At 37.0% G+C, this 49,820-nt stretch carries 44 protein-coding genes, 1 tRNA gene and 1 other annotated feature (1 of these 46 only partly in view); of the genes, 9 read left to right on the forward strand and 36 right to left on the reverse strand.

Translation table 11 applies throughout. The features are described 5' to 3' along the window. The 7 genes from RT41_RS07225 to RT41_RS07255 form a co-directional block, all read right to left on the reverse strand. Positions 1-1,998, reverse strand: partial view of an FtsX-like permease family protein gene (locus tag RT41_RS07225; protein WP_096818498.1) — the 5' portion only. Its footprint begins 711 nt before the window's first position; 1,998 of the gene's 2,709 nt are visible here — the first part of the coding sequence; the start codon lies at positions 1,996-1,998; the stop codon falls past the left edge of the window. Between the two features lie 8 nt (positions 1,999-2,006). Continuing rightward, positions 2,007-2,708, reverse strand: coding sequence for an ABC transporter ATP-binding protein (locus tag RT41_RS07230; protein ID WP_096818500.1), 702 nt, complete (start codon positions 2,706-2,708; stop codon positions 2,007-2,009). A gap of 312 nt (positions 2,709-3,020) precedes the next feature. Beyond that, positions 3,021-3,866 carry a hypothetical protein gene (locus RT41_RS07235; RefSeq protein ID WP_054639402.1) on the reverse strand — a complete coding sequence of 282 codons (846 nt, stop codon included), beginning with the start codon at positions 3,864-3,866 and terminating at the stop codon, positions 3,021-3,023. A gap of 415 nt (positions 3,867-4,281) precedes the next feature. Continuing rightward, positions 4,282-5,106 (reverse strand): ammonia-dependent NAD(+) synthetase, encoded by an 825-nt coding sequence (gene nadE, locus RT41_RS07240; RefSeq protein WP_054639403.1) that lies wholly within the window; start codon positions 5,104-5,106, stop codon positions 4,282-4,284. Beyond that, positions 5,090-5,611 (reverse strand): GNAT family N-acetyltransferase, encoded by a 522-nt coding sequence (locus tag RT41_RS07245; RefSeq protein WP_054639404.1) that lies wholly within the window; start codon positions 5,609-5,611, stop codon positions 5,090-5,092. Before RT41_RS07245 ends, nadE begins: the two co-directional genes overlap by 17 nt. A 58-nt stretch (positions 5,612-5,669) precedes the next feature. Next, positions 5,670-7,136 carry a nicotinate phosphoribosyltransferase gene (locus RT41_RS07250; protein WP_096818502.1) on the reverse strand — a complete coding sequence of 489 codons (1,467 nt, stop codon included), beginning with the start codon at positions 7,134-7,136 and terminating at the stop codon, positions 5,670-5,672. A gap of 503 nt (positions 7,137-7,639) precedes the next feature. Beyond that, positions 7,640-11,239: a Cna B-type domain-containing protein gene (locus RT41_RS07255; protein WP_096818504.1), complete on the reverse strand. Its 3,600-nt coding sequence runs from the start codon at positions 11,237-11,239 to the stop codon at positions 7,640-7,642. 2,242 nt (positions 11,240-13,481) lie between these two features. On the opposite strand from RT41_RS07255, the gene RT41_RS07260 reads away from it, so the two are divergent. Then, positions 13,482-14,063 (forward strand): nicotinate-nucleotide adenylyltransferase, encoded by a 582-nt coding sequence (locus RT41_RS07260; RefSeq protein WP_096818506.1) that lies wholly within the window; start codon positions 13,482-13,484, stop codon positions 14,061-14,063. A 10-nt stretch (positions 14,064-14,073) separates the two neighbouring features. On the opposite strand, the gene RT41_RS07265 is transcribed toward RT41_RS07260, so the two are convergent. The 8 genes from RT41_RS07265 to RT41_RS07300 all read right to left on the reverse strand — a co-directional run bounded on the left by RT41_RS07265 (position 14,074) and on the right by RT41_RS07300 (position 20,487). After that, positions 14,074-14,451 carry a fluoride efflux transporter FluC gene (locus tag RT41_RS07265; RefSeq protein WP_096818508.1) on the reverse strand — a complete coding sequence of 126 codons (378 nt, stop codon included), beginning with the start codon at positions 14,449-14,451 and terminating at the stop codon, positions 14,074-14,076. After that, the gene (locus RT41_RS07270) at positions 14,423-14,800 is read right to left on the reverse strand and encodes a fluoride efflux transporter FluC (protein WP_096818510.1); all 378 of its coding nucleotides are present in this window, start codon (positions 14,798-14,800) and stop codon (positions 14,423-14,425) included. Before RT41_RS07270 ends, RT41_RS07265 begins: the two co-directional genes overlap by 29 nt. Before the next feature lie 55 nt (positions 14,801-14,855). Further along, on the reverse strand, positions 14,856-15,095 hold the full coding sequence (locus RT41_RS07275) for a DUF896 domain-containing protein (RefSeq protein WP_096818513.1): 240 nt from the start codon (positions 15,093-15,095) through the stop codon (positions 14,856-14,858). A gap of 54 nt (positions 15,096-15,149) precedes the next feature. Next, the gene (gene glyS, locus RT41_RS07280; protein WP_054639408.1) at positions 15,150-17,171 is read right to left on the reverse strand and encodes a glycine--tRNA ligase subunit beta; all 2,022 of its coding nucleotides are present in this window, start codon (positions 17,169-17,171) and stop codon (positions 15,150-15,152) included. Between the two features lie 85 nt (positions 17,172-17,256). Then, positions 17,257-18,219: a glycine--tRNA ligase subunit alpha gene (gene glyQ, locus RT41_RS07285; protein ID WP_096818515.1), complete on the reverse strand. Its 963-nt coding sequence runs from the start codon at positions 18,217-18,219 to the stop codon at positions 17,257-17,259. 310 nt (positions 18,220-18,529) lie between these two features. Then, positions 18,530-19,579: a DUF475 domain-containing protein gene (locus RT41_RS07290; protein ID WP_054639410.1), complete on the reverse strand. Its 1,050-nt coding sequence runs from the start codon at positions 19,577-19,579 to the stop codon at positions 18,530-18,532. A 133-nt stretch (positions 19,580-19,712) separates the two neighbouring features. Beyond that, entirely contained in the window at positions 19,713-20,342 is a 630-nt protein-coding gene (locus RT41_RS07295) for a YigZ family protein (RefSeq protein WP_096818518.1), read from the reverse strand. A 73-nt stretch (positions 20,343-20,415) separates the two neighbouring features. After that, positions 20,416-20,487: transfer RNA gene (locus RT41_RS07300), tRNA-Gln, on the reverse strand. 93 nt (positions 20,488-20,580) lie between these two features. Between RT41_RS07300 and RT41_RS07305 the strand changes: the two genes are divergently transcribed. Continuing rightward, the gene (locus tag RT41_RS07305; protein WP_096818573.1) at positions 20,581-21,843 is read left to right on the forward strand and encodes an ATP-dependent helicase ComFA; all 1,263 of its coding nucleotides are present in this window, start codon (positions 20,581-20,583) and stop codon (positions 21,841-21,843) included. Beyond that, on the forward strand, positions 21,840-22,487 hold the full coding sequence (locus RT41_RS07310) for a ComF family protein (protein WP_054639411.1): 648 nt from the start codon (positions 21,840-21,842) through the stop codon (positions 22,485-22,487). Before RT41_RS07305 ends, RT41_RS07310 begins: the two co-directional genes overlap by 4 nt. Positions 22,488-22,528: 41 nt before the next feature. On the opposite strand, the gene RT41_RS10660 is transcribed toward RT41_RS07310, so the two are convergent. The 14 genes from RT41_RS10660 to RT41_RS07385 all read right to left on the reverse strand — a co-directional run bounded on the left by RT41_RS10660 (position 22,529) and on the right by RT41_RS07385 (position 35,876). Beyond that, entirely contained in the window at positions 22,529-24,655 is a 2,127-nt protein-coding gene (locus RT41_RS10660; protein ID WP_180752696.1) for a C1 family peptidase, read from the reverse strand. A gap of 93 nt (positions 24,656-24,748) precedes the next feature. Then, complete coding sequence (locus RT41_RS07320; RefSeq protein WP_054639413.1) at positions 24,749-25,318, reverse strand: nucleotidyltransferase family protein; 570 nt, start codon at positions 25,316-25,318, stop codon at positions 24,749-24,751. 51 nt (positions 25,319-25,369) lie between these two features. Next, positions 25,370-25,828, reverse strand: coding sequence for a diacylglycerol kinase family protein (locus RT41_RS07325; protein ID WP_054639414.1), 459 nt, complete (start codon positions 25,826-25,828; stop codon positions 25,370-25,372). Continuing rightward, the gene (gene ybeY, locus RT41_RS07330; RefSeq protein WP_054639415.1) at positions 25,812-26,300 is read right to left on the reverse strand and encodes an rRNA maturation RNase YbeY; all 489 of its coding nucleotides are present in this window, start codon (positions 26,298-26,300) and stop codon (positions 25,812-25,814) included. Before ybeY ends, RT41_RS07325 begins: the two co-directional genes overlap by 17 nt. A gap of 11 nt (positions 26,301-26,311) precedes the next feature. Beyond that, positions 26,312-26,788 carry an NUDIX hydrolase gene (locus RT41_RS07335; RefSeq protein WP_054639416.1) on the reverse strand — a complete coding sequence of 159 codons (477 nt, stop codon included), beginning with the start codon at positions 26,786-26,788 and terminating at the stop codon, positions 26,312-26,314. A 174-nt stretch (positions 26,789-26,962) separates the two neighbouring features. Continuing rightward, positions 26,963-27,544 (reverse strand): alpha/beta fold hydrolase, encoded by a 582-nt coding sequence (locus tag RT41_RS07345; protein ID WP_096818522.1) that lies wholly within the window; start codon positions 27,542-27,544, stop codon positions 26,963-26,965. Positions 27,545-27,574: 30 nt separating this feature from the next. Next, the gene (locus tag RT41_RS07350) at positions 27,575-28,543 is read right to left on the reverse strand and encodes a PhoH family protein (RefSeq protein WP_096818525.1); all 969 of its coding nucleotides are present in this window, start codon (positions 28,541-28,543) and stop codon (positions 27,575-27,577) included. A gap of 105 nt (positions 28,544-28,648) precedes the next feature. Next, positions 28,649-31,777 (reverse strand): AAA family ATPase, encoded by a 3,129-nt coding sequence (locus RT41_RS07355; RefSeq protein ID WP_096818527.1) that lies wholly within the window; start codon positions 31,775-31,777, stop codon positions 28,649-28,651. Further along, positions 31,774-32,952 (reverse strand): exonuclease SbcCD subunit D, encoded by a 1,179-nt coding sequence (locus RT41_RS07360; protein WP_096818531.1) that lies wholly within the window; start codon positions 32,950-32,952, stop codon positions 31,774-31,776. Before RT41_RS07360 ends, RT41_RS07355 begins: the two co-directional genes overlap by 4 nt. A gap of 143 nt (positions 32,953-33,095) precedes the next feature. Next, on the reverse strand, positions 33,096-33,380 hold the full coding sequence (gene rpmA, locus RT41_RS07365) for a 50S ribosomal protein L27 (protein WP_096818533.1): 285 nt from the start codon (positions 33,378-33,380) through the stop codon (positions 33,096-33,098). A 1-nt stretch (position 33,381) separates the two neighbouring features. After that, entirely contained in the window at positions 33,382-33,717 is a 336-nt protein-coding gene (locus RT41_RS07370; protein ID WP_096818535.1) for a ribosomal-processing cysteine protease Prp, read from the reverse strand. A gap of 2 nt (positions 33,718-33,719) precedes the next feature. Next, positions 33,720-34,034, reverse strand: coding sequence for a 50S ribosomal protein L21 (rplU, locus tag RT41_RS07375; protein ID WP_054639425.1), 315 nt, complete (start codon positions 34,032-34,034; stop codon positions 33,720-33,722). A 43-nt stretch (positions 34,035-34,077) separates the two neighbouring features. Then, positions 34,078-34,151, reverse strand: a sequence feature (ribosomal protein L21 leader region). Positions 34,152-34,284: 133 nt separating this feature from the next. Beyond that, positions 34,285-35,469, reverse strand: a complete 1,185-nt coding sequence (locus RT41_RS07380; RefSeq protein ID WP_096818538.1) for an ABC transporter permease — start codon at positions 35,467-35,469, stop codon at positions 34,285-34,287. A gap of 26 nt (positions 35,470-35,495) precedes the next feature. Beyond that, positions 35,496-35,876, reverse strand: coding sequence for a YwiB family protein (locus RT41_RS07385; protein ID WP_054639426.1), 381 nt, complete (start codon positions 35,874-35,876; stop codon positions 35,496-35,498). 151 nt (positions 35,877-36,027) lie between these two features. On the opposite strand from RT41_RS07385, the gene RT41_RS07390 reads away from it, so the two are divergent. The 3 genes from RT41_RS07390 (at position 36,028) to RT41_RS07400 (ending at position 40,047) form a co-directional block, all read left to right on the forward strand. Further along, a complete protein-coding gene (locus tag RT41_RS07390) occupies positions 36,028-37,305 on the forward strand; it encodes an HD domain-containing protein (RefSeq protein ID WP_096818540.1) in 1,278 nt (425 codons plus the stop codon). A 21-nt stretch (positions 37,306-37,326) separates the two neighbouring features. After that, positions 37,327-38,145 (forward strand): sugar-phosphatase, encoded by an 819-nt coding sequence (yidA, locus tag RT41_RS07395; RefSeq protein WP_096818543.1) that lies wholly within the window; start codon positions 37,327-37,329, stop codon positions 38,143-38,145. 84 nt (positions 38,146-38,229) lie between these two features. Then, on the forward strand, positions 38,230-40,047 hold the full coding sequence (locus tag RT41_RS07400; RefSeq protein ID WP_180752698.1) for a glycerophosphodiester phosphodiesterase: 1,818 nt from the start codon (positions 38,230-38,232) through the stop codon (positions 40,045-40,047). 21 nt (positions 40,048-40,068) lie between these two features. Here RT41_RS07400 and RT41_RS07405 read toward each other — a convergent pair whose 3' ends face one another. The 4 genes from RT41_RS07405 to RT41_RS07420 are packed head-to-tail and all read right to left on the reverse strand — an operon-like array spanning position 40,069 to position 42,875. Beyond that, the gene (locus RT41_RS07405) at positions 40,069-40,842 is read right to left on the reverse strand and encodes a Nif3-like dinuclear metal center hexameric protein (RefSeq protein WP_054639429.1); all 774 of its coding nucleotides are present in this window, start codon (positions 40,840-40,842) and stop codon (positions 40,069-40,071) included. Then, entirely contained in the window at positions 40,839-41,525 is a 687-nt protein-coding gene (locus RT41_RS07410; protein WP_096818547.1) for a tRNA (adenine(22)-N(1))-methyltransferase, read from the reverse strand. The genes RT41_RS07405 and RT41_RS07410 overlap by 4 nt, the downstream gene beginning before the upstream one ends. Further along, complete coding sequence (gene nth / locus RT41_RS07415) at positions 41,518-42,168, reverse strand: endonuclease III (protein ID WP_096818550.1); 651 nt, start codon at positions 42,166-42,168, stop codon at positions 41,518-41,520. Before nth ends, RT41_RS07410 begins: the two co-directional genes overlap by 8 nt. A 14-nt stretch (positions 42,169-42,182) precedes the next feature. After that, on the reverse strand, positions 42,183-42,875 hold the full coding sequence (locus RT41_RS07420; RefSeq protein ID WP_054639430.1) for a DnaD domain-containing protein: 693 nt from the start codon (positions 42,873-42,875) through the stop codon (positions 42,183-42,185). Positions 42,876-43,218: 343 nt separating this feature from the next. Between RT41_RS07420 and RT41_RS10470 the strand changes: the two genes are divergently transcribed. Next, positions 43,219-43,362, forward strand: a complete 144-nt coding sequence (locus RT41_RS10470) for a hypothetical protein (RefSeq protein ID WP_180752699.1) — start codon at positions 43,219-43,221, stop codon at positions 43,360-43,362. A gap of 452 nt (positions 43,363-43,814) precedes the next feature. Beyond that, positions 43,815-44,555 (forward strand): SDR family NAD(P)-dependent oxidoreductase, encoded by a 741-nt coding sequence (locus tag RT41_RS07425; protein WP_054639431.1) that lies wholly within the window; start codon positions 43,815-43,817, stop codon positions 44,553-44,555. Positions 44,556-44,582: 27 nt separating this feature from the next. Here the strand turns inward: RT41_RS07425 and RT41_RS07430 are convergent, their stop codons facing one another. From RT41_RS07430 to abc-f, 3 genes are all read right to left on the reverse strand, one after another. Beyond that, on the reverse strand, positions 44,583-45,860 hold the full coding sequence (locus RT41_RS07430) for a dihydroorotase (RefSeq protein WP_096818551.1): 1,278 nt from the start codon (positions 45,858-45,860) through the stop codon (positions 44,583-44,585). 11 nt (positions 45,861-45,871) lie between these two features. Further along, the gene (gene pyrE, locus RT41_RS07435) at positions 45,872-46,507 is read right to left on the reverse strand and encodes an orotate phosphoribosyltransferase (protein WP_096818554.1); all 636 of its coding nucleotides are present in this window, start codon (positions 46,505-46,507) and stop codon (positions 45,872-45,874) included. Positions 46,508-46,721: 214 nt separating this feature from the next. After that, complete coding sequence (gene abc-f / locus RT41_RS07440) at positions 46,722-48,659, reverse strand: ribosomal protection-like ABC-F family protein (protein ID WP_096818556.1); 1,938 nt, start codon at positions 48,657-48,659, stop codon at positions 46,722-46,724. Between the two features lie 173 nt (positions 48,660-48,832). Between abc-f and RT41_RS07445 the strand changes: the two genes are divergently transcribed. Further along, a complete protein-coding gene (locus RT41_RS07445) occupies positions 48,833-49,495 on the forward strand; it encodes a redox-sensing transcriptional repressor Rex (protein WP_096818576.1) in 663 nt (220 codons plus the stop codon). Positions 49,496-49,820: the final 325 nt, after the last annotated feature.

Consider the following 49,820-nt stretch of genomic DNA (forward strand, 5'->3'; position numbering starts at 1 on the left):
TTTTTCAGAAATAACCGCACCATGATTTGTTAAAGCTAATCCTTTCTTTGTCGTCCGATTTTGCAGGCTAACGAATGAAGAAAAATTGTGTTCATCAGAAGGAACGATGAGTTGAACTGTTTGCTTAGTTTCGACAGTTCCAACCAAAGTTGAGAATTGTTCAAAGTGAATTCCCAGATGTTTCTTGACTTCTTGTTCACCCATTAATGAATTCACTTTAGCTTGATCAGCTGCAGTAATATTTTTATCCTGAATGGCTATCATATCATAGTGTAAAATATCATTAAACTGGCGTGAGGACAGACCTGAAATCGAATCTCGAATCCCAAATCCCATCACAAGTAAGGCTGTACAGCCCGCGATTCCCACTATTGTCATTAACATCCGTTTTTTGTAACGAAAAAGATTTCGAGCTGTAACTTTATACGTGAAACTCATCCGCCGCCAAATAAAGTTCACCCGTTCAAGTAAAATGCGAGAACCTGCTTTAGGGGCTTTAGCGACAAATAAGTCCGAAGGTTGACTTCGTAAAACTTCTTTTGACGTAAGATAGGCTGGAAAAACAGTACATAGTATCGAGATGGCAAATGCGACTACCGTCCATTGCCATGAAAAAGTTAAAGCCAAATCAGTAAACGTTGAAGATGCAGTATAGGCTTTAAAAACAACAAGCGGTAAAACCCAATGGCCTAAGACAGTTCCGACGGTTGCTCCTGCAAATGCCGATACAAAACCGTAAACCATGAATTTTTTGCGAATTTGTCTGTTCGTATAGCCAAGTGCCTTGAGTAATCCCAAATTTGAACGTTCTTCTTCAACAAAACGAGTCATAGTTGTTAAGCTCACTAAAGCTGCAATTGCAAATAAAACAACAGGGAAAATGTTTGACAGGGTGTCAATTCGAGTTGAGTTATCGATAAATATTTGATAACCGGGATCAGCACTATTTCGATCTGACACCGTATAAACCGGTGCAGTCAATTGATTTAATTCCTTCCGTTGCAAATTAACTTTTTCTTGAGCTATTTGAATTTGTGACCGACCATCGTCTATTTTTTTCTGAAAAGTGTCCAGAATATGAATTTGAGTTGGATCGACAGCTAATCCTGCCGCTTGTGCTTGCTTCAACTGAGCCTTTTGTAAATTCAATTCATTTTGTTGCTGATTTAGAGAAACGTTTTTTTGATTTAGTTCATTTTGTGCCTGTGCTAATTTTTGCTCAGGTCCTTTTTTCAGCGCCGCTAACCTTTTTTCAGGTTGACTCTTGAGCAAATCTTGCATTGCAATCTGATAAGCTGTTACCTTGTCTTTGTAGGTTTGATTATACGGAGATAGGTTCACCAATGAACCATAAGAAATTCGAGCAATCATCTTAACATTTGAACGAAACGCGGAAGCAGTCGTTACCCCATAACCATTCAATTGCCCAGTTCCGATTGTCGTCTGACCAAAGGAATTTTTGTCTACGTACTCACTCGATTTTACAAATCCAACAATTTTAAATGTGTGATTCTTGAGAATTGAAGACTCATGATCTGTATTTTCGTTCAAATTAACGGTCTGACTAATTTTATATTTGTCCTTCAGTAGATAATCTAAAGCAATTTCATTAGATTGACTGGGCATTTTCCCAGAAATCAATTGGTAAGTTGATAAAACTTTCGGTGTATTGAACAAACGAATTGCTGTTTCTGAGTTTCCAAGGGGAACATCCTGAAAATAGCCAAACTCGACTTTCTTAATTCCATTAGCTGATTCAATTAATTTTTGGTCAGATTCGTCTAATCCAAGATTTGACACCACGGTTAAATCAGCCAGTTGATGTGTTTGATAAAATCGATTCGCTGTTTCCCGCATATCTGGTCCTGAAACTTTCAATCCGATAAATGCGAACACGCCAAGTGCCATTAAAGAAAAGATAGAGAGAAAACGGCCGATTGAACTCGTAATCGATTTTCTGATGTCCTTATTCAGTTTTTTGGGAGGTCTTTTTTTCATCACTCACCTTACCATTCTATATCATCAATGTCTTTCGGTGAATCATTTCGCCAGCTTTTACTGATCGAACCATCATGCATCATAATAACACGGTCAGCAATCTCGCTAATGGCAGCATTATGTGTCACAATTATGACCGTTGTTTGATGAATACGTGACATCTCTTGCAAAATCTTCAAAACTTGTTTACCCGTTTGGTAATCCAATGCGCCTGTTGGTTCATCACATAATAAAATTTTAGGATTTTTAGCCACTGCGCGTGCAATTGCAACCCGTTGTTGTTCACCGCCAGATAATTGTGATGGAAAGTTATCAAGGCGATGTGATAATCCCACGTTATCTAAAACCTCGCTTGCGTCAAGTGCGTCCTTAACAATTTCAGAAGCCAATTCAACATTCTCAAGGGAAGTCAAATTATTAATTAAATTATAAAATTGGAATACAAAACCAACATCATTCCTTCTGTAAGTAATTAATTCTTTTTCGGTAAATTGGGCAATGTCAACACCATCGATGATCACCGCCCCCTCGTCACAAGAATCCATCCCTCCCAAAATATTTAGAACAGTTGATTTTCCGGCGCCAGATGAACCCAGAATGACAGCCAATTCACCTTCTTCAATTGAAAAATTGACTAAATTATTTGCTGAAATGATTTGATCGCCTGTCTTATAGCGCTTAGATTCATTTTTTACTTCAATAAAACTCATTGTTTACCTCATTTTCATTGTAAGCGTTACTATTATTATAGCATAATTTGTGAATGAAAAAACGAGGGAAATGGTTAATCTACAGTCAATAGCAAAGTAAGCATTGATTTTACTTGCCTTAGGATTTAAATGTTATCTCCAAAGTTTCATCAGAAAACCATAGAAATTTAATAGGAGATTTATTTATGACCTACAAATAGATGAAATAAAAAAACCGATTTAAGACGCGTCTTAAATCAGTTCAAAAAGTTTTTTGAAAAGTCTGAGTTCCAAAGTTCAGGTTTAATGGAAAATGACAGACAATTTCTGGCATTACCAACCCCCACTTTTTGGAACATTTCCCCAGTCGCCACCGAAATAATCACGGACGAGGGTATCTGCAAGGAGGTTCTGATGGGCTACAGAAAAATCTGTAGGACTTGTACCTGTAACGTTACATAAGGCCAACCATGTACTCTTTGCAAAGCCATAGCCACCAATGTAGTTTAAGTTTAAAGAAAGGTTAACGTTCATGTTACCGCCTTGCTCAATCATATTTCTCAATGCACGAGCCTCGTCTATGGAAGAGTACCCGGTGAATTTAAGACCGTATGTATTGTTGGCTTTGGCGGCAGCTTCTTGTGCTGCAGCTTTTTCCGAAGCGATTTTTGCTGCTTGAGCTGCGGCAGCTTCTTGTTTAGCAGCTTCTGCTGCGGCTTTTTTTGCTGCCTCGGCAGCTTGCGCTGCTTTTTCGTTAGCTTTTATCACCGCTTGAATCCGACCCGTAAAGGTTGATTTATGTGCTACTTCTGAAGAAGGCAATGCGCCAACTGCAGTTTCAGCAAGACTGATATCGGCAGCAGTACGTGTTTTTTCGGCACGATCAACTGCTGCTGTAGCTTTATCGTAAGCTGTGATAAATTGATTCAAATGCAATAAACTTGCTTCAACTGGTTCATGATAGCTCGTTCCCTCTAATTGAGAGACTTCTTTAGTGATTTTATTAATTAATTCTGACGAGCGTGATTGATATGCTTCGGTGAATTGGATATTAATAGTATCATAAAGGCGAGATTGAGTTGCAGTTGCTGTGTCCGCTTGAGCAATAGGGGCTGAGAATAAGGTCATCCCTATTAATGCTGAAGCGGCGACTGAGGTAAGTTTTGATTTAAATTTCAAAAAATAATTCTTTTATTTTCGTCTCTGGCAAACATGGCGTGCAATGAATTTGATATTTATGAGCAAATCCAATGGCGTTTCACGTAAGGTCATCAAGATTACTTGCCGTACTTCATATAAGAACCTGAACTTTGAGTACGGGTTAAACGAAAGGGTGTAAGGCGATCTCCGTTTACTGCGCCTCATAATAGTATAACAGAAAAAACATTTATTTTGCTAAAATATACTCAAAATTCCGCTTACATTTCCAATATATCTTTATTATTTCATTGTAAGCGTTTATCATTCTTGTGTTTTTTTCGATTCTAGCAAAGCAGCATTTATCATTACTTGTGTTTCGTTTTCGTTTCATTTCCATGTCTAAAAACAAGAAAAACAAAAAAGTGAGAAAATAACCTCACTTTTTGTAAATTTCTTATTTCCAAAAATCATCAAAAATGGTAATTGGTAAATGACGTTTGTGTTCCGTTTTCAAATACCAACCTTCAATTTTCTCCTTTGCCTCATCCGAAATTTTCTTACCTTCTGTATAATTGTCAATATCCTGATAGGTTACACCCAATGCAACTTCATCTGCAAGTCCTGGTTTGCCATCTTCCAAATCGGCAGTGGGAATTTTTTCATAAATTACTGAATCAGCACCTAATTCAGCAAGTAACATTTTTCCTTGGTGTTTATTTAATCGGAAAATTGGAACCAAATCTGCTCCGCCATCTCCGAATTTAGTAAAGAATCCTGTAATATTTTCCGCAGCATGGTCTGTTCCCAAAACAGCCCCCTTTGTATCGCCAGCAACTGCATATTGTGTAATCATACGTTGACGTGCTTTAATATTACCTTTGTTAAAATCAGAAACGACAACACCAGCATCTTCTAGTGCGGCAACTTGACCATCAACTGCAGCTTTTATATTTACAACTAAACTTTGATCAGGATGAATAAATTTCAAAGCGCGCTGCGCATCTTCTTCATCCGCTTGAACACCATAGGGCAAACGAATGGCGATAAATTGATAATTTGAGTCGCCAGTTTCTTCACGCATTTCTTCAATTGCAAGTTGGGCCAACCGACCAACCAAACTTGAATCTTGTCCACCTGATATACCCAATACATAGGATTTAATAAAAGGATATTTTTTTAGGTAGGATTTCAAGAAATCAATTGATTTTCGTATTTCTTCTTTGGCATCAATCTCTGGTAAAACACCTAGTTCTTCAATAATTTTATCTTGTAAAGTCATGATTTTCTCCTTCATCCATATCATCAAAAATTTTACTCATGTAGAATTCATCAACAAATTCACCATCAATAAACATAGAGCGTCGTCTTAGCCCCTCAATTTCAAAACCATTTTTACGGTAGAGCGCAATCGCACGTGTATTGTCAGTTCTTACGGTCAATTCTAGCCTTTGAACTTCTTTTTCAATTGCCCATTGATTTAATTCCAAGAAGAGTTCGTGCCCAATTCCTTGGTGTTGATAGTCTTGAAGAATACCAACGACAATGTATGCCGTTTTTCTAATTCTTCGATATCCCCCACAAACTGCTGATAGAAAGCCAACTAATTTCCCGTTTTCTACTGCTGTATAAGCAAAATCCATGCGAGCAATGTTCCCAACAGCTTTCCCGATTTCATATTTTCGTTCATCTGGCTCTAACATCATGAATTTTGTTTCCTGATCAAGTTGTTTTTGGAGATTCCAAAAGGCCTCCGTATCTCCAATATCTAATCTTCTAATTTGCATAAATTTTTATTACAAAGCGAGCAACTACGAGAAAAAAGCTGCTTGCAATTGCCTTTCTCTAATCTAATTTTTGTTGAGAAATTCGCGTTCTTACTTGTGAAATCAAACGCATTTTATGATTCCAAAGTTCTTGTGACAAGTCTACTGGATAGGGTTGAGGGTTAAGGTCACGTTTGTATTCATCCCAAAGTTCAAATAAATTTTCTTTTGAAAATGCTTTAATTTCGGCAAGACTTGGTAAATCATACACTAATTCACCATGATTAAATATTGTTGTGAGTAATGGTTTAGCATTGAAATCACGGACGTTCTTATTGATGTAAGTATACAATGGGTGGAACATGTAAATCTCATCAGCCAAATCAGGGCGCTCATCGGAAAAAGTCACATAATCACCTTCTGATTTTCCATCTGAGGCGCGTGTAATACGCCAAACTTGTTTTTTGCCTGGTGTTGTCACTTTTTCGGCATTGCTTGAAATCTTAATGGTATCACGCATTTCACCCTTGTCGCCTTCAATTGAAACAAGTTTATATACCGCACCTAGGGCTGGCTGATCATAGGCTGTAATTAATTTTGTCCCGACGCCCCACACATCAATTTTGGCTTTCTGCATTTTCAAACTTAAAATGGTCGATTCATCCAAATCATTTGAAGCATATATTTTTGCTTCAGTAAAACCGGCGTCATCTAATTGTTGACGGACTTTTTTAGAAATATAAGCCATATCTCCAGAATCAATTCGAACCCCTTGAAAATTAATTTTTTCGCCAAATTCACGGGCAATTTTTATTGCTGCTGGAACGCCTGACCGAAGGGTGTCATAAGTATCTACCAAAAAGACACAATCTCGGTGTGTCAAAGCATATGCTTTAAAACCATCGTAATCGTTTCCATAACTCTGTATCAATGCATGAGCATGTGTTCCACTTGCAGGAATTCCAAACATTTTTGCTGCTCGGACATTAGATGTAGCATCTGCTCCACCGATATAGGCCGCACGTGTTCCCCAGATTGCTGCATCAAGTTCTTGAGCGCGACGTGATCCAAATTCAAGTAAAGGATCGTCACCAATAACAGACTTAATTCGACCTGCTTTTGTCGCAATCAGAGTTTGGAAATTGACAATATTTAATAGTGCAGTTTCAATTAACTGACACTGGGCTAAAGGCCCTTCGATTTGAACGATTGGTTCTTTTGCAAAAACCAAGTCACCTTCTCTTACAGAACGAACCGTACAAGTAAACTCAAGGTTAGCAAGATAATCTAAAAAAGTTTCAGGGTAACCTAAAGTTCTCAAATAATCAATATCTGAACCCGTAAACTTCAAGTTCTTGAGGTAATCAATGATCCTTTCTAAACCAGCAAAAATCGCATAACCATTTTGAAATGGCATGTCCCTGAAAAAAACTTCAAAAACGGTTTTTTTGTTATGTCTCCCGAGTTCAAAATAAGTTTGCATCATGTTTATTTGATACAAGTCTGTGTGTAATGTCAAGCTGTCGTCTGGATATAGATATGGCACTTGCTCACCTCTCTCATTTTCTTTTAATACTATTCTATCAAAAAAAAATCCTTATGTCAGTCCCTCGTCATTCTTTGTTTTACGTATGTAATTATTGACATTTGACGAATAAAAGGATTGAACTTATATAACAAATAATCATGATAAGATAACAAAAGTGGTGTAAATTAGACAAAGTAATCTTCACCGTTCACAAAACGAAACGGACTTCAAATAAAGACGAATTTTAAACTTACCTTTTAAATTTTATTATTGTTCCCAATGATGCGAGTTCATCCACTCATCAATTTTACTAATTTAGATTTAACGATTTAATATCCTAACATTTATTTCTTGATTCAGAGTAGTTTCTAGAAAACAACCGTTTTTTTCAATAACACACTTTATTGTTTATTATTTTTTTACGGGAGGTATTTTAATATTGGATCACTAAACTTTGTTTGAATCAAAAAACTGAGGGAATCTCCCTCAGTTAATATTGATTAAATCTTGCTTATTTGTAATTATCTTTTTCTGTATCCCTTAATTCCACCGAATGTAGCTACTAAAAGTAACAGTGCCCCAAAAATCATTGCTGAGAGGTCATTATCTGAACCTGTCTTTGGTAGATTTTGGCTATTAATTGTGTTCCCTTTAGAAGGTGGTGTTGGTTTTGAAGTTTCAGTTTTAGAAGGTACAACTTGATGAGTATTGGTAAGGTTAAAACCTTTCACCTCTGTCTTATAGCCTTTCACTTCATCTTCAGTAATGCTATAGACGATGGCTTTGCCATCTTTGTTAACTGGCATTTTTTCAAAGCTGTATTTCCAATTGTCTTTTGCAGTGACTGTTTTACTAACTACCACTTTACCATCTGCAAGTAGATTAACGATGATTGAATCTGGACGGACACCATCCTTATTGTTCTCATCATTCCAAGTCTTGCTCCCTGTAATTGTTGTAACTTCAGGGGTGTGTGTGTTAGTGATATTCGTACCATCTACTGTTGAAGTGTAATTGGCAACTTCATCTTCACTAACCGTATATGTGATTGGGCTTCCGCTTGCATTCACTGGTAAATCGTTGAATGCATATTCCCAGTTAGTTGTGGAAGTTACTACTTGACTTGCAACTATTTTACCGTTCGCAAGTAGATTTACAGTAATTGATTCTGGGCGCATGCCATCTTGGTTGTTGGCATCATTCCAAGTTTTAGTACCGACCACACTTGTTGTTGCTGGCACATGAGTATTAGTAATGTTCGTTCCATTGTAAGTTGTTGTGTAGCCTACAACTGGAGTTTCATCTACTGTATAAGTAATCAATTTACCATCCGCAAATTGTGGGAAATCAGTGAATGAGTAAGCCCAATTGTCTGCAGCTGTTACTATTTTCGTAGCAACAGGGTTGGCGGTATCACCATTTGCAATCAAATTTACTGAGATAGATGATGGACGAAGCACGTCTTGATTGTTATTATCAGCCCAGAGTTTCGTGCCAGAAATAGAAGTTAATAATGGATTGTGCGTGTTTGTAATATCAGTACCTTTAATTGTTGAAGTATAATTGGCAACTTCATCTTCACTAACCGTATATGTAATTGGGCTTCCGCTTGCGTTCACTGGTAAATTGTTGAACGCATACTCCCAATTATTTGCAGCAGTTACTGGCTGACTATCAACGATTTTACCATTCGCAAGCAGGTTAACTGTAATGGATGAAGGTCGCATACCATCTTGGTTATTGGCATCATTCCACGTCTTGCTTCCTGTAACACTTGTCGTATCTGTCGTGTGCGTATTGGTAATGTTCATTCCATTATAAGTAGCTGTATAGCCAGTCACTGGTGTTTCTTCTACTGAGTAAGTAATCATTTTACCATTCGCATATTGAGGAAGATCAGTGAAGTTATACGCCCAGTTGTTAGCAGCGGTTGCTTGTGTTGTTGCAACTGGATTCGCAGTATCTCCATTGGCAATCAAATTCACGGTGATGGTAGAAGGACGAAGCCCATCTTGGTTATCGTTATCCACCCATGTCTTTTCTCCAGAAATTGAAGTGGTCAATGGTGTGTGCGTGTTGGTAAAGTTGTAACCATCTTTTGCTGATGTATAATTTGGAACATCACTTTCTGAGACACTGTAGTCAATTGGATTTCCACCTGAATTCATTGCTAAATTAGTGAATGAATACTGCCAGTTGTTGGCGGCCGTAACTTCTTGTGAGTCCACTACCTTCCCATTTGCACTCAAAGTAATTGTGATTGATGCCGGACGCATCCCGTCTTGATTGTTGTTATCATCCCAAGTTTTCGTTCCAGAAACACTTGTTGTTGCTGGAATATGCGTATTCGTAATGTTCGTTCCATTATATGTTGCAGTATAACCCGGAACATTATTTTCTGTCACGGTATAAGTGATTGGAGTACCAGCCGCATTTTCAGGTACATTACTGAAGGTGTAGGCCCAATTGTTAGCAGCCGTCGCTGTTGTACTTGCAACTGGGTTAGCTGTATCACCATTAGCAATTAAATTCACGGTGATGGCGGATGGACGTAGTCCATCTTGATTATTGTTATCATCCCAAGTTTTCGTTCCAGACACATTAATTGTTTTAGGTGTGTAGCTGTTTGTTAAATTGAGACCAGTTGACGTTGATGTGTAACCTGAAACCGGATCTTCTGTTACGGTATATGTAATAGGGGTTCCATTAGCATTGACAGGGACATTACTGAAGGTGTAATTCCAACCTGTATCCGCAGATGTGGTAATAGACTGAACTGGGTTAGCTGTATTACCATTAGCAATTAAATGAACATTAATTGATGCTGGACGTATGCCGTCTTGATTGTTGGAGTCATTCCAAGTTTTCGTTCCTGTTAGGTCAGTGGTTGCCGGGATGTGTGTGTTGGTAATCGTCTGAACACCAGCACCGTTTACATCAACACTCATTGAGTAAGATGGGCTATAGCCGCTCGGTACATTTACTTCAACCGCTTGATATTTTGATGCTGGATCAAGATTGATCTGTGTATATGTCCAGTTATTAGCCGCATTCAATGTTTGCACAGGGCCATCCGGCTGGTTGTCCTTCAAAATTTGAATTTGGGCATACGTCGGACGAGTACCATCTTGATTATTGTTGTCAGACCATGCTTTTTTCACGGTAATTTTTGTTAATGTATAACCTGAACCGCTACCGCCAGAAAATGGGGTCGCAGCATTTACAGTCCAAGGAGTTTGCCCATCTACTGTGAATGAACCATAGTTAAAGTATTGACTCGAAATACCACCATCTGTATTCGTTGTATTGTAATATAAGATAACTCTTTGATTAAGTGTTGGATAAGTTAATGTAAATCCAGTCGCAGTTAATGTTTTTTGTCCAGAAAATGTATCCCATGTTTCCGTCTTAGCAACCGTTCCATCTGGGTTCATGTAATTCAAATGGAAACTGCTGGTAATAAATGCTTGATTCGCACCAAAGTTATCAACATAGTATCCATTTGTCAAGTTCAAGAACCCATTATTAAAGGTAACTGTCCAGTTGCTCGTTGTTGGATCTCCAGAAGCTAAAAATCCTGCTTTAGTAAAGAGTCGAGTGTCTGGACCAGTGGTATTGATATGAACAACTTGAATAATATTATTAAATCCAAAATTGACATTTACATCTTGTCCCTGAGTCACATTATTCCATAAAGTGAAGACGTTGAAAGTACCTTTAATATCACTTGTATTCTCAGATTGTGCAAATGGTGTCAGTGTGATAACGATGTTATTATTTGTTGCACTACCGATTGCTGTACCAATAATATTCTGGTTCTGATCATAAATATTGAATGAGATATCTTTCGAAAGCTTCAAGGCACTTGGTATTGGCACCGTCATTGTTTGCCCTGCCTGAATACCGCTATTTGCTGGAATAGTAAAATCCCATACAGCCTTAGTATTTAAGTTTCCGTATGATTCTGTTAATGGTGTGGTGCCTGTATCGCTGTATAAGGTCGCATTCGTTAGAAACGTAGTTCCCCAGTCAGTTGTGGCGGCAGATGCATTTATTGGTGTATTAATTGCAGAGAATAGTAATACTACTATCTCAAAAAACACCAGTATTTTTTTCCACATTTTGCTCTCCTATTCAAAAATTTTAATTTCAATTAACACTAATGAAATTTAACTGTAATACAAATAATTACTAAATCTAATTATACTCTATTGATTTACAATTATAAATAGTATATTTCTTTTTATTTATATATACTAATAAAAATATATTTTTGTCGGAAATTCTAAAATTTTATCATTGAACTCGCTTCGTATGTAACAAAAAAATATTTTGAAATATAATAAAATTCTTTTGAGTTTATATACTTGTAAAATCGATAACCTAAAAATCAACCTGTTTCAAAAACGAATCAACCAGGTAGAGCAAAAAAATCTGAGCTTGATAAGCTTGTTTCTGGCAGATATTTAAGGGTCCAGCTACAATTTCAAAAGGAGATCCGATTGAATCTTGTCGACAAGGGGGCGTTAACATTTTCATCAAGCGTTTTTGTATTAGTCAATTTCGCTCTAATGTCGTTGATGAAATTAACAGTCATGTTAGCTTGATCGCTACTATAGATAAAGGTTGCGGATTGTTCGGATCAGTAGATTTTTCTGAAGCTTTGCCCTTAACGGCTTTAATGTTACAACCTAAAATGACTTTTCAGCTTTTGAAATGCTTGTCCAACATTACCACAGGTCAGTTCAGATAATGAAGGGGGGCCCATATGCTGGGCAGATAGGCAATGGCCCTTTTCCACCATCACTAGTCGTAACTTGTAAACTGTTATATATATACTATTCCACTGACGACACTACCTGTTCTTAACCAATACATCATGATCCCTTTGTAATTTACACCAGGGGATGAGCCCCTTGTCGTATCCTGCCAATAAATGTAAAATGTTGAAGTTCCTTAATCTGAGACACCCTGGTAAGCGTTACCCATCCGCCAGATAACATCAGAAACAGCACTCAGATTAGACATTGATATGCCCAGCAGACCAATCATTATAAAAAATTAAACACCCTTTTTCTTCAACTGACCCATTCTATTTTTATTTGTTTTATTACTTTAATTTCATTATATTTTAGAAATATATATTTCGTTTATATTATTAATATTCAGTTAATATTTCTTAACTTATTATTTATGACTCATTTTCATCAACCTATTTATAAGTGAATCTACGCGGTTTATCACCTCAAATTTGCAATCGATGATGAGATTAATAACCTTTTAATTTTCGAGGTATGGTTTGCCAAAAACAAATAAAAAAAAACGACGGGATCATTTTATTGGTTGTTTACAACGGCTTGGTCCGCTTTTTCTTTTGTTTGTTGAACATCGGAATGGCTTGATTTAAGTCGCTGTTTCCTTTATTTTGTAAGTCAGACAATTGTTGTGTCAATGTTGCAATTTTGTTGTTCGCATCATCAACTTCTTTTTATTTATCAACCACTTTTTTTCCATTTTCAATGGCTTTCTTAATTTCGTCAATCTTTTCTTGAATTTCTTTGGTTTTATCAGCGGATACTTGGTCAAGTTGACTGTTCAAATGATTGATTTGAATCGTTTGCTCTTGAAGTTTTTGCGTGTCTTGCCTAATTTGATTATTGAGTGATTGGATTGAAATGTTCTTCTCATAGACACGACCAGATAGGATTTCAATGGCTTTGTTAATTTAGCCAATATTAGAATGTCCGCTCCAAAATTCGACTACCAAAATTTTTGCACCAAAACCTGCAGATAAGATAATTGTACGCTAAGATTGCGTAATTTTTTTTAATTTTCATGATATTTTCCCATTATTTTCGTAAACAATAAAAAAATGTTCATTAAAATTAATTTATGTTGCTATTCCACTCAATAATAAGAAAAATCGACAATAAAGTAATAATTATGTTAATATAACAATTAAAATTATATTAATCGATAAATAATAAATCGAGCTCGTTTCAATGATTAAGAATGTAATTTTATAAATTTTGCTCTTTTAAAATGATTTTTACTAACAATAACTATGGAACAAGATAAGATGAGACGTCATATTTATCACTCACTATTCCAGAAAAATGATGCAAAAACATGGTATTATTTTATCATTCTCACGAGCTATGTTACAATAGAAGGTGATTAACGCAGTGTGACTATCCCGTTTGAAAATAGGACCTAGAAAAATGCGCTCCATATAGCAAGACCTGCCAAAAGTCAGACTACAGTAGAACTATTTTTATTGAACTAAATTGAAAGCGAAAACTATTTTCAAAATCAATTCGCATTTGAAATAACTATGAAATAGAATTGAGGTTACTCTTCTTTATGAGTAATAATAAAAGAAACAAAATTGGAATTTTGGGTGGCAACTTCAACCCTATCCATTTTGCCCATTTAATGTTGGCTGACCAAGCCCGCCAGTCGTTGCATTTAGATAAAGTTTGGCTCATGCCTGAATATTTACCCCCACACATAGACGAAAAGGCCACCATTGAAGCTGATCATCGTGTTAAAATGTTGGCGTTGGCCATTCAGGACAATCCTTCATTCCAATTAGAACTTGGAGAAATTGAACGCGAAGGAAAATCATATACCTTTGAGACCATGAAAATCTTGACAAAAAAATATCCGGACACGGATTTTTACTTCATTATTGGCTCTGATATGGTTGAATACCTCCCAAAATGGTATAAAATTGATGAACTCATTCAAATGGTTCATTTTGTTGCATTTAAACGTGAAAATAAAGCCACAAAAAGCCCTTATCCTGTGATATGGATTGAGGCACCTGTTTTTCCCCTCTCAAGTACTGGAATTCGCGAAATGATTAAAAACGGCAACGAACCAAATTATTTATTACCAAAAGAGGTATTAGATTATATCAAAAAAAATCAGCTTTATCTTTAAGCTGATTTTTTTATTTTGCGAGCATCATTCCAACTAGAAGTGCAAGGAACCCAAGACCATAGCTCAGTAAAAAATAACGTGAAAACAAGCGGAAATTTTTATGCTCAATGAGGTCAAACAGTTCAAAATTGAATGTCGAGAAGGTCGTCAATCCACCACAGAAACCAGTGGCAAATATTTTATAAGATTCCGTTTGTGTCCCGAACTTCATAAAAAGCCAACCGATCAATAAGCAACCAATAATATTGACTAAATAAGTACCAAGAGGAAATCCAACTTTTAGAAATTGACCATTTAATTTACTGAAAAGATAACGTACAACAGACCCAAGGCCCGCCGAGCACCCGATGAGCATTAATTCAAACACGTTGAGCTCCTCTACGTCCATGTCGCATTCCTAAAAACGCCATCAGGAGACCTCCAACAATACTTAAGAACACGTAAAGGGTTAAAAGTCCAAAGTCACCCAGTAGTAACAAGTGTTCAGAATCCATGATAAAAGCACTAAAAGTCGTAAATGCACCAATAAATCCAGTTCCAATCCCTAAAATTAGTTTTTGATGAACTTTTTTTGTTTGTAAATAATTTTTTACTAAGAAGGTGAATAAATAACAGCCCAAGAGATTGATTAACAGTGTTGCCAATGGAAAATGTCCTGTTTGAGGGAGGTGAAGATTGACTTCATACCGACTTAAACCGCCGAGAAAGCCGAATAAAAAGACGATAATTATATTCATAGCAAATCCTTTAAATAGCAAAACTACCCGCTAACGTGGTAGTTTTAGGTTCCAATCAGTCACGTATGCCACGTTTTTTTTGGAGTTTCTTAAGTTTATCAGGTGTAATGTCATTCCCTTTATCATCAACGAGTTTCACATTTTCAACCTGCGTGCGGAAATTTTCTTTTACTGAATCAATATATGCACGACGTAAAACTGCTTGCTCGTCTGCTTCTGCATTCGTTAAAGTGCCTTCTTTTTTCTTACGAGCTAATTCATTTATACGTTCGATTTGTTCATTTGTAATAGCCAAGACTACTCCTTTCAATTTTTGTTTTTATATACTAAATTATAAAACGGTTTTATTTTATTTCGTAATAATTTGACTGAAATCGCCCAGCACTTTTGTCAAAGTTACTATTTCTGTCAGTAATGACAATCGGTTATTTTTAACCGCCTCATCGTCAACCATAACCATCACATTTTCAAAGAAATGAGAAATGGCAGGTGCCAGTTGATGGACAATTGCTCTGAATTGAGCTTCAGCAGTCAATACGAACCAGTCAGATTTTAAGTTTTGGACAACTTCATAAAGCCCTTTTTCAGCATCATTTTCAAACAAATCAGTCTTAATTTCGATTTGATCAGTTCCTTTTTTGGCCAAATTAATGACACGCGCTACATTTTCAACAGCTGGTTTGAATGGTTTATGACTTGAATATCTACTGATCACTTCCGCCGCTTCTTTAATGGCTGCCAAATCAGTCGGTTTAGCTGCAATAACAGCATCAACAATGTCATAACGGACGTCTTCTTCAAGCAATAATTTTTGCATTCTTCCTGCCATAAAGGTCAATACTTCTGCTTTATTTTCTGTCTCAAATTGATTTATAAATGCAGCAAAATCGAAGCGCCAATCAAATTTTTCAATGATTCGGATAATTCCTTGAGCCGCACGACGCAGAGCATAAGGGTCATTTGAACCAGAAGGAATCAAGCCAACATTAAAGAACGATAAAATAGAATCAATTTTATCGGAAAGCGCTAGAATTGCACCCACTTTTGTATCTGGAAGATCCCCATCAGCAGATGTTGGCATATAATGCTCACGAATTGCGGCAGCGACTTCTGGACTTTCACCAGCAAGGAGGGCATATTTCTCACCCATGACGCCTTGCAATTCATCAAATTCACCAACCATTCCGGTCAACAAATCAAATTTATAAAGGTCCGCAGCTCTTAAAACAGCTAATTTCTCAACATCATTCGCCCCTGTCAGCACTGACAACTTTTCTGCGATCGCTTTTGTCCGTGCCATGTGTTCAGTAATTGACCCAATTTTAGCATGGAATGTCACTTTAGAAAGTTTTGCTACCAGATCCTCAATGTTAAGTCTTTGGTCTTCACTCCAGAAAAATTCAGCATCTTCAAGACGTGCAACAAGAACTTTTTCGTTCCCTTCGATGACTTTCTCCATGTGAGCTGCATTCCCATTACGAACAGAAATGAAGTGCGGTGCTAATTGACCATCTTTAGTATACACTTCAAAATAGCGTTGATTATCACGCATTGAAGTCACTAACACTTCAGCAGGAACAGCCAAGTATTTCTCATCAAATGAGCCAACAAAAGCGGTTGGATATTCGACAATATTATTAACCTCTTCAAGCAAACCTTCGTGTAAAATCACATTCCAATCGTGTTCTGCAGCTAATTTTAAGATTTGATCAGAAATTAGTGCTTTACGAGCTTCTGCATCAGCCATTACAAAGTGGTCTGTCATTGCTGACAAGTAGTGCGTAGCCGTAGAAATTTCGAAAATTGAATCATTGTCTAGGAAACGATGCCCACGGGATGAACGTCCTGCTTGGACATCAAGTAATTGAAATGGAATTACCGTATCGTCCAATAAACTAACAATCCATTGAATGGGACGGACAAATAAGAAACTGTTGTTTGCCCATTTCATATAGGTGCTAAATTGCATTTTTTCAATTACATCATGACTGAGGGACGTCAAAATTTCGGATGTAGCTACACCATCGATATGCTTTTCTGCATAATAATAGTCGCCTTTTAACATCAAATCATCTGGATTTACGCCTTGTCCACGTGAAAAGCCTTGAATTGCTTTTGACCAGTTTCCTTCTTTGTCTTTGGCAATTTTAGCTGAAGGACCTTTGACTTCTTCATCTGATGATGCAGATGATTCAGCAAGTCCTTCTACTAAAACGGCTAATCGGCGTGGTGTAGAAAATTTCTTAATGCCATTGAAAGTAAGACGGTTATCCGATAAAAAGGCTGCCACACGTTCTGCTAACTGATTTTCACTTGGCGTTACCAAGTGCGCTGGAACTTCTTCCAGACCAATTTCTAATAAATAATTCATATTTGTTTTCCTAACTCCTTAGTGGGAGATACTCATCCCTGGATTCGATATCATCATAAATTTGGGCCATTAGAGCTCAAAATCTTCAGTCCTTATTTTTTACGACTTTAGAAAGCTCAGCATATTTCCCATTTTCACCCAAATATTTCAAACGCAAAGTTTCGTCTTTCAACAATGGGAATCCCAATTTCGCTCGTTCTTCAATAAAAGTTTTGGCTACTTTTCGTGCCATTGTTCGTACCCGATGCATATAACCCGCACGTTCTGTAACAGAAACCGCACCACGTGCATCTAACAAATTAAAAGTATGTGAGGATTTTAATATATAATCATAAGCTGGATGAACAAGCCCCTTATCAAGAAGTCTTAGTGCTTCTTGCTCGAATTCGCCGAACAATTGAAGTAATAATTCTTGATTTGATTCTTCAAAAGCGAATTTTGAATGTTCATATTCTGGTTCTTTGAAAATGTCACCATATAAGACACCATTTCCCCATTCAAGATCATAAACTGAATCTACTTCTTGTATCGCTGTGGCCAGTCGTTCTAATCCATAAGTAATTTCTGAGGTGACAGAATCAACTTCAATTCCCCCAACTTGTTGGAAATAAGTAAATTGTGTACACTCTTGTCCATCAATCCAAACTTCCCAACCAATACCAGCACAGCCCATCGAAGGATTTTCCCAGTTGTCTTCAACAAAACGTATATCGTGCTCTAGTGCATCGATGCCTAATTCAGCCAAACTTTGAAGATAGAGTTCTTGAATATTTTTAGGGGAAGGCTTCATGACCACTTGAAATTGGTGATGTTGAAACAAACGGTTTGGATTTTCGCCATAACGTCCATCAGCCGGACGACGAGAGGGTTGCACGTACGCTGCAGCCCAAGGTTCAGGCCCATTTGACCGCAAGAAAGTATAAGGACTCATTGTTCCTGCTCCGACCTCATTGTCGTAAGCCTGCATGAGATTTGCCCCTTGTTTTGCCCAAAAGCCCTGTAATGTTAAGATAATGTCTTGAAATGATCGTTTTTTGTCCGTTGCCATTTTTTTCTCCTTTTTGAATCCGATGAGCGCTTGAACTTGCGACACCATAATAAAAACCACGTTAGTACACCCGTAAGCTAAAATACTTACAAAGGGCGCAATAGCGCGGTTCCACCTTCATTTTTTACTTCATTATTATCAATAAATTTAATGTGCCATGATGTTTTTTGAGCTTTCACTATCCCCAATCGCTATATGCCCATTATAGACCTTTTAATTCACATTTGCAAGAAAGATTTTTGGGTTAAACTGACCTCACACAAAAAAACGCCCTCATTTTTCCTAAAAATTGAATGAAAGCGAGATTTTTTTAATGGTTTCGGTTGTAAATCACACTTGAAGCAAAGGAGAGCAAAATGATAATACCACCAAGAACACCCGTAATGACATCACTTATTTCAAAGTTGATGCTGAACAACAGCAGAACTGCAAGTGCCATAATCGCCCAGTGAGCCCCATGTTCAATATAAATAAGTTCATCTAAAGTTCCTTTTTCAACAAAGAAAACAGTCAAAGAACGGACAAACATTGCACCAATCAAGCCAAGTCCCAACATAATGATAATTGGGTCAGCAGTAATTGCAAAGGCGCCAATGACACCATCAAAACTAAAGGATGCATCAATGACCTCCAAATAAAGGAAAAGGACAAAGGCGGCCTTACCGGTTACTTGCTTTGGCTTATAACCCTTTTGATTGATCTTCTCGTCCGATACCTCAGCTAATGCGCCATGACGACTCATCAATTGTCCCAAGCCATCTACTAATAAAAAGGTAATAATACCAAGCACGCCGGATAATAAAACAGTATGAGGATTTTTTGATGTTAATTCCGTTGTAAAAACAAGGACAACTAATGAAATCAATGCAGATGCCAAAGGAATTTGTCCAACCTTATATAACAATTTCTCAGGTAATTTCAGCCAATGATGTTCCATTTCGGAAAAGAAAAAAGTTAAGGCCAACATGAGCAAGAATAACCCACCAAATGCGGCAATCGAAGGGTGCGCACCATGAAGAATATATCCATATGTGCCTGGTATCTCAGGGTTTCCCTTAGCAAGTGCCAAATGCAAAGCATTCATAGGACTCATGTTTGCAGAAATTGAAACCACAACAAGTGGGAAAATAAAACGCATCCCAACCACTGCAATTAAAATTCCGACGGTCAAGAAGACCTCTTGCCAAGCCTTGCTCATTTTTTCCAAAATTCGTGCATTAACAATCGCATTATCAAATGACAACGAAATTTCTAATATTGCTAAAATAGATGTCAGAATGACTGCACTAAAACCTCCATAAAAATAGGCGAAAATCAAAGCACCTAATGTGACAACAATTGAACCATAAAATATTTTCAATTTAAAACTCTTCCTTTGTTTTTTTGCATCTTAACATTTTAATTAAAAATCAAGAATACTCTATTCAATCATAACATATTTAAAAGGGATAAGGCATCATCAAAACTTCATTTATTCATTCTTTAAAAGAGAATTAAAGCTTTAGAGCTACTTCTTTCATTTGTTTATCTCCAAAATCGATTTTTATTTTTCCGTGGAATTGGTCAGTTAGTTTTAGAAGAAACTCCTGCTTTGCATCCAAGTCAATAAAAAACGAAACTTCCACATTTTCTTTAAAATTCGTTTTTTCAATGCTCAAATCATTGGCAAAAATCAGTCTTTGACAAGAATCAAAAAGGTTATAATCTAATGTAAGACATATTTCTTCTTGTTCAACAAATTGAACACATCCTACTTCATCAATCGCATGATTAACCACTCCTCCATAGGCACGAATTAACCCACCAGCTCCTAATTTAATGCCCCCAAAATAACGCGTAACGACGGCACAAACATTCGTAATCTCTCTTTTTTTCAGTATTTCAAGCATAGGAATTCCCGCTGTTCCAGAAGGTTCTCCGTCATCAGATGTTCGCTGAATTTCTTGGTGATCCCCAATTGTATATGCCATGCAATTGTGATTAGCTTGATGATGTTCTTTTTTTATTTGCGCAATAAAATCACGTGCCTCTTCCTCTGTTTCCACCCGTTTTAGCGAACAAATAAAGCGTGATTTTTTAATTTCTTCTTCACTGACAAAATTATTTTTGATGGTTATGGTCATGAGATCTCCCCTAAATTTGGCCTATTGCTTTAAGAAAAATATTGATAAAAAAAGTGCCGTTAGGCACTACTTACTGGGATAGCAGGATTCGAACCTGCGCGTAAAGGAACCAGAAACCTTCGCCTTACCGCTTGGCTATATCCCAATTTCAACTCTTATATTATAGCACTTTTAAAGTTTATTGCCAAAAATTTATGATGTTTTGTTACATTTTAAAAAGAATAACGTATTAAAAGTTATGAAAGATTATTATGGCCGCTACCTTACCAAAAATGAAATTCCGGAAGAGATAAATCTTGATCAGTTTGTGAAAATAAATGGAATGAACGCAATCAACCACAACTTAATTATCTGTTCACGTTGCGGAACAAAGCACCGAAAAGCGGATGTCCAATTAGCTATTGGCAGTTTTTATTGCCCCACTTGTCTCAATCTTGGTCGTGTCCGTTCAGATGAATTTCTTTATCACGCCATACAACAGCCCTTTGCTAATCGTCAGTTGATGAAATGGTCAGGTCACTTGACTTCGGACCAACAAGTAGTCTCAGATGCTCTGGTCAAAGCTACCAATAAAGAAGGGCAGACTTTAGTCCACGCTGTAACTGGAGCTGGAAAAACTGAAATGATTTATGCATCAATCGATCAAGCTTTAAGTCAGGGTAAATCCGTAATCATTGCCAGTCCACGAATCGATGTCTGTATTGAACTCCACCAACGACTGGAGCGTGATTTTGACTGTGCTATTCCCTTATTACATGGGAAAGGGAAGCCCTATTTTAGAAGTCCATTAGTCATTGCTACATGTCACCAACTTTTACGTTTCAAAGAAGCATTTGATCTTGTTATCATTGACGAAGTAGACGCCTTTCCGTTTGTTGATAACGATCAACTCTACCATGCCGTTAAACAAGCAGCAAAGCAAGGGGCAGCTACCGTCTTTCTCACGGCTACCTCAACACCTAAACTTGAAAAAGCCGTAAAAAGAGGCGAATTAACCCAACTTGCACTCCCTAAGCGATTCCATCAAAATCCGCTTGTCGTCCCGAAGTGTTATTTTGAAAGTCATTTCAAAGCTCATTTTTTAAAGCAAAGAAAAACTGGTTTCCCTTTACTTATTTTTTTCCCAGAAATTTCTTCAGGAATTGCATTCACAAACGAACTGCAAAAACGCTACATGAATGAAAAAATTGCTTTTGTTGCCTCAACCAGCAAAAACCGCTATGAATATGTTGAAGCATTTCGTAAACGCGAAATATCAATTCTGGTGTCCACTTCGATTTTAGAAAGGGGGGTTACCTTTCCATTTGTTGACGTTTTTTTAATGCATACCCATCATAAAAATTTTTCTGCTTCAGCTATCATTCAAATGGCTGGACGAGTTGGTCGTCATCCCGACCGACCTACTGGTCTTGTTGAACTCTTCCACCAAGGTAAAACAGAAGCAATGAAAAAAGCCATCAAAGAAATCAATAAGATGAACCAACTCGGGGGGTTCAAATGAATTGTTATTTATGTAACTGTGAATTAACCATCCACTTTCATTTTACTGATTTATTATTACTCAACTCAAAACGGGAAATGATTTGTTCTAAATGTCAAGCAACGTTTGAGCGGATAGATATAAATCATTGTCCACGGTGTTATCAATCTGGATTCTTGACCGTTTGTCCCGACTGTTTAATTTGGGAGGAGCAAAAAATCATCGTTCAACATCGCGCAATTTTTAAATACAATCAAGCGATGAAAGATTATTTTAAACGGTATAAATTTCAAGGGGATTACAATTTATTCAATGTATTTAAGCAAGAATTTCATCAAAAACGAAGTGATGAAGTGATGGTACCCATCCCGGTTTCTACGAATCGGATGCAGGAACGTGGCTTTAATCAAGTGACCGCATTCTTGCAAGATGAGCCATATCTTGATTTACTCATTAAAAAAAATACCCCTAAACAATCTAGTTTAACTCGATCAGAACGACTAAACACTGAAAATCCATTTGAACTTAATCCAGATAAAAAAATTCCTAAAAAAGTTCTTGTCATTGATGACATTTATACGACAGGTGCTACACTCCAACATGCCGTCCATATTTTATTAAAAAATGGTGCAGAGCAAGTACGCACATTCTCACTTTGCCGCTAAAAAAGCCACTCGAGGTGACTTATCTTTAACTTGTAAACGAGTTACATTCCAAACCAAGCGATGCCTTCATCTGTCCAACCACTTTTTACCAAGGCATTTTTTTCAGATAGACTTGAAGTCATAAAATGAGAACCAACCCCAGCATTCGGATTGTACAAACGATAAATCGCTAAATTCCCAGCAGAATAAAAGGCGATGCCCTCATTTTTCCAGCCTGACCCAACCAATACTCTAACCTCGTTCGTGTCTTTCGTATACAAGTGTTCTCCAGATTTAGGATTATAAATACGATAAATAGGCAAACTTGATGACTGAGGGGCTTGCCATGTAATTCCTTCATATTTCCAGTCTCTTGAGAGTTTTGGTAGAGTTGTGGCTTCATTCAAATCAGCTGTATAAAGATGCTCTCGGTTGCGTGAATTGTATAAGCGATATATCGGATGATAAGTCGACAAATCCACATTGGACATACTGGTCTGCCCGTCAATAAAAAGATTTGTTCCCTGATTAACGGAGGCATTGACCCATTCATTATCTATATCCATCCAAGAATTTTTAGCCTGGATGACCGGATACTGTCCTGAAGATGAAGTTTGAACCGATTCATAAGGGATTGGGAACGTTTGATAATTTGTTAAATTGGTGACCTCAAATGCAATACTATATTGACTATTTCTAGGAAGTGTAATGGCGTTAAACGGTATGGTTTGATATCCAGGGTCAGTAAAGGTATATGTTCCTAATGTTTGAAAATCACTTAATTTCGTACTGTTTGTCACTGCACCCACTTTATACAGCAGTTTAACTTTCGCACCTGCTTCTTCTATATCAGTTGAAATAGAATTAAGGATTTCTATTTGTGAACCTGATGTTGACTGACTGTTATAGGTATTTGAAAATATGTTACTATTGGATGTTGATCCTTGAGCGTAGCCAAAATCGTAATAAGTCCCAACTGCATTTGGGCTTGTATTTGTGGAACTATAAATCGTTTCTCCGTTATTATTGATCACTCCGTCGGCATAAATATCTGATGCTGCAAGAAAAATGTCTGCATAAGAAAGGTAAAAATAACCTCCATTGCCCCAATCTGTCCCCCATGAATTTTTAACGATAAAGGCGCCATTCATTCCTGGCTTTTTGCTAAAATTATTGGCCGAATAATTGTCATCATAGCCAACAATTTCCATTTCGTGGTCTTGATTAATATAGGTTTGATTGTTATATGTCGTAGCTAAATCACTATTCATTTTTGCTGAATAAGGAGTATATGAGGTAAAATCTTTATTGGCAGCGAGATGTGAATAAACGGCAGTCGTCGGATTTTCTGAATAATCCAAAGTATACTCAGCTTGTACTCCAAATTGGGCAGAGCCGTACTGATAAACCAATTGTTTAATTTGATTGATTCGTGTCATTATTGCAGCGTTGGTTGTGGGGAATTGATTCGTTGTCAATCCAGGGAGAATATAGGTGTCATTCACATGATAATTTGATAATTTGAGGCTATTAAATAGACTGTTGTTTATTGGAACATCTTGAGCCATTGTCATATCTTGGCTAAAACTATTATTGGGAAGCATTGGATTATATCCAATCACACTCATTTCAGGAACGTAATCAATGGTGTTACCATCCCCCAATTTCCTTGACGTCCCATCGGTATTCATTACCGCTAATGGATTCGACTTATTACTAAAAGCATTACTCGCTGACAAGTAATCATAATAAGCAGGTAACAGGTCTTCTGTAGTCCCCAATTGCTTCATCGCGCTTGTGTCAATGGCATCAACACCAGCATAATCCCAACAAATGTTTAAATCTTCTTGATTTAAAACTGGTGTCGTTTTCCCATAATTGGCCGATGTAGGATTTAAAGGATTCCATAAAGAAGGGAGGTTTGTTGCACCCAAAACGGTTTTCTTTGCTGTCAGACCAGATGACCCGAGACTCCCATTTTGGCTTGTGGACTGACTTTGAGTAGCTTGGCTTTGGATAATAAATGTTTGAATTAATCCACCAACTTTATGATTCTTGCCAAACGAGGTAATTGGTTTCGTTTTTTCGTTTACTGTTGATCTTGTTAATGATTGAGCTTGTCCAATCATTTGCACATTTAATATGCTCAAACCTATTGCTGAATACAGGAGGATGGTCTTTTTTTTCATCAACTGATACACTTTCATTAAAATCTGGTTTCATTATACCACTTTTTATATTCTATAACATACAGATATAATAAAAAAAGTTGCTCGTGCAACTCAATTAGTTTCCCACTGCAAAATTGTTAAGCCATTAAATCGTTCTTGCCACTTCAACGCTTTTGCATCATATAAAATTTTCGAATTATCAACATGATAAATCGGACGAATAATTCGATGTAAAATGTCATCAATCCCAAAAGGCGCATAAATTTCAAGCGTATCCGGTTGACCTTTTATACCAATCGCATGAACAGTGGCTAACCAACGTCCCATGGCATCCTCGCATGATGAATAAGGTTTTATATTCCGACCCTTCCAAAGATGCATATATGCTTCATTGTGAATATCAAACTCCATTTGAAATTTCTCATTTAACTTTTTTTCAAGAAATTTGTCCTGCTCTAAAGAATCCTCTTGAGTTATTTTTTTATCAAAATAAATAATATCAATGTCGTGAATACCATTCATTAAAGGCAATTTATCTTGCGTATTCCATATTGTTTGAAAAACAGCACCAGCAGCTATATAATAATTATTCAACTTCAATGAATCTACTTCAGCTAAAATTTTCATCAGCTCTGAATTATTTTGCAGCATCGATTTTATTTGGCTTCCATTTGAGTCCATTACTTTAATCTCCGAAATTTAGAAATCTGAATTTTTCTGGCTAAATTTAGTTTATCCGAAAAAAAGTTTCCAGAGTGGCGGTAGAAAAATAAAGAGACCAACCAGAACTGCAAAACCAGAAATCACTAGAACTGCACCTGCTGCCATATCTTTTGCCCGTTTGGCCCGCATATGAAATTGATAATCTGCCGCTAGGTCAACCACATTTTCGATCGCAGAATTAATTAACTCTGCCATGAAAACGAGCGAAATTGACAACAATAAAAAGAGCCAATCCACTTTTGAAATTTGGAAAAAAAGACCACACAGGATTGCTAAAACTGTTGAAATTGCATGTTTTCGCATATTCCGTTCTTGTTTAAATGCGGTCCAAATTCCAGTGACTGCAAATTCAAAACTTGAAATAAAATTAGTATTTTTCCATCTTTGTCGGTCTGGTTTGACCGGAATATTGCCATTTTTAAAATCAACCTTTTCGTATACTTTTGTATCTTTATCGTGTAAGTCCATAAGCAGTCAAAATTTCCTCTTGAAGGCCAAACATTTCTGCCTCTTCTTCTGGGGTATAGTGGTCATAGCCATTGATGTGTAGGAAACCGTGCACTACAAGCCAGCCATATTCACGCTCAATCGAGTGTCCATAATCTTGCGCTTGTTCTGCCGCTTTTTCGATTGAGATAAAAAGTTCACCAATGAAGGGATCCATTTCCTCGAGTAATTCTTCAGGAAGCTCCATATCTTCATCGAAAAAGAATTCTTCATTGTCTGGCTTGTATTCAAGAGAAATGACATCCGTCGGACGGTCTGTCTCACGATATTCGAGATTCAATTCATGTGACCGCTTATTATCAACAAAAGTCACTGCCATCTCTTTGCTTTCAGGCAATTTAATATAATCAGCCGCAAAGTCAAGCAGTTTCTGAGATTGTTCCATAATTCCTGAAGGAAGTTTCCCTGTTTCGTCAATCATTTCTACGTACATATTATGTTTCCTTAATTCTTTGTTCTTTTTAAAATTTGTTCTTTAGCAAAAGCTATAGTGGGTGTTTTTGTGGCAGGATTAATATTTTCTGGTAACTTGTCATACTCAAACCATCGCAAATCCGAGACTTCCTTCTTTTCCAATTTGACTTGGCCAGAATAATCATCACAGATAAAAATAGTATCAATGATATAAACCTCGTCACCATTTGGGTAAAAGAAATGTTGTTCTTCCCCAGAGGCGACCGAATATAATTTCATTCGATGCGCAGTCAAACCTGTCTCTTCGAAAAGTTCACGTTTAGCTGCTTCTAGTACAGTTTCCCCCGGTTCAACAGAACCTCCGTGATAACACCAGTTGCCATTGTCAACCCGTTTTTGTAAAAACAGCCCTTTATCATCATCATAAATAATTACTGAAGCACAAGCAATCACCATCGGAATATGACCGACTTTTTTTCTCAGCTCCATTATGTACCCTTCAGCCATTAAACACACTTCTTTCTAACCAATTACTTACCATAGAAGCAAATAATTGAGGTTGTTCCATTTGTAAATTATGACTTGCCATGTCCAGCATAGCAAAGGTAGAACGCGGATACTCACGAATCATCCGAAATTGATCTTCATATCCTACAACAGTATCCTGATGGCCAAGTAGCACTAAATAGGTTTATTGAATTGCCTTACGTTTGTAATAGCATCCTTTAAACGATAATTTTGTTTTAATCTGTAGATGAAAGATTGATCAACATTTTTCCAAGATTTTTTCGATTGTTTCGATTGTTTCTGAGCCAACTGGTATTCTGTAGTTAATTCAACCCATTTGGAAAATTGAAGTTTTCTACCTTTCGTTTCAGGAATAAGCATTGGTGCGAGTAAAAATAAACCAAGGATATCGGATGGCTTTTTGTCTACGATTGCCCTCGCTAAATAACCGCCATATGAATAACCAGCAATTAAAAAAGGTGCTCCAATAACTTTATCTATAAAATCAAATAATTCTTCTAACACATCGTCAGTTGAGGATAGATATGATCCAGAAGTTGAATCACCCATACCTGGCAAATCAATATAAACCCTTTTTATATCCGAATTACTAGTAAAAAGTAGTTCGAATACTGCTTCCATCGTTCCCATGTTCCCGCGCCACCCATGAATTATTAGTAGCGGGAATCCATTACCGATTAATTTATAATGCAAATGCAAGCCCTGAATATCAATAAACATAGAATCACTCAGCATTCTATTTGAAATTTAAAGCAATTCCCAGAACTATTTTTTTTCGTAGGCATTAATTATCTCAGCAACAACGGGGTGTCTGACCACATCTTTTGCCGTGAAATATATAAAGTCAATGGCTTGAATGCGGGATAATTTTTCGGTTGCATCAATCAAGCCTGACTTAACCTTACTTGGAAGGTCAATTTGTGAAATATCTCCATTAACAATCATCTTGGAATTAAAACCAAGACGGGTCAAAAACATTTTCATTTGCATCGTCGTCGTATTTTGGGCTTCATCAAGAATGACAAAAGCATCATCTAGAGTCCTCCCACGCATATAGGCTAAAGGAGCAATCTCGATGATTCCTCGCTCCATCATTCGCTCAGTCGCATTTTTACCTAATATCATATACAAGGCATCATATACTGGACGGAGATAAGGGTCAACTTTTTCTTGTAAGTCCCCTGGTAAAAAGCCTAAGCTTTCCCCAGCTTCGACGGCAGGGCGGGTCAAAATAATCCGTTTCACTTGACCGTTCCGCAAGGCTTGAACAGCCATAACGACTGCCAAAAATGTTTTCCCCGTTCCAGCTGGACCTATTCCAAAAACGACATCGTGGTGTTTAACTGCATCTACATACGTTTTCTGAACTAAATTTTTAAGCCGAATGGGTTTTCCAACGGCATCTTTTGTCAGCTCAACTTCGTATAGGGCTGTAAAGTTTTCAATGTCATCATCGAGCACCATTTGTGATGCAATGATAACATCAGAGGTATGAACAGGAACACCACGTCGAACCAAAACTTGAAGTGCTTGAATTGCTTTACGGGCGCGTTGTCCACTCGCATCGTCAGCTGCCAAAATTTGAACCATTTCTCCACGATAATTAATTTCAACTGAGAGCTGATGTTCAAGCAGTGTTAAATACTTATCTTGTGTACCAAAGACTAGTGCCGCATCTTCAGGATTTTCTAATTTAAAATCAACCGAAATTTTTGCCAAATAAATAATCTCCATTTAATGATTTTCTTTTATTATACCACACCTCGAAAAATAAGATTTAATTTTCGCGATATTGCAGCCAAGTTTAGGCAAAATAACATTTTCAATCAGTAATTGAGCTTAAATTGAGTAGCGTTCAATCCTACTTCTGCCGTCACCGATTTTTTTGATGAGTAATTGTTGTCCAATTGATTTTTTCATTTCTTCGACGTGACTAATGACCCCGACCATTCGATTTTCTCCGATTTGTTCGAGGGCAGTCATCGCTTTTTGCAGCGTTTCTTGATCAAGGGATCCGAAACCTTCATCTACAAATAAAGCATCAATTTGAACTCCATTAGCTGTATTCTGAACCACTTCACTTAATGACAGGGCAATTGATAAAGCAGCAATAAAAGTCTCTCCTCCAGACATTGTACTTGATGATCGTGTAGCGCCTGTTTCGTTGTCATAGATGTTTATATTCAAGCCCTGACTTCCGTTGCCTTTAACTTCTTCTGATAATTCAAATTGATAGCGATTATTTGACAATACATTAATGAAATGATGATTGGCATAGTCTAGGACTTGTTCTAGGTAACTTTGAACGACAAATGTTTCGAGTTTTAGCTTATCTGTAGTTTTACCATTGACTGCATTCCAGAGTTGCGTCATATCCGCACTTGCTTGAGCTAATTTTCCCTGAGCGCGTCGTAATTTTTCAATCTTTTCAAAAGCTTTTATTGCTTGATCAACCTCCTTATCAGACGTTGCCAATTCTTTTTCTGCATGAATATAGTTCTTTTCGTTTTCTTTATTAACTTGCGTCAAATGATTAATATCTGGCAGTTTACTGCCGGTCAATTGTTTTTCTAATTGCTTGATTTCTTTTTCCAATCGTAATTTTTCATTTTGATAGGCTTCAATTTTATTTGAAAGCGTCGTTGGATTTTCATCAAGCCATTTTTGAATCACTTCTATTTTATCTGATTGAGCATCACTTGCATTCAGTCGTTTTGATACTTTAGACTTGATTTCTTCAAGACTAAGCTCTGTAAGATTAATTTGTGAATTTAGACTTTCAATTTTACCGTTGGCTCCTTCGAGTAAACGTTCAAGTTCTATTTTTTTTGTTGTTGTATCTCGAACAAACCATTCGAAAGACTCGATTTCTTTGCTTAATTTCTCCCTTTGCTTTTCCAAACGTAAACTGGACTCTAGCACTCCTTTTTGACTGATAAACTGGTGCTGTGTTTCAATTTTCCCCATTATTTCGGCCACTTGTTTCGATAAGCTTTGACCTTTTTGTTCCGCGTCTAAGGCTTGGATTTCAAGAACATTAATTTCTTCTGTCAGTTTTTTATTCTTTTCAAATTTAACATTATTTTTTTCCCGAGCAAGTTTGATTACTTTTTCAATCGCCGAAAGATCAATCTTTTCAGGGAGTTCCAGATTTGATGAACTTTTAAGTGCTACATAATTTTCATCTCGCTCATTCTTAATTCTTTCAAGTTCAATTAATTTATTTTCAAGCTTTACTTTTAATTGGTCATGATTGGCTAGGGCTTGTTGTGTTGAAACTTCTGTAGCTGCAAAAGCGCGTTGACTTTCGTCAACATCTTCCATCGCCTCCTTCAATTCTTGATTTGAAATTTCTAGAGCAGGTTTTGCATGGTGCTCAATTGAACCACATACCAGACATGGCTCCCCTTCCACCAATTCATTTTGTAATTGGGCAATCATCAACTGACGACGCTTTTGAATTTTTAATTCATAGTCTGCTTTTTTCATTGATAAACTTCGCTGTAATTTGTTGATTGTCTCCTTAGCCTTATGATCGTCTTCTTCTAAAGCTTTTTTTTCTAGATCAAGTCTATTGAATTCCTTAAATTGGGGGATGACATTTTGACTTAACATCAATGCTATTTCATTTAAATTTTTACTCTCTTTATTAATTTCGTCAATATCAAATCGTGCTTGTTGTTTGAAAATAATTTCTTGTGAATAAGTTTGACGTATCTGTTCAACTTCTTCTAATTGAGCATTTAGTTCTCGAAGCTCTTGATTCAATTGCTCCAATTCAAGCTTAAGTTTTTCTACCTCTTTTGCTTGCGGAATTAGAATTGAAATTTTGGCAACTTGTTGTTTCTTTGTCTCGATTAATTCATTTTCTTCATTTAGGCGATCCATTTGTTTTTCTAAACCACTTAATTGGCCGTTTAGTTCAGTCATCTCTTCTTGATATTGACCGCGGTTTGATTTTAATCCGATCAGAGCTTGTTCTGCCTTACTTATGTCTGATAAAGGTTGCTTAAATGAAGATGCCCAAAGGAGTTCCTGATAATGAACTTGATTTTCTTCATGTTCACTTGCATGTGCCATGATTTTGGTTGCATAATCTGTTTCAAGAGTATGTTTCCTTGCGAGATTCGACTCGATTTCAACTGCTTTTTGAAGCTCCATTTGTGCTTGCGTTTGTAATATCCGGAGCGTTTCCACTTTATCCTTCAGCACTTGATTATCTTTTTTTCTCACTTCAATTAAAGTATGGAGGCAGTCAAATTTTTCTTCCTCAAGACTATTTTCAATTTTCTCTAACTCGGAATTTGACCAAATTGCAGACTGAAATTGGATAGCCAATTGATTTTGAAATTCTTGATTTTGCTCATTCAAGAGATTAAATTTCATTTTGATTTGATTTGAGAATTCTGTAAAAATCCCTGTCCCAAAAATTTTTTTCAAGATGGCTTCTTTTTCATCTGTTTTTGATTTTAAAAATTGCGAAAAGTCATTTTGAGGGAGGAGAATGATTTTCTTAAATTGTTCTGCATTCAAATGAAGCAGTTGCACCATCTCATTTCCGACATCTGCTGGTTTAGTGGCTAAATTTTCAAGTTCTTTTCCTTTAATTGATTCAACAATAGTAAGATTTGCGGTCGAGTTTTGTTTCTTCGTCCCCGTCCCTCGCATTTTTTTTAATTCCTGTTCAGGCTTACGTACAACTTTGTATATAAAATTACCTTGTTCAAAATAAAAAGTAACACTGGTTTCTTCTTCACAACTTGCAAACTGACTACGCATTTCTCTTGCATCTCGTTCGCTTGTTGTTGTGCCAAACAGGGCATACGTCATGGCATCGAAAATCGTGGATTTCCCAGCACCTGTATCACCGCTTATTAAGAAAATGGGGGCCTCAGCTAACTTAGAGAAATCAATTTTAGAATGCTCGTGTGGACCAAAATAGTTCATTTCCAGATATAGTGGCTTCAATTTTTTTCTCCCTTCAGTTGAATAAGCGTCTCTTCGACAATGGCTTCTTGACCTGTACTCATGTGTTTTCCTGTCACACGTTCGTAAAAACGTTCAATAATCAATTCTTCAGATAAATTTTCAATATTTGCCATTGATTTCATTTGTTTTTCTCTGGCAAGATCTTCAAAATCTAATTCGACAATGGTGCCATAAATTTTTTGGAGCTGAGCCCTTAAATTTTCGCCCCTATGAACTAAACGCTCAAACTTTTTAATGGTAATGGCAAACCAAGCAGTATGAAGCGGCAAGGCATTGTAAAAATCGGGATTTATCAAAACGTCCCACGTTTCTTTTAAGACAACTAAATCTCTTTGTTGCTTCAATGAAACAAATTTTGAACTGACATGCCCATCTTCTAGTTCAATGATGTAAACTCCCTTATTTGAATTGGCCTCTTTTGTATTAAATTTTACTGGACTTCCAGAATACTGAACCTTTTCACTAGGGGATGCTAAATTGGTATGAATATGACCTAAGGCGACATAATCAAATCCTTCAAAGAGTTGACTACTCATCGTTGCCAATCCACCTACTCTAGAAGCCGTTTCAGAGGTTAATTCGACAGGCAATTCTTGATGTGCTGAAATAGCAAAGTGCGTCACCAGAATTTGCTGCTTTGTTGGATCAAATTGTTTTTTCAACTCCTCTAGAACCAAAACCATGGCATCTGAAATTGTCTTGATTGCTTTAACCCGTTCATCATTCATCCCTAAATTTGAAAAATAGATTCTCGCATCAGCAGGATCGAAAAAGGGGAGCAGAAAAAGTTGAACTTCATCCGTTTCGATCGGTTGAAATGCCTCATCGAGAAGTGTATTCAGATAAATGTCATTAAACCCAAGCCATTCACGTCCAAAATTAAGTCGTCGGGCACCATCATGGTTTCCTGCGATCATATAAATAGGAATCTTCGACTCAATGTTGATCTTTTTCAACATTTGATTAAAAGTCGTTACCGCAGTCGTGCTAGGGATCGCCCGATCATAAAGGTCCCCAGCGATGATAATTCCGTCGACCTGTTCGTCTTGAGCAAGCGCTAAAATTTGATTAACGGCGTACTTTTGCTCCTCAATTAAATCAAATCCATTGAGTGTACGTCCAATATGCCAATCTGATGTGTGTAAAAATTTCATTGCTTCTCCCCGACATGTTCTGTTTCATCTTGTAAAGTATCTAACTTTAAGTATATCTTTTTTTATGATTTTGGACAATCTTACTACATTTAGTAACTTTTTGAAATAAAAAAATCTGTCATTGCTGACAGATTTAAAATTCATTATTTAGCCACTGCTGGATAAACAGAAACTTGTTTTTTACCACGTTTCATTTCGAATTTAACAGTACCTTCGATTTTAGCGAAAAGTGTATCATCACCACCACGTCCAACGTTAGCACCTGGATGGATATGTGTACCACGTTGACGGAAAAGGATTGATCCGCCACTTACAAGTTCTCCGTCAGATGCTTTAGCACCAAGACGTTTAGCTTGTGAGTCACGACCATTGGAAGTAGAACCTCCACCTTTTTTGTGGGCGAAGAGTTGCAGATTAAGTTCAAGCATGTTATTGCCCTCCATTTTCAAATTTAAGTGTAATATATTGACCATAACTTTTTTCTACTGCTTTCATCGAATTTGCGAAAGCTTCGAGCAAAATTTGTGCCAATAGACCTTGTTTTTCAGGGGTACTCAATGGGATTTCGACGTAGAGATAACCATCTTCCATTTGGGTCACAGGTTTTATGTGCGCCATGTCAAAGAGATTATTTGCTGTCGTTATCGTCAGAACACTGACTGCAGCACAAACAACATCGTGTCCGTACTCGCCAGATTCAGCGTGCCCCGAGATTTCATAAGAGACGATTTTGCCTCTTTTAGACCTGATACAAGCTTCAATCATAATTAAGCGTTAACTGATTTGATAACAACTTTAGTGTATGGTTGACGGTGACCTTGTTTACGGTGAGAGTGTTTCTTAGGTTTGTATTGATAAGTAACAACTTTCTTTTCTTTACCGTGTTTTTCAACTTCTCCGACAACTGTTGCGCCAGCTACAAGTGGTGCACCAACTTTAGTTGTATCTCCTCCAACGAAGATAACTTCGTCGAAAGTTACAGTTTCGCCAGCTTCAACATTGAGTTTTTCAACGTAGATAACTGAACCTTCTTCAACTTTAAGTTGTTTCCCACCAGTTTTGATGATTGCATAGTTTGACATTGTGATTCCTCCTTATTAGATTTTTGCTCTTGATTTTTAAGTCATGAGCTGTCAGACTCGCCTTTGTTCGTGGGCTATCAGCCACTTAAACGAAACATCGAGCGGTTGCACTTTATGGAAACCACAAAGACAACTTCTATATTATACTACAAGCCAAAACGAATTGCAAGTAATACTCCTTTTCCTTAATTTTTTGTTTTCTTCGACTCCTTCTCAAAACATTTTTCTAGAATAATCAAAAAAACCACACTCATTCGCTTGTAGTTTTTTCATTTTTTTCGTCAATAAGTTCCACTTGATAAACTTTTTTTATGTTCCATACCATTTGTAATAATGTATTAATTAGAAGCATGATCCATGCAAAACTCAAACTAAAGGACAAAATCTCAAAGGCTGTCAGCGTAAAATAATGGACAAAATGCCACAAATAGTAAGACAACGCAAGAAATCCAACAATCGCATAAGAGATGTAATAAATGGTCTTTTCTACATGTGGCAAGAACCAACGAATTCCCAAAATGGCCAATCCCATAAATAATACAATAAGTTGGGCGAATACATCATGTGCAATGTGCGCCAGCCCTTGTCCGTTATTTGGTATCAGTCCGACCATGCCTATCGAACCTGCAGCCAAGCTGAGCAATAATTGCAAAATAATATGGCGCCAATGTTGACCAAATTTATTTCGGATTGCTACGAAGAGGTAGTCAAAGAGTCCAATCATTAGTGCTGCCGACAGTATTAAAGTTAAATTAAATTGAAAACTCGCATTAGAATTTGATGTCCCCAAAATTGAAAAATTACGTTGCCACCAATATTGATTCCCATTTGATGCCATACTAGAGATGACTCCACCAATTGAGACCATAATCAGCATATTGACCAACATCGAAATTTCAAAGACATCAACGACAAACAACAGAATATAATTGATAATTCCTGTAAAAATGGAATAGATGACAACGGCTGTGGTTAAATCAAACGCGACACCATGAAAAATTTGATTAATGAACCAAAAAAATGCTGATAAGGCCAATGTAACGATCAAAAAGACGGAAATGATCACCGTCAAAAAGGTTCGCCAATAAACTTTTGAAGTCATCTGATGATAAAGTTCTTTTCTCCTTAAGAGGTAGGAAATAATAAAAGAAAGCATTCCTATCGCATTGGAGATGACGATAATCCCAGTGGCAATTGATTTATTGCCTGACAATGGGATGACATGATTAATACCTAATGTCACAAGTGCAACAATAAATAAAATTGAAGCAACAAATGTTGGAACGAGAAACCATTTTGCTGCACCTTCTGCTTTTGTTTGCCTGATCGAACGTATTTTAAAGCTATCATTAGAAATTTCAGTGACTTCAATTTGATTTGTCTCATCTAATTCTAACTTCTCATATAATTCTTTTGGTAATTTAATTTTTTCCATAAAATCCCCTAAAACTTAATTTTTTATTAGATTTCTTTCCAATTAATTTCTAACTGATAATGAGCAATTTTCGTTTCATTTTGGAGCAGCTGATAGGATAAAGCGATGCACTTCTCATTAAGGCGGGGTTTATATTCAGTGGTCATAATGGATAAAAGCCCTAGTCCTTCATACGAAGTTACCGTTTCATTCAATTTGTTAAACCTCATAATGACCGGTTGGTTTGCGTAACGTGTCATGGACAGCTCTATATCATCAAATTTAATCAAAACTTTTTCATCATTCGCATTTTGATAACGCAATAACACCTTGCCATTGATAACTTTTACTTCTCCGCCAAAATCTTCTTCGATAACTTCTACTTGCTTGCCAATTTCAATTTTATTTTGAATCTTTATCTTAAACATAACTTATATTTTACACTATTTTATCCATGAAATAAACCTTTGATTTATACAAATCCTTGATGTATTTTTTTTACTCAAATGGCAATTTAAGTCAATTTCTAGTATAATTAATGAAAAGGGTTTTTTGTGAAAAAGAGCCAAAGGGGGGCAAATGGAAAAAGTATTTCGCGAACCTGTCCATGATTTTATTCATGTTGATAACCAGATTATTTACGATCTCATTAATACAGCCGAATTTCAACGTTTACGGCGAATCAAACAATTAGGCACTACGAGTGCAGTTTTTCATGGGGCTGAACACAGTCGCTTTTCACATTGTATGGGGGTCTACCATATTGCCAAAACAATCACTGATCACTTTTCAATGAATTATCCTATGGAATGGGATCCAGATGAAAACTTGGTCACACAATGCGCTGCACTCTTGCATGACGTTGGACATGGTGCTTATTCGCATACTTTTGAGGGCCTTTTTGAGACTGACCATGAGGCTGTCACGCGCGAAATTATTACTTCTCCTTCGACCGAAGTTAACGCTGTTTTGCGTCGCGTAGCCCCTGATTTCCCTGAAAAAGTTGCTTCCGTAATTGCTCACGAATACCCAAATCCTCAAGTAGTCCAATTGATTTCCAGTCAAATCGATGCTGACCGAATGGATTATCTCCTCCGTGATTCTTATTACACCGGTGCAGTATATGGTCAATATGATTTGACTCGTATTCTACATGTCATTCGTCCTGTTCCAAATGGTATCGCTTTTGTCATCAATGGGGTTCATGCAGTCGAAGATTACATTGTCAGTCGCTACCAAATGTATCAACAAGTCTATTTCCACCCCGCTTCACGCTCAATGGAAGTTATTTTAAAAAATTTATTGGCTCGTGCTAAAGATTTGTACTCAAGTCAGACAGATTACTTTAAAATAACATCTGCCCGATTAATTCCATTTTTTGAACAAAATAATAACTTGAACGACTACTTAAGTCTCGACGATGGTGTTATGAATACCTATTTTCAAACTTGGATGACCTCTGAAGACGCTATTTTATCTGATTTGGCACAGGCCTATATGAATCGACATTTATTAAAATCAGTGCAATTTGCCAAAACGGATTTTGATAAACTGGATCAAATGCGCGAATTAGTTGAACAAGCTGGTTTTAATGTCAAATATTATACGGGCATTCATAGCAATTTCGACCTTCCTTATGATTTTTATCGTCCGACTTCTGACACACCTCGGACACAAATTGAAATCATACAAAAAGATGGCACTTTGTATGAACTCTCAGAATTATCCCCTTTAGTTGCTTCACTAACGGGTACCATTCATGGAAATCGCCGCTTTTATTTCCCTAAAGTCATGCTGGAACATGAAGATTTTAGAGCTCTGATTAAAAACGATAGCTTTTTACCTGCACAAAAATAAATAAAATTAGAAAGAAATGAAATGATTAAATTAGTCGCAATTGATTTGGATGGCACTTTGCTCAATCCTGAACGAAAAATTACACCCGCTGTCAAGGCCGCTGTTAAAGCTGCCAAAACTTACGGCATTAAAATTGTTATTTGTACCGGACGTCCTTTGATGGGCGTCACGGATATTTTGAATGAGCTTGACCTGACCGAGCATGGCGATTATGTCATTACTTACAATGGGGCACTTGTTCAGCGTGCTGACACAGGCGAAGAGTTCATCAAAGAATCAATTAGTCGCGAAGATTTTCTAGATATTGATGCCATGGCTCGTAAAATCGGTCTTCCATTAATGGCGATTACCCGCGAAGGAATCTATACGAGCCAACGGGACATCGGGAAGTATGTCGTTCATGAAGCTGCGATGGTAAATATGCCCCTTTACTATCGATTGCCAGAAGAAATTGGCCAACTTGAAATTGCGAAAGTGATGACCGTGGATGAACCTGAAAAACTTGACGATGGTATTGCCTACATGCCTTTTGAGTTTTTCGAACGTTTTAATATGGTTAAATCGACACCATTCTATCTTGAATTTATGAATAAAAAAGCCAGTAAGGGTTCTGCCGTTAAACATTTAGCCGAAAAATTGTTTCTTGACATGGATGAAGTCATGACGATTGGTGACGAAGAAAATGACCGCTCAATGTTGGAAGTTGCCGGTTGTCCTGTGGTGATGGAAAATGGAAAAGCAGAATTGAAGAAGATCGCTAAGCATGTGACTAAATCAAATATTGAATCTGGAGTTGCCTATGCCATTAACGAATGGGCGATTAAAGAATACATCAATTAATTATATGTTATAATAAAAAAAGGTTCATTCATTTGAATCTTTTTTTCATCACAAGTTCAGAAAGGTTCGGCTATGCGTTCTTACTTGAAAAAAACTTGGGCATTTTATGCTCAAAGCCCTTCTTATTTTGTCACAGTTTTTTTATTTCAATTATTTGTGTTAGAAATTTTAGGTGTCGGATTACTGTTTGCCTTTCAAACTTTACTAGATGCTTCTGGCATCAATTATTTGTCTTATGATAATATTGGGCCTATTTTTATGCATCAACCATTCATTGCGGCATGGCTTATCTTACTTTTACTTGTCGCTTTGATTGCAATATTTTGGGAATTCTCCTTCATGATTTTATTAAACCAATTCATCATTAAGCAAGAACACCCACCATTTAGAGCCTTATTTCGCTTATCCTTGCAAAAATTAAAAAAAGTAAGGCTAGGCTCACTTCTTTTCTTTTTCATTTACTTCATGCTCTTATTTCCATTAAGTGGCATGGGGAGCAGTTTGGGCATCATTTCAAACATAAGGATTCCAGATTTTGTCCTTGAATTCATCATTCATTCGAGTCTCTGGGGTTTAGTTGGTGTGACGTTATTTTATTGCCTCTGTTTTTACATCACTTTTCGCCTCATTTTTACGCTGCCCTATTTAATTTTGACAGATAAAAAAATCAGCGCATGCATCAAGTCCAGTTGGATCTTGTCCCGTCATAAATTTTTTACCTTTTTAGCATATGTCATATCATTATTTGGTTCAATGGTCTTTTTCCGCTTTTTATTAAGCCAGGGGCTTGTGAATTTACAGAAATTATTTGATCAACAGTTCCCACAAAATTCAGCACTTTTGGCAAGTCTTTTAATGCTCGGCTTACAGTTGTTCTCATTGATTACCATGATCCTGTCTCTGCTAATCCCGTTTTTCATTGTTTCTAGCATGATGGATTTTGATGTTGAAATAAAATTGGAAAACAAGAATAAAATACCGCGTTTTGTTCAATTCATTGGAACAATTCTCACTTTATCTTTTGTTTTAATATTTACAATTGGTCTTTTTGCTAGCAATTACAGCTATTTGACTTCGAATAATGAATTATCTAATCCCATGGTCATTTCACATCGAGGTGTCTCCAATGGCAATGGTGCCCAGAATACAATCCCTGCGCTGATTGCGACCAGTAAAACCTACCATCCAGCATATGTCGAAATGGATATACGTCTGACTAAAGATAACAAGTGGGTTGTCATGCATGATGCCAATTTGTTTGCTCTGACTGGAGTCAATAAAAAAGTCAATCAATTAACTTTGAATCAACTCGAAAAGCTAACCGTGCACGACAATAACCACAGTGCGCCTGTTGCATCATTCTCAGACTATTTTAAAGAGGCTAATCGACTCCACCAAAAGTTATTAATTGAAATAAAATCAACCAACCGCCATCCTCAAAAATTAGTCGAAGACTTTTTGAAACAGTATGGCGATGAAATAGTTGACAATCAAGCTCAAATCCATTCACTCAACTTCAATGTGATTCAAGAATTACGCACACAGGCTCCTGCCATAAAAGCCTTTTATATCATGATTTTCAATTCTTCTGGTGTTCCTGAAAGTAAAGCATCTGGTTTCTCGATGGAAAAATCTACACTGGATCAATCTTTTGTTTCCACAGCACAATCAAGAGGACAAGAAGTCTATACCTGGGATATTGATGATGCCGCTTCACTTCAACAAGTTCGTTCCTACGGGGTTGATGCTGTCATTACTGACAATATTCCCATGGTCAAAAATACAATGAAAGAAAGTCTAGGAAAATTATCTTATGCACAAAAGCTGAATCTATTTGTTGAGACGAACCAAATTTCAGCACTCAAACACGTTATAGATTTATTTAATGTTGGCGGAATGTAAAAAACGACCATAGGTCGTTTTTTATATGTCATAAAAAGGATTGGTTAATGTTTGACTTTCTAAAATTTCTATCTCTGGGTGCCATTTTCGTAATAAATTAGCCACCTTAGGGACAAACAAATGTTCAATATAGTGCCCTGGATCAATGCCGAGCAGACCAGAAGACAACATATCGTGCCCACTATGGTAATAAATATCACCAGTGATATATAAATCAGCCCCTTTAGCAAGAGCTTGTGGCCACAATTTTCCACCCGAACCACCGCATATGGCAATTCGCTTTATAACAGACTTCAAATCACGATCATATGTAACCAAACGCAAGCGCTTTAATCCAAAACCTGCTTTAATTTTAAGGGCCAATTCTGATAGACTTTGAGGTTCAATATTGCCTACACGACCGATTCCATCACGATCGTCAAGTACTTCAACTTCTGTCATGTCCAAAATTTCCGCAAAGTCGTCATTAAGTCCGCCTTTTACAACATCGATATTCGAATGACTGGTATATACGGATATGCCAGCTTCTGCCAAACGCAAAATGATATTTTCCTGACTATCCTCATCTGTCAGCCCTGACAATGGACTAAAAATTACGGGGTGTTTGGCAAAAATTAAATTTGCCCCCACATCAATTGCTTCTTGAACCGTTTGATCACGAATATCTAAAGTGACTAAAACTTTTTTGACTTCTTGATTAAGGCGCCCAATTTGCAAACCAACAGGGTCATTTTCAATGGCTAAATCTTGAGGGCAAAAGCTTTCATAGGGCTTAACAAATTCACTTATTTTCATGATAAAACCTCATTAAGCTGTAGTAAGTATGCTTCTACTTCTGCATATTTTGACATCGTTTGATCAGGTAAACTTGATAAAATATATTCTTGCGTGTGAATTTCTTTTGTCCATTTTTGCACGAAAATGTCGGATTTTTCACGACGTAAATAAGGTCCAAATTTCAAATCCAATTCAGACAGCTTCATTTTTTCTCCAGCAGGTTCCGCGACAATCATTTCATAAAATTTTTCAGCATCATATACTATTTTTTCAGTTTTAATTGCAAACTGATGTTCAATCAACCATTCTCGGAGGGTATCTTCGTGATTATTCGGCTGAAGTATCAAGCGCATATTTGGCTTAATTTTTTTCACACCTGCTTCTAAAATTTCAGAAATTAAAAGGCCACCCATTCCTGCTATCACAATCGTGTCTATTTGATCTGCAGCTTCAATAGCTGCTAAACCATTGGCCAAACGAACGTGAATATGATCCTCTAACCCTGATTTCTGTACATGCGTCTTGGCAATTTCAAATGGCCCCTTAACCACTTCACCAGCGACCGCAAAATCAATTCTGCCTTCTTCAATCAAAAAAGTGGGCAAAAAAGCATGGTCAGATCCGATGTCTGCCAGCCTTGCACCATTTTCAACAAGTGAGGCGACTACTTTTAAACGTAATGACAAATGATTTTTAATCAATTACTCCCAACCTTTCTTTACCAAATTTACAATAAGAAAGAACAGGACAATTCTCACAATTTGGATTCTTAGCCGTGCAATGATATCGGCCAAAAAATATTAAATGGTGATGCGCTGAGACCCATTCGTCTTGCGGGATATAACGCATCAAAGTTTTTTCAACCTCAAGAACCGATGCCTTTTGAGGTACAATATTCAGCCGCTTAGAAACTCTGTCAACATGTGTATCTACAGCAATCCCGGGTATTCCAAAGGCATCGCCCAGTACAACATTAGCTGTTTTGCGACCTACTCCTGGCAATTTTTGTAGGATTTCTTTGTCTTGAGGTAAAACTGAATCGAACTCATCGACCAACATCTGCGCCGCAGCTTTGATATTTTTAGCTTTAGTGTGATAAAGACCAATCGTTTTAATTTTACTCTCAATCGATGCAATATCGGCTTTGGCTAGACTTTCTGCATCCGGATAAGCCGCAAAAAGGGCAGGTGTCGCTTTGTTGACGCCAATATCCGTTGCTTGTGCCGATAATATAGTAGCTATGAGTAACTGAAAAGGGGTTCCCCAGTTGAGTTCGCCTCGAGCGTCAGGGTACATGGACATAATAATATCCAAAGCCTCTAAATATTTCTTTTTACTTAACATCCGATCATCTCATTCTAATTATTCCACGGCCCATCCATGGGAATATAAAAATCTTGAGTTGGCTTTTGCATCTTTGAAAGATCAAAAATATTCTGCTTATTTTCAACAGCTTGAACATTCATCAAGCCCTCATTTTTCCAGTTGCGCAGAATCGCTTTAATATATTTCAGTGAGACTTTGCGGTTCAAAACGGCTTCACGTAAGGCTTTTTTGATCAATGCCAGTTCATATTGATCTTCAAAAAGTAATGCCCGTAATTCATCCATTTGCATGGGTGATATGACGCCCATTTCGGCCTCAAATGTTGTCACCAAGTCTTGCAGTTGACCATTTTTTTGAGCTTCTTCATCACTATTTTGAATTTTTTTTGTTGACTGATTTTCTGAAATCGGTGGTGTAGTGCTTGTTAATTCATCCAAATGACGAAAAACAGGACTCACGTCAAAAATCGTTTCAACATCGCCAGCTAAGTCAATCAGAGTAACTTTAAGCGATCCAAAATTCTGCAAAGCTGTAATGGAATGATTGACCTGGGTCAGAGTTTTGTCTATTCTCGTCGCAATTTCACTTGGAGCAATATCGCGATTATCATAGAAATAGAGCCAAACGAGAAAGTCATCCGCACTTGGAAAAAGCTTTGCAAAGTAAAGTGTCAATGCTTTAGGCAAAATCAGATGTCCATTTGTATATTCTTCGTAATATGTCATGCTTCTATTATATCATTAAAGCAGGCTGAGAGAAAGCACACAATGACAAACCAAACTATTTTCAGAGCAATTAAAGACAAAGTGACTTCTCCAAGGAAGCAACACTTTATCAAAAGGCTGTAGATAAATTTATCCAGGATCACGAAAGGACTACACGCATTAAGTTTCTGATGTATGTGGCGCAACAGGAATGATAATAGAATTCAGAGCAAATCCTTATTTCATAAATTAACAAACATAAAAATATATTCTATTTGGTCCAAATTTGACGCCCTTAACAGATGACCTTCATTATAAAATGTTTCCGATATTTCGGCTAGACAAAACAGCTCTTTATAGGCCAATGAGGAATACATTTGACCATTTTCAGACCGTAATTCAATGGTGGCGATATAATGGAGATATCATTAGTGTGACAAATTCTGTTGAAATCCTTCTTCATGGAATAATCGAAGGCTTGCTGCTTAAAATTCCATTCCTGAGTTAAAGTTGAAAATTTTACATTTGTAAAAATATGAAGTGTCGCCAGCGACTTTTTTTCTTCAATTTTTTCCAATTCTAGAATCTAACATCACCGACTTATTTATTAGTTAATACTTTTATTTATGTTTAAATTACTCTCCCTATTTACAAGATCAAAGGGCTAGAAATTAAAATCCGTAATTAAATAATTTTGCATTTTATTTTTTATTTTTATGCAAAATTGTCATTATTAATTTGTATAAACAATTCATTGATTTAATTTTTCTATTTTTAAAATAGTGAATTTTCCAAAAACTTGTAAGCGAAAACATTCCTTTAATCATGTGCATTATTTAACATAAAATTTTTATCTAATTTTTCATATTTTATAATCTTATGTATATTTTATTTTAATAATTTATTGTATAATGAGGTATACAATAATTGTATAATTACATAATTATCAGGAGGTTTTCAATGAAACTCGAAGGCAAAGTCGCCTTGATCACAGGTGCATCAATGGGTATGGGTAAAGGCCATGCCGAAACTTTTATTAGTGAAGGCGCAACTGTTTATTTAGCTGACATCAATGACGAAAAAGGAAATGCAACTGCCGCTGAATTGGGCGACAAAGCACACTTTGTTCACCTTGACGTTACAAATGAAGAAGATTGGGCAAAAGCAATCCAAACGATCAATGCCGAAAATGGTGTATTGGACATTTTGGTAAATAATGCTGGAATTAGCGTGTTCCACCCATTGACTGAGATGACCAAAGATCAATACATGAAAACCATCGAAATCAATCAGTTGTCTGTTTTCCTTGGAATGAAGCATGCAGCACCTTTGATGGAAAAGAGTTCAGCTGCTTCAATCATTAACATTTCTTCTATTGAAGGTTTCCATGGAAGTATTGGTGGATATGCTTATGTCAGCTCAAAATTCGCTGTTCGTGGTTTGACAAAATCAGCCGCACTTGAATTAGCACCAAAGAATATTCGTGTCAATTCTGTTCACCCAGGTGCCGTTGAAACACCAATGGTTCTTCAAGCAACAGGTGCACAAAAAGAAGCGATTGAACGCTTTAAAGAAACAATTCCGATGAAACGCATGGCAAAACCTAGTGAAGTCTCAAAATTAGTTCTTTTCCTCGCTTCTGAAGACTCTTCTTATTCAACAGGAAGTGAATTCATCGTTGACGGCGGTGTTCTTGCCTAAAATAAAAAAACTCCTCTAAGGAGTTTTTTATTTATTCTTTTTGAATACGATTTGTCCTTTGCAAAGGGTCATGACGACTTGGCCTTTGACTTTTTGATGTATAAAAGGCGAATTTGTTGCTCTAGATTGGAAAACAGATGGAACTTCTTGATCAATTTGAGCATCAAAAATGATGAGATCTGCTGGCCCTTTTTCAGCTAAATACCCCGCATCTAAATTGTAAAGGCGTGCTGGATTGGTTGACATTTTTCGGATTAACTCAAGCAAGGTCAAATGTTTCGATGCGACCAGATGAGTCAGACCCAGTTGTAAAGACGTTTCTAGGCCAATCATTCCTGAAGGCGACTTCCTCAAGGACTGTGCTTTCTCTTTGACCGTGTGGGGCGCATGATCAGTCGCAATCACATCAATTGTTCCATCTAACAGCCCAGCAATAATTTTGTCAATGTCTTTTGACTTCCGTAAAGGTGGATTCACTTTAGCATTAGTCCCTGCATCGTCAAGCGCATTTTCAGTCAACGAAAAATGTTGCGGCGTGACCTCGGCTGAAATTGGAGCACCTAGGGTTTTTGCAAAACGAACTAAGTCAACCGAAAGTCCTGTAGATAAATGTTGAATATGCAAAGGTGATTGACAATGGTAGGCAATCATTAGGTCACGCGCAATCATGCTGTATTCGGAAACATCAGGTGCTCCTTCAATACCACAATTTTTTCTCACTTCGTCTGACCCGTTAACACCAAGTTGATCTATTAGATCTGGATCTTCTTCATGTATTGAAAGCATGACGTTTAATGTTTTTGCCCTGTCCAACGCGTTTTTTAATGTTCTCGAACTTTTTATTGGTATACCATCATCGGAAAAGCCAATTGCTCCAGCTTCTAAAAGGGCTTCAAAATCGGTGAGGGTTTTTCCATCAAATTCATTAGTAATTGAAGCTAGTGTGTGAATATGAATTTTTTCTTGTGCAGCAAGCTCCATTGTTGCTCGGACTAATTCTGGACTTGATAAGACTGGGTTCGTGTTTGCCATCATGACAACGCTAGTGAATCCGCCGGCCGCTGCAGCAAGGGCTCCCGTGTGAATCGTTTCTTTTTGTGTTTGACCGGGTTCTCTAAAATGGACATGAATATCCACCAACCCGGGTGCAACAATTTTACCACTGGCATCAATGATCTCATCGTGCGGCCTCGGGACAATAACTGGTGCAATTTTGACAATTTTTTCACCATCAATCAATAAGTCTGCTTGGCCGTCAAAATTTGATTTTGGGTCAATGAGTCGACCGTTTTTTATGAGCTTCATTTGCTCTCCTTTCAAGATAAATCTTGCCAGTTTTCTTGATTGGATTTAAATTTCTGCAAAAGTTTCAACTCGCTTTCATTTATTGCTTCGGTTCCATGTGCCACATGAATGAGATCTGTATAAGTTGTTAAAGTTTCTAATCTGACCTGTGCCATATCAAAGTTAAGGCTAGCTTTTTCAAGCTGGTAAGTAAAGATAGCGGCCACGCCTAAGACTTGTGCACCTTCTCGTTCTGCAGCAGCAACAGCTTCTAAGACACTTCCACCTGTTGAAATCAAATCTTCAATAAGAACCATTTTTTGTCCTGGAAAAACACGACCTTCAATTTGGCGTTTATTACCGTGATCTTTAGGTTTTGACCTAATGTATGCGAAAGGCAAATTCATACGATCAGCCACGATTGCCCCATGTGGAATGCCTGCTGTTGCTGTTCCAGCAATAATTTCAACATCTGGAAATTTCTCTTTTATTAGTTCAACGAAACCTTCTTCAATTGCTGTCCTTACGGCCGGATAAGCAAGCGTCACACGATTGTCCGTATAAATTGGAGATTGAATTCCAGAAGCCCAAGTAAATGGGGTATTAGGCGATAAACTAACCGCCTCAATTTTCAATAAATCTTTTGCAATGTCTTGTGAAAGTGTCATTTTTTCTCCTTTTGTAAACAAAAAACACGTGCCAAAGTGCTTGGCAAGTGTTAATCTGTTTAAAAAGAACTGTCAGTTCTGACGAATATTACACGCACTGACATTTTTTCCTGATTTATTAACCTTGCAAGTCTCTCTGGGCTTGTTTAAAAGTTGTATTGGAATCATTTTAACAAACTCAATTGATTTTTGCAAGAAGGAACTGGCAAATTAATTAGCTCATGTCTTCAAGTGCTTCAAGCATGTCCAAAAGTTCAATTTCTAAGCCTTCTTTTTCGTCTCTCAATTGATCTAATTCTGATTGAAATTCGCCTAATTTCACAAAGTCATTGGTAAAATTGTGCATTTGTGAAGTAATGTTTGTGATCTTTTTATCAATATCGTCAAGACGCGTTTCTAAACGTTCAGATTCACGTTCAAGTTTCCTGCGGTTTTTTTGAACTTCTTTTTGGGCTTGAAAATCAAGTTGTCCTGCTGATATTACCGCATCTTCAAAAGCAGAATCTTGATTTTCTAGGTTTTGCTCTGCTTTCTTTTCTGAATAATAATCATAGTCCCCCATGAAAACTTGGCTTCCATTTTCGGAAATTTCAATGATGCGAGTTGCCACTCGATTGATAAAATAACGGTCATGGCTGACAAATAAAATCGTCCCATCGAAGTCGATTAAGCTATTTTCAAGTGATTCTCGACTATCAATGTCCAAATGGTTTGTCGGTTCGTCAAGGACTAGAAAATTATCGTGTTCCATTGCTAATTTAGCAAGTAAAAGACGAGCTTTTTCGCCACCAGAAAGCATGGCAACAGCCTTTTTGACATCCTCTCCACTGAACAAAAAGGCTCCCAGCATTGTTCTAATTTCAACTTCGGGTAACAAAGGGTGGTCATTCCACAATTCGTCTAAAACACTATTTGAAGGCGTCAAACGGCCTTGCTCCTGATCATAATAACCTACAGATACATTTGCGCCTAATTTAGCCTGTCCTCTAAGGAAAGGAATTTGACCGATGATTGATTTAATCAGAGTCGTCTTCCCTATTCCGTTCGGCCCCACAATAGCAATTGCTTCTCCTTTACGTTCATCAATATTGATTGGTGAAGACAAGACTATACTTTGTGAAGGATTAGACATATAATTGACCAGATAACCCACAGCTGCTTCTTCGACGGTCAGAACAATATTTCCAGATGGTTTTTCCGCTGTAAACATAATGTTGGCCGTTTTTTCGTTCGCTTTTGGCGCCTCTAATCGGTCCATTTTTTCCAACCGTTTTCGGCGTGATTGTGCCATTTTAGTAGTTGATGCTCTAACCAAATTGCGAGCCACATAGTCTTCCAATTTTGCAATTTCTTTTTGTTGCTTTTCGAATTCTTTTTCTTCTAAAGCTTCTTTTTCTTCTCGTAATTCCATGTATCTGGAATAATTACCAGAAAATCGAGTTAACTCCCCACGAGATAATTCAAGGACTTCATTAACTACCTTATCCAAGAAATACCGGTCGTGACTGACAATGAGTAAAGCTCCTGAATAATTTTTTAAATAATTTTCAAGCCAGGCTAGTGTGTCAATATCTAAGTGGTTCGTGGGTTCGTCCAGAATTAATAATTGCGGCTTTTCAAGTAACATTTTGGCAAGTGCCAACCGAGTTTTTTGTCCCCCTGACAATTCAGATATTGATTGTTGCCACATTTCTTCTTGAAATTTAAAGCCATTTAAAACAGACTTAATTTCAGCTTCGTATGTAAAACCTGAACTCCGTCTAAAAGCCTCAGAAAGTGTGTCATATCGGGTCATCAACTCCGATAAATCACTTCCTGTCAGTTCTGACATTTGTATCTCCATCTGCCGTAATTCTTGTTCGTTTGCTCGTAATTCGGCAAAAACTCCTAACATTTCTTCATATATGGTCAGATTAGATGACAAGCCTTGATCTTGTGCCAAATAATTCATGGATAAATCTTTGACTTTGGAAATGTTTCCGCTAGAAGGCTCTTCCACATCAGCAATAATTTTTAATAAAGTTGATTTACCTGCACCATTACGTCCGACCAAGGCCGTTCGAGAGTGCTCCTGTAAATTAAAATTAATTCCTTCAAATAATACATCAGCTCCAAACGTACGAGCGATGTTATTTCCTTGCATTAATATCATGTTACATCCTTTTTTTCTTCTCTACATTTTAACATAAAATTAAACTTTTTTTACAAAAGAGTCCAATTTTAGAAGATTGTGATTAAATTTGGTTGTATTTTTCACAATCTTTTGGTAAAATTATCACAAGAGAAAAATTAACTCGATTAGATAAAAAAACTTGGAGTAAAAAATTGGTTGAAATTAAATTACATAAAAAATTGCCTAAAGCAACAGCAAGACGCCTTCCACAATATTATCGTTTGTTCAAATTATTGGTTGATGAAAAAGTAACACGAACGAATTCAACCATCATTTCAGAAAAAATTGGCGTCGATGCCGCCACCATTCGACGAGACTTCTCCCTTTTTGGAGAATTAGGTCGTCGTGGTTATGGCTACGAAACGTTAGCCTTACGTGATTTCTTTGCCGAACTGCTCGGTCAAGATCAAGAAACACATATCGCCCTCATTGGGGTAGGTAATCTAGGTCGCGCATTGATTAATTATAGCTTCCAAGACCGTAATAAAATGCGTATTACACAAGCTTATGATATCGCAGGAAATCCACTCGTTGGTACACAAACTGATACAGGGATTCACATTTACAACATCTCAGATTTAGAAAAGAACATCGCAAATTCTGACGTTAAAACTGCCATCGTTTCTGTACGTAAAGAGGATGCACAAGACGTGGCTGACTTGCTCGTTGCTTCCGGAATTAAAGGGATTTTAAATTTTGCTCCAGTGCGTCTTTATGTTCCTGATGATGTTGTTGTTCAATCCATTGACTTAACTAAAGAACTTCAAACCCTCCTGTTCTTCATGAATGGGAAAGAAGCACACGAGAAAGATTAAAAGGCAATAAATGGCTATACAGAGCCATTTTTATTTTACAAATTAGATTAAAAAGATTATAAATGCTTTTTACTTACAACATTTTTACAACAATTCGTTACTATTTTTAGATAATTGTTGTAAATTTACAACAAACTTTCGAACAAAGAAAAAACATCCGTGTGATGAACGGATGTTTCTTGCCCTAAGTAAAAAGCAACTCTATTATATCAAACATTAATTAGTCTGGAAAATAAAAAAGCCGTCCATACTCCCCCTAGCATGAACGGCTTTTTGAATATGAATATATCACTTATACTCAAATATTATATCACTTCTATAATAA

It is taken from the genome of Lactococcus fujiensis JCM 16395 (genome assembly GCF_002441655.1).
Lineage (GTDB): Bacteria > Bacillota > Bacilli > Lactobacillales > Streptococcaceae > Lactococcus > Lactococcus fujiensis.

Bases quoted from the DNA above. Each gene is read 5' to 3' on its own strand.
- RT41_RS07370 (WP_096818535.1), bottom strand. From the start codon at position 33,717: ATGATTGAAGCTTGTATCAGGTCTAAAAGAGGCAAAATCGTCTCTTAT.
- ybeY (WP_054639415.1), bottom strand. From the start codon at position 26,300: ATGTACGTAGAAATGATTGACGAAACAGGGAAACTTCCTTCAGGAATT.
- RT41_RS07430 (WP_096818551.1), bottom strand. From the start codon at position 45,860: ATGAAGCTCATAAAAAACGGTCGACTCATTGACCCAAAATCAAATTTT.
- RT41_RS07425 (WP_054639431.1), top strand. From the start codon at position 43,815: ATGAAACTCGAAGGCAAAGTCGCCTTGATCACAGGTGCATCAATGGGT.
- RT41_RS07345 (WP_096818522.1), bottom strand. From the start codon at position 27,544: ATGCTGAGTGATTCTATGTTTATTGATATTCAGGGCTTGCATTTGCAT.
- glyQ (WP_096818515.1), bottom strand. From the start codon at position 18,219: ATGGCAACGGACAAAAAACGATCATTTCAAGACATTATCTTAACATTA.
- RT41_RS07320 (WP_054639413.1), bottom strand. From the start codon at position 25,318: ATGGACTCAAATGGAAGCCAAATAAAATCGATGCTGCAAAATAATTCA.
- RT41_RS07360 (WP_096818531.1), bottom strand. From the start codon at position 32,952: ATGAAATTTTTACACACATCAGATTGGCATATTGGACGTACACTCAAT.
- rplU (WP_054639425.1), bottom strand. From the start codon at position 34,034: ATGTCAAACTATGCAATCATCAAAACTGGTGGGAAACAACTTAAAGTT.
- nth (WP_096818550.1), bottom strand. From the start codon at position 42,168: ATGTTAAGTAAAAAGAAATATTTAGAGGCTTTGGATATTATTATGTCC.
- RT41_RS07245 (WP_054639404.1), bottom strand. From the start codon at position 5,611: ATGCAAATTAGAAGATTAGATATTGGAGATACGGAGGCCTTTTGGAAT.
- RT41_RS10470 (WP_180752699.1), top strand. From the start codon at position 43,219: ATGAGGAATACATTTGACCATTTTCAGACCGTAATTCAATGGTGGCGA.
- nadE (WP_054639403.1), bottom strand. From the start codon at position 5,106: ATGACTTTACAAGATAAAATTATTGAAGAACTAGGTGTTTTACCAGAG.
- yidA (WP_096818543.1), top strand. From the start codon at position 37,327: ATGATTAAATTAGTCGCAATTGATTTGGATGGCACTTTGCTCAATCCT.
- RT41_RS07260 (WP_096818506.1), top strand. From the start codon at position 13,482: ATGAGTAATAATAAAAGAAACAAAATTGGAATTTTGGGTGGCAACTTC.
- RT41_RS07380 (WP_096818538.1), bottom strand. From the start codon at position 35,469: ATGGAAAAAATTAAATTACCAAAAGAATTATATGAGAAGTTAGAATTA.
- RT41_RS10660 (WP_180752696.1), bottom strand. From the start codon at position 24,655: ATGAAAAAAAAGACCATCCTCCTGTATTCAGCAATAGGTTTGAGCATA.
- RT41_RS07405 (WP_054639429.1), bottom strand. From the start codon at position 40,842: ATGAAAATAAGTGAATTTGTTAAGCCCTATGAAAGCTTTTGCCCTCAA.
- RT41_RS07310 (WP_054639411.1), top strand. From the start codon at position 21,840: ATGAATTGTTATTTATGTAACTGTGAATTAACCATCCACTTTCATTTT.
- RT41_RS07230 (WP_096818500.1), bottom strand. From the start codon at position 2,708: ATGAGTTTTATTGAAGTAAAAAATGAATCTAAGCGCTATAAGACAGGC.
- RT41_RS07325 (WP_054639414.1), bottom strand. From the start codon at position 25,828: ATGGACTTACACGATAAAGATACAAAAGTATACGAAAAGGTTGATTTT.
- RT41_RS07350 (WP_096818525.1), bottom strand. From the start codon at position 28,543: ATGGAGATTATTTATTTGGCAAAAATTTCGGTTGATTTTAAATTAGAA.
- RT41_RS07295 (WP_096818518.1), bottom strand. From the start codon at position 20,342: ATGACCATAACCATCAAAAATAATTTTGTCAGTGAAGAAGAAATTAAA.
- rpmA (WP_096818533.1), bottom strand. From the start codon at position 33,380: ATGCTTGAACTTAATCTGCAACTCTTCGCCCACAAAAAAGGTGGAGGT.
- RT41_RS07385 (WP_054639426.1), bottom strand. From the start codon at position 35,876: ATGTTTAAGATAAAGATTCAAAATAAAATTGAAATTGGCAAGCAAGTA.
- RT41_RS07305 (WP_096818573.1), top strand. From the start codon at position 20,581: ATGAAAGATTATTATGGCCGCTACCTTACCAAAAATGAAATTCCGGAA.
- RT41_RS07255 (WP_096818504.1), bottom strand. From the start codon at position 11,239: ATGTGGAAAAAAATACTGGTGTTTTTTGAGATAGTAGTATTACTATTC.
- pyrE (WP_096818554.1), bottom strand. From the start codon at position 46,507: ATGACACTTTCACAAGACATTGCAAAAGATTTATTGAAAATTGAGGCG.
- RT41_RS07265 (WP_096818508.1), bottom strand. From the start codon at position 14,451: ATGGACGTAGAGGAGCTCAACGTGTTTGAATTAATGCTCATCGGGTGC.
- RT41_RS07270 (WP_096818510.1), bottom strand. From the start codon at position 14,800: ATGAATATAATTATCGTCTTTTTATTCGGCTTTCTCGGCGGTTTAAGT.
- glyS (WP_054639408.1), bottom strand. From the start codon at position 17,171: ATGAATTATTTATTAGAAATTGGTCTGGAAGAAGTTCCAGCGCACTTG.
- RT41_RS07335 (WP_054639416.1), bottom strand. From the start codon at position 26,788: ATGGCTGAAGGGTACATAATGGAGCTGAGAAAAAAAGTCGGTCATATT.
- RT41_RS07420 (WP_054639430.1), bottom strand. From the start codon at position 42,875: ATGACATATTACGAAGAATATACAAATGGACATCTGATTTTGCCTAAA.
- RT41_RS07390 (WP_096818540.1), top strand. From the start codon at position 36,028: ATGGAAAAAGTATTTCGCGAACCTGTCCATGATTTTATTCATGTTGAT.
- abc-f (WP_096818556.1), bottom strand. From the start codon at position 48,659: ATGATATTAATGCAAGGAAATAACATCGCTCGTACGTTTGGAGCTGAT.